This is a genomic window from uncultured Sphingomonas sp. (assembly GCF_913062585.1).
Taxonomy (GTDB): Bacteria; Pseudomonadota; Alphaproteobacteria; order Sphingomonadales; family Sphingomonadaceae; genus Sphingomonas.
Genome location: NZ_CAJXWX010000006.1, coordinates 1 through 57,671, shown reverse-complemented (window position 1 = coordinate 57,671; position 57,671 = coordinate 1). Strand labels below are relative to the sequence as shown.

Annotated in this window: 43 protein-coding genes, 1 tRNA gene and 1 pseudogene (1 of these 45 running past the window's edge); 27 read left to right on the top strand and 18 right to left on the bottom strand. The window is 65.6% G+C overall.

What is annotated here, in order from left to right; genetic code table 11:
* Positions 1 to 223 carry the 3' portion of a DUF488 family protein gene (locus tag QZ546_RS06230; RefSeq protein WP_294235721.1) on the top strand. It extends 212 nt beyond the left edge of the window, so 223 of the gene's 435 nt are visible here — the last part of the coding sequence; its start codon lies off the left edge, out of view; the stop codon is at positions 221 to 223.
* Positions 224 to 227: 4 nt separating this feature from the next.
* Here the strand turns inward: QZ546_RS06230 and QZ546_RS06225 are convergent, their stop codons facing one another.
* The 5 genes from QZ546_RS06225 to QZ546_RS06205 all read right to left on the bottom strand — a co-directional run bounded on the left by QZ546_RS06225 (position 228) and on the right by QZ546_RS06205 (position 6,555).
* Entirely contained in the window at positions 228 to 1,508 is a 1,281-nt protein-coding gene (locus QZ546_RS06225) for a methyl-accepting chemotaxis protein (RefSeq protein WP_294235720.1), read from the bottom strand.
* A 72-nt stretch (positions 1,509 to 1,580) separates the two neighbouring features.
* The gene (locus QZ546_RS06220; RefSeq protein ID WP_367113516.1) at positions 1,581 to 1,931 is read right to left on the bottom strand and encodes a DUF952 domain-containing protein; all 351 of its coding nucleotides are present in this window, start codon (positions 1,929 to 1,931) and stop codon (positions 1,581 to 1,583) included.
* Positions 1,928 to 4,678 (bottom strand): DNA gyrase subunit A, encoded by a 2,751-nt coding sequence (gene gyrA, locus QZ546_RS06215; RefSeq protein WP_294235719.1) that lies wholly within the window; start codon positions 4,676 to 4,678, stop codon positions 1,928 to 1,930. The genes QZ546_RS06220 and gyrA overlap by 4 nt, the downstream gene beginning before the upstream one ends.
* 441 nt (positions 4,679 to 5,119) lie before the next feature.
* The gene (locus QZ546_RS06210; RefSeq protein ID WP_294235718.1) at positions 5,120 to 5,818 is read right to left on the bottom strand and encodes an SDR family NAD(P)-dependent oxidoreductase; all 699 of its coding nucleotides are present in this window, start codon (positions 5,816 to 5,818) and stop codon (positions 5,120 to 5,122) included.
* Positions 5,815 to 6,555, bottom strand: coding sequence for a YaaA family protein (locus QZ546_RS06205; protein ID WP_294235717.1), 741 nt, complete (start codon positions 6,553 to 6,555; stop codon positions 5,815 to 5,817). Before QZ546_RS06205 ends, QZ546_RS06210 begins: the two co-directional genes overlap by 4 nt.
* Before the next feature lie 170 nt (positions 6,556 to 6,725).
* Between QZ546_RS06205 and QZ546_RS06200 the strand changes: the two genes are divergently transcribed.
* A complete protein-coding gene (locus QZ546_RS06200) occupies positions 6,726 to 8,018 on the top strand; it encodes a hypothetical protein (protein WP_294235716.1) in 1,293 nt (430 codons plus the stop codon).
* 127 nt (positions 8,019 to 8,145) lie between these two features.
* On the opposite strand, the gene QZ546_RS06195 is transcribed toward QZ546_RS06200, so the two are convergent.
* Complete coding sequence (locus QZ546_RS06195; protein ID WP_042487895.1) at positions 8,146 to 8,613, bottom strand: Lrp/AsnC family transcriptional regulator; 468 nt, start codon at positions 8,611 to 8,613, stop codon at positions 8,146 to 8,148.
* A 191-nt stretch (positions 8,614 to 8,804) separates the two neighbouring features.
* On the opposite strand from QZ546_RS06195, the gene QZ546_RS06190 reads away from it, so the two are divergent.
* Together QZ546_RS06190 and QZ546_RS06185 are read left to right on the top strand one after the other, a co-directional pair.
* A complete protein-coding gene (locus QZ546_RS06190; protein ID WP_294235715.1) occupies positions 8,805 to 10,646 on the top strand; it encodes a HAMP domain-containing sensor histidine kinase in 1,842 nt (613 codons plus the stop codon).
* A gap of 2 nt (positions 10,647 to 10,648) precedes the next feature.
* A complete protein-coding gene (locus tag QZ546_RS06185; protein ID WP_294235714.1) occupies positions 10,649 to 11,647 on the top strand; it encodes a polysaccharide deacetylase family protein in 999 nt (332 codons plus the stop codon).
* Positions 11,648 to 11,694: 47 nt separating this feature from the next.
* Here the strand turns inward: QZ546_RS06185 and QZ546_RS06180 are convergent, their stop codons facing one another.
* Entirely contained in the window at positions 11,695 to 12,738 is a 1,044-nt protein-coding gene (locus QZ546_RS06180) for a mannose-1-phosphate guanylyltransferase/mannose-6-phosphate isomerase (protein ID WP_294235713.1), read from the bottom strand.
* A 168-nt stretch (positions 12,739 to 12,906) separates the two neighbouring features.
* Here QZ546_RS06180 and QZ546_RS06175 point away from each other — a divergent pair, with 168 nt between their 5' ends.
* The 4 genes from QZ546_RS06175 to QZ546_RS06160 all read left to right on the top strand — a co-directional run bounded on the left by QZ546_RS06175 (position 12,907) and on the right by QZ546_RS06160 (position 17,376).
* Positions 12,907 to 14,295 (top strand): TIGR03013 family XrtA/PEP-CTERM system glycosyltransferase, encoded by a 1,389-nt coding sequence (locus QZ546_RS06175; RefSeq protein ID WP_294235712.1) that lies wholly within the window; start codon positions 12,907 to 12,909, stop codon positions 14,293 to 14,295.
* Positions 14,292 to 16,325, top strand: a complete 2,034-nt coding sequence (locus tag QZ546_RS06170) for a tetratricopeptide repeat protein (RefSeq protein ID WP_294235711.1) — start codon at positions 14,292 to 14,294, stop codon at positions 16,323 to 16,325. Before QZ546_RS06175 ends, QZ546_RS06170 begins: the two co-directional genes overlap by 4 nt.
* A gap of 37 nt (positions 16,326 to 16,362) precedes the next feature.
* A complete protein-coding gene (locus QZ546_RS06165) occupies positions 16,363 to 17,181 on the top strand; it encodes an ATP-binding protein (protein ID WP_294235710.1) in 819 nt (272 codons plus the stop codon).
* 118 nt (positions 17,182 to 17,299) lie between these two features.
* Positions 17,300 to 17,376 (top strand) — tRNA-Pro (locus tag QZ546_RS06160).
* A gap of 169 nt (positions 17,377 to 17,545) precedes the next feature.
* Here QZ546_RS06160 and QZ546_RS06155 read toward each other — a convergent pair.
* On the bottom strand, positions 17,546 to 18,538 hold the full coding sequence (locus QZ546_RS06155) for an SH3 domain-containing protein (protein ID WP_294235709.1): 993 nt from the start codon (positions 18,536 to 18,538) through the stop codon (positions 17,546 to 17,548).
* Between the two features lie 113 nt (positions 18,539 to 18,651).
* Here QZ546_RS06155 and lepA point away from each other — a divergent pair, with 113 nt between their 5' ends.
* From lepA to QZ546_RS06135, 4 genes are all read left to right on the top strand, one after another.
* A complete protein-coding gene (lepA, locus tag QZ546_RS06150; protein ID WP_058716078.1) occupies positions 18,652 to 20,463 on the top strand; it encodes a translation elongation factor 4 in 1,812 nt (603 codons plus the stop codon).
* Between the two features lie 210 nt (positions 20,464 to 20,673).
* Positions 20,674 to 21,423, top strand: a complete 750-nt coding sequence (gene modA, locus QZ546_RS06145; protein WP_294235803.1) for a molybdate ABC transporter substrate-binding protein — start codon at positions 20,674 to 20,676, stop codon at positions 21,421 to 21,423.
* A gap of 4 nt (positions 21,424 to 21,427) precedes the next feature.
* Positions 21,428 to 22,120, top strand: coding sequence for a molybdate ABC transporter permease subunit (gene modB, locus QZ546_RS06140; RefSeq protein WP_294235708.1), 693 nt, complete (start codon positions 21,428 to 21,430; stop codon positions 22,118 to 22,120).
* Entirely contained in the window at positions 22,110 to 22,715 is a 606-nt protein-coding gene (locus QZ546_RS06135) for an ATP-binding cassette domain-containing protein (RefSeq protein WP_294235707.1), read from the top strand. The genes modB and QZ546_RS06135 overlap by 11 nt, the downstream gene beginning before the upstream one ends.
* On the opposite strand, the gene QZ546_RS06130 is transcribed toward QZ546_RS06135, so the two are convergent.
* The 3 genes from QZ546_RS06130 to QZ546_RS06120 all read right to left on the bottom strand — a co-directional run bounded on the left by QZ546_RS06130 (position 22,712) and on the right by QZ546_RS06120 (position 25,016).
* Positions 22,712 to 23,512 (bottom strand): hypothetical protein, encoded by an 801-nt coding sequence (locus QZ546_RS06130; protein WP_294235706.1) that lies wholly within the window; start codon positions 23,510 to 23,512, stop codon positions 22,712 to 22,714. The two genes, QZ546_RS06135 and QZ546_RS06130, sit on opposite strands and share 4 nt — an antisense overlap.
* Positions 23,513 to 23,551: 39 nt before the next feature.
* On the bottom strand, positions 23,552 to 24,016 hold the full coding sequence (locus QZ546_RS06125; RefSeq protein WP_294235705.1) for a hypothetical protein: 465 nt from the start codon (positions 24,014 to 24,016) through the stop codon (positions 23,552 to 23,554).
* A gap of 109 nt (positions 24,017 to 24,125) precedes the next feature.
* A complete protein-coding gene (locus tag QZ546_RS06120; protein WP_294235704.1) occupies positions 24,126 to 25,016 on the bottom strand; it encodes a DMT family transporter in 891 nt (296 codons plus the stop codon).
* A gap of 86 nt (positions 25,017 to 25,102) precedes the next feature.
* On the opposite strand from QZ546_RS06120, the gene QZ546_RS06115 reads away from it, so the two are divergent.
* Entirely contained in the window at positions 25,103 to 25,279 is a 177-nt protein-coding gene (locus QZ546_RS06115) for a hypothetical protein (RefSeq protein ID WP_294235703.1), read from the top strand.
* 149 nt (positions 25,280 to 25,428) lie between these two features.
* On the opposite strand, the gene rpsI is transcribed toward QZ546_RS06115, so the two are convergent.
* The 3 genes from rpsI to QZ546_RS06100 form a co-directional block, all read right to left on the bottom strand.
* Complete coding sequence (gene rpsI / locus QZ546_RS06110) at positions 25,429 to 25,968, bottom strand: 30S ribosomal protein S9 (RefSeq protein ID WP_294235702.1); 540 nt, start codon at positions 25,966 to 25,968, stop codon at positions 25,429 to 25,431.
* Complete coding sequence (gene rplM, locus QZ546_RS06105) at positions 25,968 to 26,447, bottom strand: 50S ribosomal protein L13 (protein WP_037568175.1); 480 nt, start codon at positions 26,445 to 26,447, stop codon at positions 25,968 to 25,970. The genes rpsI and rplM overlap by 1 nt, the downstream gene beginning before the upstream one ends.
* Positions 26,448 to 26,587: 140 nt before the next feature.
* Positions 26,588 to 27,601, bottom strand: a complete 1,014-nt coding sequence (locus QZ546_RS06100) for a COX15/CtaA family protein (RefSeq protein WP_294235701.1) — start codon at positions 27,599 to 27,601, stop codon at positions 26,588 to 26,590.
* 134 nt (positions 27,602 to 27,735) lie between these two features.
* Between QZ546_RS06100 and QZ546_RS06095 the strand changes: the two genes are divergently transcribed.
* The 3 genes from QZ546_RS06095 (at position 27,736) to QZ546_RS06085 (ending at position 32,460) form a co-directional block, all read left to right on the top strand.
* Positions 27,736 to 28,203: a Fur family transcriptional regulator gene (locus tag QZ546_RS06095; protein WP_294235700.1), complete on the top strand. Its 468-nt coding sequence runs from the start codon at positions 27,736 to 27,738 to the stop codon at positions 28,201 to 28,203.
* Positions 28,204 to 28,498: 295 nt separating this feature from the next.
* Positions 28,499 to 31,459, top strand: coding sequence for a TonB-dependent siderophore receptor (locus QZ546_RS06090; RefSeq protein WP_294235699.1), 2,961 nt, complete (start codon positions 28,499 to 28,501; stop codon positions 31,457 to 31,459).
* Positions 31,460 to 31,488: 29 nt separating this feature from the next.
* Positions 31,489 to 32,460 (top strand): glycoside hydrolase family 43 protein, encoded by a 972-nt coding sequence (locus QZ546_RS06085; RefSeq protein WP_294235698.1) that lies wholly within the window; start codon positions 31,489 to 31,491, stop codon positions 32,458 to 32,460.
* A 146-nt stretch (positions 32,461 to 32,606) separates the two neighbouring features.
* Here the strand turns inward: QZ546_RS06085 and QZ546_RS06080 are convergent, their stop codons facing one another.
* The gene (locus tag QZ546_RS06080) at positions 32,607 to 33,611 is read right to left on the bottom strand and encodes a LacI family DNA-binding transcriptional regulator (protein WP_294235697.1); all 1,005 of its coding nucleotides are present in this window, start codon (positions 33,609 to 33,611) and stop codon (positions 32,607 to 32,609) included.
* 143 nt (positions 33,612 to 33,754) lie between these two features.
* Here QZ546_RS06080 and QZ546_RS06075 point away from each other — a divergent pair, with 143 nt between their 5' ends.
* The 8 genes from QZ546_RS06075 (at position 33,755) to QZ546_RS06040 (ending at position 46,632) form a co-directional block, all read left to right on the top strand.
* The gene (locus QZ546_RS06075) at positions 33,755 to 34,996 is read left to right on the top strand and encodes an MFS transporter (RefSeq protein WP_294235696.1); all 1,242 of its coding nucleotides are present in this window, start codon (positions 33,755 to 33,757) and stop codon (positions 34,994 to 34,996) included.
* Positions 34,993 to 36,567, top strand: coding sequence for a glycoside hydrolase family 43 protein (locus QZ546_RS06070; protein ID WP_294235695.1), 1,575 nt, complete (start codon positions 34,993 to 34,995; stop codon positions 36,565 to 36,567). Before QZ546_RS06075 ends, QZ546_RS06070 begins: the two co-directional genes overlap by 4 nt.
* Before the next feature lie 126 nt (positions 36,568 to 36,693).
* Positions 36,694 to 37,965: an MFS transporter gene (locus QZ546_RS06065; protein ID WP_294235694.1), complete on the top strand. Its 1,272-nt coding sequence runs from the start codon at positions 36,694 to 36,696 to the stop codon at positions 37,963 to 37,965.
* A complete protein-coding gene (locus QZ546_RS06060) occupies positions 37,962 to 40,355 on the top strand; it encodes a TIM-barrel domain-containing protein (RefSeq protein WP_294235693.1) in 2,394 nt (797 codons plus the stop codon). Before QZ546_RS06065 ends, QZ546_RS06060 begins: the two co-directional genes overlap by 4 nt.
* 178 nt (positions 40,356 to 40,533) lie before the next feature.
* On the top strand, positions 40,534 to 42,834 hold the full coding sequence (locus tag QZ546_RS06055) for a TonB-dependent receptor (protein WP_294235692.1): 2,301 nt from the start codon (positions 40,534 to 40,536) through the stop codon (positions 42,832 to 42,834).
* A complete protein-coding gene (locus tag QZ546_RS06050; protein WP_294235691.1) occupies positions 42,834 to 44,141 on the top strand; it encodes a dienelactone hydrolase in 1,308 nt (435 codons plus the stop codon). Before QZ546_RS06055 ends, QZ546_RS06050 begins: the two co-directional genes overlap by 1 nt.
* Positions 44,142 to 44,215: 74 nt before the next feature.
* Entirely contained in the window at positions 44,216 to 46,087 is a 1,872-nt protein-coding gene (locus tag QZ546_RS06045; RefSeq protein WP_294235690.1) for a glycoside hydrolase family 2 protein, read from the top strand.
* A gap of 53 nt (positions 46,088 to 46,140) precedes the next feature.
* A complete protein-coding gene (locus QZ546_RS06040; RefSeq protein ID WP_294235689.1) occupies positions 46,141 to 46,632 on the top strand; it encodes a nucleoside deaminase in 492 nt (163 codons plus the stop codon).
* A gap of 61 nt (positions 46,633 to 46,693) precedes the next feature.
* Here QZ546_RS06040 and QZ546_RS06035 read toward each other — a convergent pair whose 3' ends face one another.
* Positions 46,694 to 49,828: a TonB-dependent receptor gene (locus QZ546_RS06035; protein ID WP_294235688.1), complete on the bottom strand. Its 3,135-nt coding sequence runs from the start codon at positions 49,826 to 49,828 to the stop codon at positions 46,694 to 46,696.
* A gap of 673 nt (positions 49,829 to 50,501) precedes the next feature.
* On the opposite strand from QZ546_RS06035, the gene QZ546_RS06030 reads away from it, so the two are divergent.
* A complete protein-coding gene (locus QZ546_RS06030) occupies positions 50,502 to 51,518 on the top strand; it encodes an IS110 family transposase (protein WP_367113515.1) in 1,017 nt (338 codons plus the stop codon).
* A gap of 575 nt (positions 51,519 to 52,093) precedes the next feature.
* On the top strand, positions 52,094 to 52,759 hold the full coding sequence (locus QZ546_RS06025) for a hypothetical protein (protein WP_294235687.1): 666 nt from the start codon (positions 52,094 to 52,096) through the stop codon (positions 52,757 to 52,759).
* Positions 52,760 to 52,857: 98 nt separating this feature from the next.
* Here QZ546_RS06025 and QZ546_RS06020 read toward each other — a convergent pair whose 3' ends face one another.
* The gene (locus QZ546_RS06020; protein WP_294235686.1) at positions 52,858 to 54,621 is read right to left on the bottom strand and encodes an ATP-dependent helicase; all 1,764 of its coding nucleotides are present in this window, start codon (positions 54,619 to 54,621) and stop codon (positions 52,858 to 52,860) included.
* Positions 54,618 to 56,426, bottom strand: coding sequence for an AAA family ATPase (locus QZ546_RS06015; RefSeq protein ID WP_294235685.1), 1,809 nt, complete (start codon positions 56,424 to 56,426; stop codon positions 54,618 to 54,620). The genes QZ546_RS06020 and QZ546_RS06015 overlap by 4 nt, the downstream gene beginning before the upstream one ends.
* A gap of 185 nt (positions 56,427 to 56,611) precedes the next feature.
* On the opposite strand from QZ546_RS06015, the pseudogene QZ546_RS06010 reads away from it, so the two are divergent.
* Positions 56,612 to 57,486: pseudogene (locus QZ546_RS06010) on the top strand (IS3 family transposase); the annotation flags it as partial.
* Between the last annotated feature and the right edge of the window lie 185 nt (positions 57,487 to 57,671).

Here is a 57,671-nt window from a genome sequence, read left to right as displayed (position 1 = left end):
GCGCGATGCCGCCAAAAAGGGCGATGTCGGCACGTTGCGCGAGGTGTACGACCATCAACTCGCGCTGCCCGAGGCGCAGGTGGCGGCTGCCCGGATGCTCGACCTGGCGCGGGACAAGCCCAGTGCGCTGCTCTGTTTCGAGCGCGACCCGTGCCATTGCCACCGCACCCTGCTGCTGGAGGCGGTGGGGCAGGGGATGGCGGTGGTCGACCTCTACACCTGATCGCTCAGGCGACGGCGGCGACGAACGTGGCGGTCCGGTCGCGCAGCGTGCCCACCGTACGTTCCAGCGCTTCGGCCAGCGTCAGCAGCGATCCGGCGTCCTGATCCAGGCGGGAGGCATCGCGCTGGACCTGCCGCACCTGCTGCCCGATCCGGTCGGCGGAGGCGACCGACTGGTCGACATTGGCGGCGATGGCGGTGGTGGCGAAACCCTGGGCCGCGACCGCATCGTCGATGGATTGCGAGATGGCACCGATCGTGTCGACCGCGCGGTTGAGCTGGGTCTGCTCGGCGACCAGCGCGTGGAGATTGGCGTTCACCTCGCCGACGTTGCGCGCGGCGTCACGGGCGGCTTCGCGGGTTTGCCCGGCAAGGGCCTTCACCTCATGCGCGACGACCGCAAAACCGCGTCCGGCATCGCCGGCGCGGGCTGCCTCGATCGCGGCGTTCAGCGCGAGGAGATTGGTGCGCGCGGCGACGCTTTCGATCAGCGACAGCAAGGTGTCGATCGTCGTCGCACCGGCGGCCAGCGCCTCGGCCCGTTGATCGGTCGCGATGATCCTGGTGCGCACCGCCGCGCGAACGGCGCTTGCCTGGTCCATGTCGCTGGTAATGGCGGCGAAGGCGTTGGCCAGACCATGGCCGCGTGCGGCGATGTCGCTCAGGGCGGTGGCGGTATCGGCCATCGCATCGGTCATCTGTTCGGCGCCGAGCAGCGTGTCGCCCGCATAGCGCGCCAGATCGCTCGCCATCTGACCCATATCGCCGGTCGCAGCCAGCAGCGTCTCGGAGAGCGCCGCAATGTCCGTCATGAACAGCCTGGTCGCGTCGTCAATCTCCTGCGCCCGCGCGATGCGTTCGCGTGCCAGAGCCATCTGCGCATCCGACGCCAGCCGCGCGATCTTCGCGGCGTCGAGCAATCCTGCAAAGACCCCCCGGCTGGTCAGGATCAGGGCATCGGGTGCGCCCCAATCGGCATGGAGCGCGAGTTTCTCGGCAAGGGGCGCATCCACCTCGCAACAGGCATGGGGCCGGACATAGGCGGTCAGGCTCGCGCCGAAATCGGGGTTCTGAAGCAGCGCATGGCCGAAGGGGTTATAAAGCAGCCCCTTCACGTCGCGTTCGACGATCGCGCCCACAGGCCGCTGTTCGGCGTCGAGGACGGGGAGCAGCCGCATGTCGGGGTAGCGGCGGAACAGCCCGATCGCATCGACCAGTGAGGCATCGCTCATGATCGTCGGGCTGTCCGCGCTGGCGGGCCAGGAGGAGAAGACGGGCGGCTTCATGCGCAACCGTCTTACCGACAGAGCGTAAACGCGATCTTAGGAATTGATGACGTTTCGATGACGGAAGGGCATTTACCCGGCGATCGGGAGCCTAACGGAGCCGTCGTCTTCGCGCTTCATCGGGCCATAGGCGATGACCGCCGACAGCGGCAGATCGGCGTAGAGATGCGGGAAGAGCTGGCCGCCCCGGCTCTCTTCCCACTTCACCGCCTCGCCCATCGCCTCCAGATCGACCGCCGCAATATGCAGGTCGGTCTGCCCGGCGAAGTGCTTGTCGACCGTCTCTGTCAGCTGGGCGGCGGTGGAGAGGTGGATATAGCCATCGGCCAGATCCACCGGGGCGCCCGCAAAGGCGCCCTCCTGTTCCAGCGCCGCCATCTGATCGGCGGTCAGCACCTTATAGGCAGTCGCCGGATGGCTCACTCGCCATCCTCCGGTCCGGCCGCCAGGTTTTCGCCCACCTCGGCACCCGGCTCGGGGGCGATTTCGGGGGTGCCGTCGGCCAGGTTCATCTCGGCATCCTCCTCGGTCTCCTCAATGCGCGCGGCCGAGACGACATGCTCGCCCGCCGCCACGTTGAAGAGCCGCAGACCCGCCGAGCCGCGCCCGATTACGCGCAAGCTTGCCAGCGACATGCGGATCAGCTTGGCCTGGTCGGTCACGAGCATCAGCTGATGCCCCTTGGCCGCCGGGAAGCTGGCGACGACATCGCCGTTGCGGGCGATATTGTCGATGTTCGTGATGCCCTGACCACCACGACCCGTGCGGCGATATTCATAGGCCGAAGACAGCTTGCCATAGCCATTGGCGCAGACGGTCAGGATGAACTGCTCGCTGTCGCGCAGCTCTTCGTACCGCTCCACCGACAACTCGGGCTCGCCTTCCTTCTCGCCCTTCCAGGGGGCGAAGCGCAGATAGGCCTCGCGCTCCTCCTGGGTGGTGCCGACCCGGTGCAGGACCGACAGCGAGATGACCTCGTCGCCGTCCTTCAGCGTGATGCCGCGCACGCCGGTCGAGGTGCGGCTCTGGAATTCGCGCACATCGTCGGCGGCGAAGCGGATCGCCCGGCCGCAGCGCGTGGCGAGCAGCACATCGTCCTCGGCGCCGAGCAGCGCGACACCGATCAGCCGGTCCTCGCTCTCGTCGTCGAAACGCATCGCGATCTTGCCGTTCGACGGCACGTTGGTGAACGCGTCCATCGAATTGCGGCGCACCGCGCCCTTGGCGGTGGCGAACATCACGTGGAGCTTGCCCCACTCCGCCTCGTCCTCGGGCAGCGGGAGGACGGTCGAGATGACCTCGCCCGGTGCCAGCGGCAACAGGTTGACCATCGGCCGTCCGCGCGTGGCAGGCCCGCCCTCGGGCAGGCGCCACACCTTGTAGCGATAGACCTTGCCGTGGTTCGAGAAGAACAGCACCGGCGTGTGCGTGCTGGTCACGAACAGTTCGGTGACGACGTCTTCGTCCTTGGTCGCCATGCCCGAGCGGCCCTTGCCGCCCCGGTTCTGCGCGCGGAAGGCATCGAGCGGGGTGCGCTTGATATAGCCCTGCATGGTCACGGTGACGACCATGTCCTCGCGCTCGATCAGGTCTTCGTCGTCGATGCCATCGGCGGCGGCGGCGATTTCCGAACGGCGCGGGGTCGCGAACTGGTCGCGGATCGCCACCAGCTCGCCGCGCATCACCTCGTACAGCTTCACGCGGTTGGCGAGGATTTCCAGCAGCTCGGTGATCGAGTCCGCCAGCCCCTTCAGCTCGTCGCCGATCTCGTCGCGGCCGAGCGCGGTCAGGCGGTGCAGACGCAGGTCGAGGATGGCGCGAACCTGAGTCTCCGACAGGCGATAGGTGTCGCCAAATCCCTCGCTCTCGACTGCTTCGACCAAGCGAATGTACGGCGCGATCTCGGCGATCGGCCATTCGCGTGCGAGCAGCGCTTCCCGCGCGGCGACCGGCGAGGCCGAGCCGCGGATGATCCGCACCACCTCGTCCAGGTTCGTCACGGCGATGACGAGGCCCAGCAAGATGTGCGCCCGCTCGCGCGCCTTGGCCAGTTCGAACTTGGAGCGGCGGGTGATGACCTGCTCGCGGAACTGGACGAAGGCCTGGATGATGTCGCGCAGGTTCAGCAGCTCGGGCCGCCCGCCGCGGATGGCGAGCATGTTGGCCGGGAAGCTGGTCTGGGCCGGGGTGTGCCGCCACAGCTGGTTCAGCACGACCTCCGGGGTCGCGTCGCGCTTCAGGTCGATGACGATGCGAACGCCTTCGCGGTTCGATTCGTCGCGAATGTCGCTGATCCCCTCGATCCGCTTTTCCTTGGCGGCCTCGGCGATCTTTTCGACCAGCGCGTTCTTACCCTGCTGATAGGGGATTTCGGTCAAGACGATGGCCCGACGATCGCCGCGGCTTTCCTCGATTTCGTGGCGCGAACGCACGATGATCGAACCGCGTCCGGTCTGGTACGCCGAGCGCGCGCCCGAGCGGCCCAGGATCAGCGCGCCGGTGGGGAAATCGGGGGCGGGGACGATCTCGTTCAGTTCCTCGACCGTGATTGCGCCGTTTTCCATGTACGCGAGGCAAGCGTTGACCACCTCGCCCAGATTGTGCGGCGGGATGTTGGTCGCCATGCCGACCGCGATACCGCCCGCGCCGTTGACCAGCAGGTTCGGATACTGGGCGGGCAGGACCGAGGGTTCGCGCTCCGAGCCGTCGTAATTGGGCTGGAAGTCGACCGTGTCCTTGTCGAGATCGTCGAGCAGCGAATTGGCGACCTTGGCCAGACGCGCTTCGGTGTAACGCATCGCGGCGGGCGGATCGGGGTCCATCGAGCCGAAATTGCCCTGACCGTCGATCAGCGGAACGCGCATCGACCAGTCCTGCGCCATGCGGGCCAGCGCGTCATAGATCGCGCTGTCGCCGTGCGGGTGGTATTTACCCATGACGTCACCGACGATGCGCGCCGACTTGCGGTACGGCTTGCCCGCGACGAAGCCGCTTTCGGCGGCCGAATAGAGGATACGGCGATGGACGGGCTTCAGGCCGTCACGCACGTCGGGCAGCGCACGCGCCACGATCACGCTCATCGCATAGTCGAGATAGCTCGACTTCATCTCGTCGACGATGGAGATCGTCGAAATATCGGAAGGTTCCGCGAGGGTCGTCTCGTCGGCCAAAGTCTGTTGCTTTCCGGGTTGGTGGTCAGATGGGAACCAAGGGTACTAGCCGAGCGTGAGCCGCCTGACCACCCCCGCGCACGGCCATTCGCGAGGGGCCGTTTGAGAGGAACGGCGGACGCAGATGGCGGCGCGGCGGGGATGGGCCCGGCGGACATGCTTCCCCCAGGGTAGCAGATCGCGGGACTTGTCGAGGCGCTGGCCGCCGACGGGAGTGGAACGGCGACCAGCAAGGTTCTTATGCGATTCCAGCCGTTTCGGCGGAATGTCTCAGATGTTACGTTCTTGTAATCTGAATGATAAGGAAGGTGTTGGCCGTTTCCTCCCCTGCAAGGGGAGGTGGCAGTCCGAAGGACTGACGGAGGGGTGATACGGCCAGTTGGGACACCCCTCCACCACTGCTTACGCGGTGGTCCCCCTCCCCTTGCAGGGGAGGAATGGTTATGGCTGAATCTCTTTCCCCTCCCAGTCGAACAGCTTGCCGCTGTCGGGCGCCTTCAGCCCGTCGATCACGTCGAGCAATTGCACCGCCGCCCGGTCGGGGGCGAACAGGCCGCCGGGGCGGACATTGCCCTGGAACGGCTTGGACAGGGCGGTGTCGACCGTGCCTGGGTGGAGCGCGACGATGATCGAGCGGTCGTTGCGGCGCTTATGTTCGACCGACAGCGTCCGGATGAACTGGTTGAGCGCCGCCTTGGACGCGCGATAGCCGTACCAGCCGCCCATGCGATTGTCGGAGATGGAGCCGACGCGGGCCGACAGAGCGGCGAACACGGTCCTGCCGGTGCGCGGCATCAGGGGAAGCAGATGCTTCGCGACCAGCGCCGGGCCGATCGCATTGACGGCGAAATTACGCGCGAGCCAGGCAGGATCGAGCTGCCCCATCGCCTTTTCGGGGCCTTGTTCGCCATCGTGAAGCAGGCCGGTCGCGACGATGACCAGATCGGGGGCGGCGCCCTGTGCGATGCGCGACGCAGCCGCGATAAGGCTGGCCTCGTCCTCCAGGTCGATATGTCCGTCACCCGTCATCGCGCGCGCAAACCGCGTGACGGCCACGCCTTCCTCTTCCAGCGCATCGGCGAGCGCCCCGCCGATGCCGCCCGAGGCCCCGATGACGACCGCCCGTTTCCATTCGCTCATCGCACGAACCTCCAGAGTGTCGGCGTGCTCGCCTCGGCATCGAACGCATAACCGTCGCTATCGAAGCCGCGCATCGCGTCGGTGTCGGTGATGCGATGCTCGACCATCCAGCGGGCCATGGCGCCGCGCGCCTTCTTGGCGTGGAAGCTGACGAAGCGGTCGCCCTCGCGAAAATCGACCGCCACGATCCGGATCGCGGACTGCAGCTTGCCCTCCACCGCATGCCAATATTCCTGGCTGGCGAGGTTCAGGATCGTGCCCGATCCCTCCGCCTCGACCTCATGGGCCAGGCGCTCGGCGATGCGGTCGCCCCACCAGTCGGTCAGCTTGCCGCCGCCCGGCGCCCAGCGCGTGCCCATTTCCAGCCGATAGGGGCGCATCGCATCGAGCGGGCGCAACAGCCCGTACAGGCCGGACAGCATCCGCAGATGATCCTGCGCGAACAGGACCGCATCGTCCTCCAGCGTTTTCGCCTCCAGCCCGGTATAGACGTCGCCGGCAAAGGCGAACAGGGCGGGGCGCTCGGGCGCGTCGGCGAAGTCGCGGAACCGTTCGGCGTTCAGCTTGGCGAGCGCGGGCGAAATGCGCATCAGCGAACCCAGCTTCTCCTCGCCCAGCCCGGACGCGGCCTTGGCGAGTGCGTCCGCCTCGGTGGCGAAATAGGGGGTGGTGGGTGCCAGGTCGGGCAGGGGGCTCTGATAGTCGAGCGTCTTGGCGGGGGAGATGACGGCGATCATGATGCCTGGCCCGCTACCCGCCGGAGCGTTCGCGTTCAATCCGCGTTCAGCGGTTGGTGGATAGGTCGGCACGGATCATCGCTTTGCTTGAACGGGACGGTCGCTGTCCCTACAAGCCCCGCCATCATCGGTCCCCTACCCGACAGACTCTGTTCTTGGAGAAATTTCGCATGAAGATCATTCCGAAGCTCGCACTTGCAGCCGTGCTGGCGACGAGTGTGAGTGGGGTCGTCCTGACCGCTCCGGCCGTGGCGCAGAAGAAGGACAAGGCGCAGGAAAATGGCGGGCTGAAGCTCAGCCCCGAGGCGCTGAAGGCCGCGCAGGCCGCCCAGCCGGTCCTGCAGCAGAAGAATTACGCCGCCGCCGATCCGCTGGTGTCGGCCGTCGAGGCCGCCGCCAAGACCGAGGACGACAAATATATCGCCGCCGCGATGCGCTACGAGCTCGAATCGGGCAAGCTCTACGCCGCGCAGCAGGCCAATCCGAACGCGCCGGTCGATGAGGCCGTGCTGGCCAAGCCGCTCGACGCGCTGATCGCCAGCCCCTCGACCCCGGCGGCGGACAAGCCGCGCTATGTCTACCGTCGTGGCGCCCTGGCCTATAACGGCAAGCAGTATCCGATCGCGCTGCAATATTTCCAGCAGGCCAAGCAGCTGGGTTACAACGATCCCAACCTGCCGATGCTGATCGTGAAGTCGAAGATCGAGACGGGCGACGTCGCGGGCGGCGTCGGCGAGCTGTCGTCGGTCATCGACCAGATGAACGCCTCGGGCCAGAAGGCGCCGGAGGATTATTACAAATACGCCATCGGCCGCGTGAACAAGGCCAAGATGGTGCCCGAGACGCTGACCTGGATGCGTAAGTGGCTGTCCGCCTATCCGACCGCGCAGAACTGGCGCAACGTGCTGGTCATCTATGGCCTGCAGCAGGGCTCGCTGGCGACGCTCGACAAGAACCAGAAGCTCGACCTGTTCCGCCTGATGCGCGCCTCCAAGTCGCTGGCCGACCAGAACGACTATATGGAATATGCGCAATATGCGACCGACAAGGGCCTGCCCGCCGAGGCGGCAACGGTCCTGAAGGAAGGCATGGCGACGGGCAAGATTCCGGCGGGCAACGCGACCGCCAAGGCGATGCTGGCCGCCGCCGAGGCCAAGAGCAAGCAGGAAGGCTCGCTCGCCCCGACCGAGGCGCGCGCCAAGTCGGCCAACGACGGCAAGCTCGCTGCCCTGACCGCCGAGGCTTATTACGGCCAGGGCAACTATGCCAAGGCCGCCGAGCTGTATCGCCTGGCGCTGCAGAAGGGCGGCGTCGACGCCAATGAGGTGAACACCCGCCTGGGCATCGCGCTGGCCGCCAGCGGCGACAAGGCGGGCGCCAAGGCTGCGTTCGACGCCGTCAAGGGCGCCCCGCGCGCCGATCTCGCGAGCTTCTGGAACACCTGGCTCCAGACCCAGGCCTGAGGAAAGAGGGCCCGCACCGGGAATGGCGCGGGCTTTTTCCTTGATTGGCAACGCGAAACCGCCAAACGAAAAGGGCCGGCCCTCCAATACGGAGAACCGGCCCTTTTTTATCGTGTCCGAAACCCGGTCAGTCGGCTTCGATCGGAATCCCCGATACCTGCTTGGCCGTGCGGATGGTCAGCGACGTCTTGACGCTGGCCACATTGGGCGCGGGCGTCAGATGGCCGGTCAGGATTTCCTGGAAGCTCTTCAGGTCCGATGCGACGATCTTCAGGATGAAGTCGATCTCGCCGTTGAGCATATGGCATTCGCGGACTTCCGGAATCCCCGCGACATGCGCCTCGAACGCGGCCAGGTCGTGCTCGGCCTGGCTGCGCAGCGACACCATCGCGAACACCGTGATCGGAAAGCCCAGCCGGGCAGCGTCCAGATCGGCATGATAGCCCCGGATCGCCCCAGCCTCTTCCAGCGCGCGGACGCGGCGCAGGCAGGGCGGGGCGGTCAATCCGACCCGTTCGGCCAGCTCGACATTGGTCATACGGCCGTCGGCCTGCAACAGCGCCAGGATTTGCCGATCAATGCGATCGAGCGCCATTACGCGATACTCCACATAAAAAGCCGAATCCCTATGCTTGGTGACGGCGGACTATAAGAAAATTACGCACTATCGCAATTCTCCCACATTGCAACGGCACCGATCAGGATATTTGCAGGTTACCAGTTGGAAGGATAAGGACGTTAGACGAAGATGATGTAGGCCGACCGGCCAAGCGCGAAGGGAGTTACGTGCGGTTCGACGACAGCCTGACGACGATTTTATCGGCCGACACCGCGACGCCCTTCGGCGCGCAGACTGCCTGGCGGCAGCTTGTCGACCTGATGAGTCGTGGCCGCGTGCTGGCGGACCCGCCGATGATCGCACGACTGACCGCATTGCGTGACAAGGTGCCGCAGGACGTGCGGATCGCCAGTGCGCGGATCCTTGGCGCCTGTCAGCCGCCCGCCGCACTGGTCGCACTCTTCGCGTCGGACGAGCTGTCGGTGGCCGCACCGGTGCTGCGGTCGGTGCGTCTGCGCGATGCGGACTGGCTGGACATGCTGCCGCGCCTGACGCCCCGGACCCGCTCGATCCTGCGGCATCGCCGGGATTTGTCGGATGTCGTCGTTCGTGGCCTGGAAAGCTTCGGGCCGGTCGATTTTGTCCTTCCGCATGTCGCCGATCCCGAAAGGACCGAGGCACCACGCCATCGGCCGGACCCTGACGAACCGGTCTTCGTCAAATCGACGCGGCCGGCCGAGGCGCTAGCGCCGGTCGTCGAAGAGGTCATGGCACTCGAACCCGAACCGGTGATCGAGGTGGAAAAGGCACCGCTGTCGATATTGCTGGACCCGCACCCCATCCAGGCGGCGACACCGTTCGTCGCGCTGGGGCAGGTCGCGCGCGGGCTGCCCTTCATGGCCGAGGCCTTGCGCCACGCCCCGCCGCCCGCTTCGCCGCCGCGCTACGAGATTGCCGATCTGGTCGCGCGGATCGACGCGTTCAACCAGCGTCGCGAGGAAGTGACCGGCGCGACGCAGAGCGATGCCGGACCGGCGCATTTCGATTTCGAAACCGATTTCCACGGCGTGATCCTGGGCGTCGAGGGCGTCGCGCGCGGGCCGCTGGTCGGCGTCAGCATCGCCGATACCGCGATGCAGGGCCTCGCTCAGTTCGACGGCGTGGCCATGGGGGCGTTTCGCCGCCGGTCGCCGTTCCGCGACGCCCGGCTGGAAATCGGCGGCACGTCGGCGGCGGCGGGCTCTTGGCGCGTTTCGGCCGCGCCATGGTTCGATCCCCTGTCCGGCGGTTTCATGGGCTATCGGGGTAGCGGTCGGCGGCCGCGTCGCGACGAGATGGCGCATCCCGCCGCGGCGACCGCCGATCCTGCGACGTCCTCGTCCGATTCGCTGCGCCAGCTGGTCCATGAACTGCGCACGCCCGCCAATGCGGTGGCCGGGTTCGCGGAACTGATCGAGAGCGAATTGCTGGGCCCTGTCGCGCCCGTCTATCGTGACCGGGCCAGCGCGATCCGGACGCTGGCCGCCGACCTGCTTGCCTCGGTCGAGGATTTAGATACGGCGGCACGGATCGAAGGGCATGTGCTGGAACTTCGCCCGACCATCGTGCCGCTCGCCCCGCTCATCGAGCGCGTCCTGGCCGAGTTGCGGCCGCTCGCCGAGCTTCGCCGTGCCGAGATACGCTTCGATCCGCCATCGTCGTCGATCGCCGCACTGGCGGACGACCGGGCGAGCGAAAGGCTGTTGACCCGGCTATTCTCGGTCCTGCTGTCCAACTGCGTGGTGGGCGAGCGCCTGTCGGCCAGTCTGGCGGTGGACCAGGGCATGGCGGCGCTGCGCGTCGACCGCCCGCTCGCCCTGACGGTGGAAACCGACGCCGCGCTGTTGAGCGAAGCGGGTGAGGAGGAGCAGCGCGACGGTGCGCCGTTGCTGGGAACCGGCTTTTCGCTGCGACTGATCGACAAGCTCGGCGCTGAAATGGGCGGCGGGCTGACCATCGGGCTGCACCGTGTCGTGCTGGCGCTGCCGATCGGCGATGATCAGCGCGCAGGGCGGATGTCGAACGGCTGAGCGTGGAGGGGCCCGTTCGTTCCTGGCGTCCCGAGCCCGCGTCCGCCGTGGAGCGGATCGACTGGCCCGCCGCTTTCGGCCAGCGCTTTCTGGTCACGGTCGATGTCGAGGAGGAATTCGACTGGTCGGCCCCGCTCGACCGGCGGCATCGCTCGACAAAGGCGATGCGGGCCTTCGGGGCCGCCCATCGGCGCTTTGCCGACGCCGGGGTCGGGCTGAACTGCATGGTCGACTATCCGGTGGCGGTCGATCCCGCCTCGGTCGACATCCTGTCCGAATGTGTCGAGGACGGGCGGTCCGAGATCGGCGCGCAGCTCCATGCCTGGGTCACGCCGCCGCATCAAGAAGTGGTCGACCCATTCACCAGCCATGCGGGCAATCTGCCACTGGCGCTGGAGACCGCCAAGCTGGATAGCTTGACCCAGGCGATCGCCACCGCCTTTGGCCAAAGCCCCCGCATCTTCCGGTCGGGGCGCTACGGCCTGGGCCCGTTCTCGCTGTCGCTTCTGGCGGAGCGAGGCTATCGGATCGACAGCTCGATGCGTGCCCTCCACGACTATGGCGATGGCGGCGGCATGAATTTCAGCGGCATCGATGCCCACGGCTTTCGCCGAGAGGGCATGGTCGAACTGCCCTTGACGAGCGTCTATACCGGCCTTTGGCGGGCGCGGGGGGCGAGCCTTTACTCTGGCGCCGGGCGCTGGCCGCGCGGACGCGGCGTGATGGCGCGGCTGGGCCTGCTCAACCGGATACCTCTGACGCCGGAGGGGGTCGGGGTCCGCGACGCGCTTGCCGGGATCGACCGGGCGGTGGCCGATGGTGTCCGGCTGCTGACCTTTTCCTTCCATTCCCCGACCCTCGAGCCGGGACATACGCCCTATGTGCGCACCGCGCAGGATCGGGAGGCGTTCGATCGCTGGTGGGACAAGGTGTTCGACCGGCTGGCTTATCACGGCGTCACCGCGACGACGATCGACGAGATTCTGGCCACCGCCGGTTGATTCAGGCGGTGGGCCGGGCCGCGACATGCACGGCCCGGCCTCGACCGTCAGCGCTTCATCGCCTCGATCAGCTTCTTGACGTCTTGGCTGCGGCCGCGCGGCAGGATCAGGATGTCGTCGCCACTCGCCACGACGATCAGGTCCTGGACGTCGACCGCCGCCACCCGCACGCGATCGGTGCGGATCAGGCAGTTCTTGGTGTCGATCGCCAGCACTTCGCCGCGATGCGCATTGCCGAACCCGTCCAGCTCGCTGATCGCGTGAAGCGCGTCCCAGCTGCCGACATCGTTCCAGCCCATGGCGACGGGGACGACCGCGACCCGCTCCGCCCGCTCCATCACCGCATAGTCGATCGAATCGGACGGGCAGGCGGCGAATTCCGTCTCGTCGGGGCTGATGCGCTTGCCGTCACGCTGGGCCGCGCGCACCGCCTTTTCGGCCGCGACCAGCATTTCGGGGGCGTGCTGGCCCAGTTCTTCGAGATAGCGGTCCGCGCGGAACAGGAAGATGCCGCCATTCCAGGCATAGTCGCCGCGGGCGAGCATCTGCTCGGCGCGCTCGAGACGAGGCTTCTCGACGAAGCGCGCCACCTGGTGAACGCCTGGCGCGATCTCACGACCGACCTGGATCCAGCCATAGCCGGTCTCGGGCTTGTCGGGCGCGATGCCGAAGGTCGCGAGCCAGCCCTGCGACACCATCGGCATCGCCGAGCGGATCGCCGCGTGGAAGGCGTCTAGGTCGGCGATGACATGGTCGGACGGCATGACCAGCAACACGTCTTCGGGCTTGGCGACCAGGGCGGCCAGCGCAATCGCGGGCGCGGTATTGCGTGCGACCGGCTCCAGGATCAGCGCCTGGGGCGGCGTGCCCGCTTCGACCAGCTGATTTTCGACGATATCGGCATGACGCTGCCCGGCGACGACGATGGGGGCCGCGAAATCATTGGAATTGGTGCGCTGCGCCGTCAGCTGCAGCATCGTTTCATCCGACGTCAGCGCCAGCAGCTGCTTGGGCATCTCGGGCTTCGACATCGGCCAGAGACGGGTGCCGGAACCGCCAGACAGGATGACCGGCACGATTTGATTATGCATGAACGCCCCTTCGTTAAGCCGCGCCGCCCGATCACTCCATCGGACGGTGGGCCGCCTATAACGCGCGATAACGCATTTCTTCACGGTTCGTTTGTCATTGTCTGCAAAAATTGGGACAAATGGTGTGAAGGGTCACGACCAGAACCTATGGGGATGTTCGTTAGGTAGATGATTCGCCTGTTCAAACATTATGTCCCCCACGCGGCATTGTTGCTCGGGCTGGTCGATTTTTTCCTCCTGATGACGGCTGCGGAGCTGGGCTGGCTGTTGCGGGCCCGGCAGGTCGGTTTTCCGGCGGGGCCCCTGCTCGATCGCCTGCCACAGGTCCTGAGTTTCGCCGTCCCGCTCCAGATCGCGCTCATGGCCGTGGGGGCCTATTCCGCCGCTTCCTTTCTGTCGCTGCGTTTCGCCGCGGCGCGGCTGATGGTCGCGATCTCGCTGGGCGTGATCTTCCTGTCGCTGATCTTCTTCTTCTTTCCCAACCTGTCCTATTGGCGTTCGAGCCTGTTCTTCTCGATGATCATCGCCGTCGTCCTGCTGGTGGTGGTGCGGGGATTGCTGGGGCGGGTGCTGGGCGGCGACCGGTTCAAGCGACGGGTCATCCTGATGGGGGCGGGCGAGCGCGCCGCGCAGATCGTGCAGTTGTCGGGAGTGCCGGGATCGAATTTCGTGGTCGCGGGCGCGATCGCGATGAACCCCGGTGAGACGGCCGTGGCCCATGCCGTTCCGCGCAGCGACATCCCCAGCCTGCGGGCCTTCGTGATTGATCGCGACGCCAGCGAGGTCGTGCTGGCCCTGCAGGAACGCCGCAACGCACTCCCCTATCAGGACCTGTTGCGGGTCCGGACGACCGGGGTCCAGGTGTCGGAACTGTCGAGCTTTCTGGAGCGCCAGACCGGCCGGATCGACCTCGCTTCGGTCAGCCACAGCTGGCTGATCTTTTCCGAGGGTTTTTCGTCCGGACGAATGTGGTCCGCGATGTTCAAGCGGGCGTTCGACATATCGGTCAGCCTGATATTGCTGGTCGTGGCCATCCCGGTCATCACGCTCACCGCAATCGCCATCCGGCTAGAATCCCACGGGCCGGCCTTTTACCGGCAGCGGCGCATCGGCCTGTTCAACGAGCCGTTCGATATCCTGAAGCTGCGTTCGATGCGCCAGGACGCCGAAGTCGCCGGACAGGCGGTCTGGGCCGAAAAGGACGATCCCCGCATCACCCGGATCGGGCGCTTCATCCGCAAGGTCCGGATCGACGAACTCCCGCAAATCTGGTCCGTCCTGATGGGCGAGATGAGCTTTGTCGGCCCGCGTCCCGAGCGGCCGCAGTTCGTCGAGCAGCTGGAACAGCGAATTCCTTTCTACGCCGAACGGCACATGGTAAAACCCGGGATCACCGGCTGGGCGCAGCTGAACTACCCTTATGGCGCTTCGATCGAGGATGCGCGGCACAAGCTGGAATATGACCTTTATTACGCCAAGAATTATTCCCCCTTCCTGGATGCCCTGATCCTGTTGCAGACGCTGCGGGTGATACTCTGGCCGTCGGGCGCACGGTGAACACCATCTCCGGACAGCGGCCGCCACCCTATAAGGGGCGGGATCGCCGTGCGTCCCAGCCCTATCCGATGATGCGACGCAAACGGCGCATCTGGTGGCGCCGTTCGATCCGGCGGCGCGCGCGGGTCGTCGCATTGCTGGCGATCCTGGCACTGGCCGTCGGCGGTCTGCTGGTCCTTGTCCATGGTGGCAAGCCGCCCGTCGACCCGGTGCTGGCGGTGCGCCGGGCGAGCGCCGCGCTGGAGGCCGGAAATTATCACGCGGCGCACGATCAGGCGATGCGGGCGGCCGATGCCGCCCCTCGATCGGCGGCGGCGCAGATGATGCTGGCCCGCACCAGCCTGTTGCTGGGGCAGGGGGTGACGGCCGAGGCGGCCCTCGACCGGGCGCTCGCCGATGGGGTGCCGATGGCGCGGACGCTGGCCGCGCGGGTCGAGGCGCGGTTGCTGCTCGGCAACCTCGCGGGCGCGCAGGATGCGGTCGACCGTATGCCGCTCGACCGCGATCCCGCGATGATGCGCATGGCGGCGTGGCTGGCGGCGGCGCAGGGCGGCGGCGGCGCGGCCCTGCGGCAGAGCCTGGAGGATCTGGTCGAACGTTATCCGAACGATGCGCGGGCCTGGACCGATCTGGGGCGCAGCCGGTTCGGGGCGGGCGATATGGACGGTGCGGCGCGCGCCGCGGCGCGTGCGGCGGCCCTGGCCCCCGCCGATCCCGATGCCCTGACCCTGCAAGGCGAGGTCGTTCGCGCCCGTTACGGCCTGATGGCTGGGCTCCCCTGGTTCCAGGCGGCGCTGAGGCGCGATCCCTATCACCATCCCGCCCTGATCCAATATGCCGCGACGCTCGGCGATCTGGGCCGCGCGACCGAGGCGCTGGCGGCGGCCCGCACGGCGCTGGTGTCGCTGCCCGGCAGTCCGGAGGCCTATTATCTGCAGGCGGTGATCGCGGCGCGGGCCGGGCGCTTTGCCCTGGCCGGGCACGCCATGCAGTTGACGGGGCGTGCCCTCTACGCCCGGCCCTCGGTCGCGCTGCTGGAAGGCGCGATCGCCTATGCCCAGCGGCGACCCCAGCCTGCGGTACGGGCCTGGAGCCGGCTGGTCACGATGCAGCCGATGAACGTGGCGGCGCGTCGTTTGCTGGCTGCGGCCCAGATCGAGGCGGGCGACCGGGCGGCGGCGTTCGCGACGCTGCGTCCGATCCTGTCGCGGGCGGATGCCGATGGCTATGCCCTTCGTCTGGCATCGCGGATACTGTCCGGACAGACGGACGGGGCTTCGCTGATCGACCGCGCGTCGAGCGGCCAGCGCGGGGACGCGGCGATCTTCCTCCCGGACCAGCCGCTGGGTGACATGGTCATCGCGGCGCAGGACGCGCCGACGGACCCCACCTATGCCCTGGGCGTGATCCGGGGACTGGCCAGCCGTGTCGACCGGGCGGCGGCCATCCGGGCGGCATTGGCGCTGGTGCGGGCGAGCCCCGGCGCGCCCGCCGCCCAGATGGCCTATGGCGACACGCTGGCGACGGCGGGCCGCGTTGCCGATGCGATCGCGCCTTATGCGCGCGCCGCCGACCTGACCTTCGACGAACCCACGATGTTGCGCCTGGTCGACAGCTATCAGCGCGCCGGGCGTACTCGGGACGCGGCGATCAGCCTGGGCCTGTACCTTTCCCAGAACCCGCAAAGCATCGTCGGCCGCCGTCTGCTCGCCCAGTGGCAGATGGCCGCCGGGCAATGGGACGATGCGATCGAGACGCTGGAGGGCCTTCGCGAGCAACTGGGGCTGCGCGACGTGGCGCTGCTCCACGACCTGACGATCGCCTATGTCCGCTCCGGTGACGATGTGGTGGCGCGGCGTTACGGCGCCGCGGCCTATGGTCTGGCGCCGATGAATGCGGCGGTGGTCGACGCCTATGGCGCCGCCCTGGCCGCCGCCGGAGAGACGGACGGCGCACGGCAGCTGTTCGACAAGGCGCTGGCGCTGGCGCCCGGCGATCTGACGATCCAGGCACACCGCGCCGCGCTCTAGCTTGGCAGGGGGCGGGGGGTGCCCTACCAGCAGGGCCATGATCGATCCTACCATCCCTGTTCTGGAACGCATCGCCGCCGCGCTCGAACGTCTCGCGCCGCCACCATCGCCATCGGCCGATCCGCTCGCGCATCCGGCCTATCTGTGGCGCGGGGGAGCGCTTCACGCCGCACGCGGGTTCGCGCCGGTGCCGCTGTCCCTGCTGCACGGCCTGGAGCGCCAGCGGGAAGCGCTGCTCGCCAATCTGTATCGGCTGGCCGATGGTCACGCGGCGCAGGACGTGCTGCTATGGGGTGCGCGGGGCACGGGCAAGTCGGCGTTGGTCAAGGCCGGTGTCGCGGCGGTCCAGGCGGATCGGCCCGGGCGGCTGGCGCTGGTGTCGGTCGAAAGCCTCGACAGCCTGCCCGAGCTGTTCGCCGCGCTGGAGGGCGTGGACCGCGCCTTTGCCGTCTTCATCGACGATCTGGGGTTCGACGGGGCGGGCGAGGCGCGCAAGCTGCGCTCGCTGCTCGACGGCGGGGCCGAGGCGCGGCCCGCCCATGTCCGGCTGCTCGTCACCGCCAATCGTCGTCACCTGCTGCCCCGCGACCTGAGCGAGCAGGACAGCGCGATCAATCCGCGCGACGTGGTCGACGATCAGCTGGCGCTGGCCGACCGTTTCGGGCTCAGCCTGGGTTTCCACACGCTCGACCAGGACGGCTATCTGGCGATCGTGCGTGGCTATGCCGAGCGTTACGACCTGCCGTTCGACGGCGACGAGGCGGTCAACTGGGCAACGCGGCGGGGCAGCCGGTCGGGGCGGGTCGCCTGGCAATATGTGGTCGATCTGGCGGGGCGGATGGGGCGTTCGCTGTAAGAATTTCGCTGACGGAATAAAAACCACTTGCGCCCGCCCAAACCGCTGGCTATTGGCGCGCCTCCAGCACGGATCGGCCTTCCCGAAAGGCTCTGAAAACCGATCCGTACTCTCTAGTCGGGGAGTAGCTCAGCCTGGTAGAGCACTGCCTTCGGGAGGCAGGGGCCGGAGGTTCGAATCCTCTCTCCCCGACCATTTTCACCATAGCATCATTCCCTTCGGGGGCACCCCAGCCGCTTCGACGGTCGTGGTCGGATTCCCGTGACATCGCACGCCAAAGAAACCGCCCCGCAAGAAACTTGCGAGGCGGCTGGTGCAAGGGCCGGTGAAGGGGTGGAAAAACCGCCCCGTCACGCCGGGTGGATCAGTGGGTGCTGTGCAGCGAGGGGCGATCCGGCGACAGGCCCGAGGGCGCCAGCTTGGTATTCAGAACCCAGCCGACATTGTCGTTTTCGTCCGCCACTTCCCACCACAGGCCGTTCTTGGTCCCGGTCGGATAGACGGTCGCGCCAGCGGGGATCGTACGGATCACCTTGCCCCCCGCCGAGGCGCTGCTGCGCAGGGCGAGATCGGCCTGCGCGGTGAAGGTCTTGGCAGGAGCCGCCTCCGCCGTTCCCGCCGCGCCGGGCGTCAGCAGGCCCAGGCCGCTGACCAGCTTGGAATAGGCCTGGATGAACGACAGCGTCACGATGCGACCGATATCGGTATTGTCATAGCCGCCGCCGACCGCACCCGCGACCGCGAAGAAGCCGCCGCCGCCCAGCGACAGGTTGTTCTTGGCGGCATAGCCATCCTCGGTCGCGATCGTCTCGGTCGTGCGGACGTTCGTCAGCGACAGGACGGTGTTCGCCTCCATCTTCTTCGACTTGATCCCGCCCAGCAGGCCGCCGACGCGGCCACCCAGCAGGCCACCGATCCCGGCGGCGGCGCCGCTGCCGCTGGCGTCGGAATTGGCGCCCTGGACCTCGGCCACCAGGACATAGTCCGCAGCCTTCACCTGTCCCTGGCCGACATTGGACCCGCGTTGCAGGCCCAGATTGCCGCCCAGCGCCCGCTCACGCTCCGCCGCATTCAGGCCGGCGCCACGGTCCACCAGGTTGAAGCAACCCGAACGCTGCACAAGGACCTTGAGCAGCTTGGACGGCGGCGCAAGGTTCCAGGCGCCCGTCACGCTGGACGTATCGCCATCGACGATCGACAGCGTTCCCAATTTGCGGGCGCAATGCGGCACGTCATTGGCCGTCGCATCTTGAAGACGCTGGCCACTGGTCGGCTTTGCAAGCTTTTGCGCGGCGGCGGGTTGGACGACGATCAGGCTGACACTCGCCATGACGGCGGCGAAGGTGAATTTGGACATTGGTACGCTCCCCAACAGACCGTATGTTCAACGGGATGCGTGCTCCCAACACGATCATCCACGTGGCTGGCGTCTAGCACTCCGGCGCAGGACAGGCTAGGCGCTGCGGAATCATGACCACGCCGCTCGACAAGATTCGCAATTTCTCCATCATCGCGCATATCGACCATGGCAAGTCGACGCTCGCCGATCGCCTGATCCAGTTCACCGGCGGCCTAACCGACCGGGAGATGAGCGAACAGGTTCTCGACAATATGGAGATCGAGAAGGAACGCGGCATCACCATCAAGGCGCAGACCGTGCGCCTGGCCTACAAGGCGCAGGACGGCGAGACCTATACGCTGAACCTGATGGACACGCCGGGCCATGTCGACTTCGCCTATGAGGTCAGCCGGTCGCTGGCGGCGTGCGAAGGTGCGCTGCTGGTCGTCGACGCCGCCCAGGGCGTCGAGGCGCAGACGCTGGCGAACGTCTATCAGTCGATCGAGCATGACCATGAGATCGTGCCCGTCATCAACAAGATCGACCTGCCCGCCGCCGAACCCGAAAAGGTTCGCGCCGAGATCGAGGATGTGATCGGCATTGATGCCTCGGGCGCGGTGCTGGCCAGCGCCAAGTCGGGCATCGGCATCGGCGACATCCTGGAAGCGATCGTCAAGAACATCCCGGCGCCCAAGGGCGATGCGGCCGCGCCGCTGAAGGCGATGCTGGTCGACAGCTGGTACGACCCCTATCTGGGCGTCGTCATCCTGGTCCGCGTGATGGAAGGCACCCTGAAAAAGGGGCAGCAGATCAAGTTCATGCAGGCGGGCACCACCCATCTGATCGACCGCGTCGGCTGTTTCCGCCCCAAGATCGAGCAGCTGACCGAGCTGGGCGTGGGCGAGATCGGCTTCATCACCGCGCAGATCAAGGACGTGGCGCAGGCGCGGGTCGGCGACACGCTGACCGACGCCAAGAAGCCGACCGAACAGGCGCTGCCGGGCTTCAAGGAAGTCCAGCCGGTCGTGTTCTGCGGCCTGTTCCCGGTCGATGCCAACGACTTCGAAAAGCTGCGCGAGTCGATCAGCAAGCTGCGGCTGAACGACGCCTCGTTCAGCTTCGAGATGGAGACGTCGGCCGCGCTCGGCTTCGGCTTCCGCTGCGGCTTCCTGGGGCTGCTCCACCTGGAGATCATCCAGGAGCGTCTGACCCGCGAATATGACCTCGACCTCATCACCACCGCGCCGTCGGTGGTGTACCAGATCGAGCTGACCCATGGTGGCGGGCAGATCGACCTGCACAACCCCGCCGACATGCCCGATCCCAACAAGATCGAGTCGATCAGCGAGCCGTGGATCGAGGCGACCATCTATGTCCCGGACGAATATCTGGGCTCGATCCTGAAGCTGTGCCAGGACCGGCGCGGCATCCAGAAGAACCTCACTTACGTCGGCGGCCGTGCGCAGGCGACCTATGAACTGCCGCTCAACGAAGTCGTGTTCGACTTCTACGATCGGCTGAAGTCGCTGTCCAAGGGCTATGCCAGCTTCGACTATCACCAGATCGGCTATCGTGAGGGCGACCTCGTCAAGATGTCGATCCTGGTCAATGAAGAGCCGGTCGACGCGCTGTCGATGATCGTCCACCGCGGCACCGCCGAAACGCGCGGGCGCGGCATGTGCGAGCGGCTGAAGGAACTGATCCCACGCCACTTGTTCAAGATCCCGATCCAGGCGGCGATCGGCGGCAAGGTGATTGCGCGCGAGACGATCAGCGCGATGCGCAAGGACGTGACCGCCAAATGCTATGGCGGCGACGCAACGCGTAAGCGCAAGCTGCTGGAAAAGCAGAAAAAGGGTAAGGCAAAGATGCGCGAGTACGGCTCGGTCAGCATCCCGCAGGAAGCGTTCATTGCGGCGCTCCGCATGGGCGACGAGGCGTAAACCCTATTCCTCCCCAAGCTCGCTTGGGGAGGGGGACCGCCGCGTAGCGGTGGTGGAGGGGCAAGGCCCACGCCCGCCAAGGCCCCTCCGTCAGGGCTTGCGCCCTGCCACCTCCCCAAGCGCGCTTGGGGAGGAATTCAGGGGAATAAAATCGTTCCTTGCGCGTTACAGCCTATCGACGCCATCAAGGCGAAAAGGGGTGCGCCAATGATGGGATTACGATTTGCCGCGCTGATCGGCGCTTTGTGTGTGGCGGTGCCGGCAATGGGGCAGGACCGCCCCCCGCTGGTCCTCGCCGCCGCCAGCCTTCAGGAATCGATGACCGCCGCCGCCGATGCCTGGGCGAAAAAGGGTCACCCCCGCCCGGTCATTTCCTTCGCGGCCTCTTCGGCCCTCGCGCGCCAGGTGCAGGCGGGCGGCAAGGCGGACCTGTTCGCCTCGGCGGATGAGGAATGGATGGACGTCCTGCAAAAGGACGGGTTGCTCGCCGACAGGACGCGGAGCGCCTTTCTGGGCAACCGGCTGGTCGTGATCGCGCCTTTGGGCAAGGGCGGGCAGGTGACGACGCGGACGCTTGGCCGGACACTGTCCGCAGGGCCGCTCGCCATGGCCGATACCGACAGCGTGCCCGCGGGCAAATATGGCAAGGCGGCGCTCGAAAAGCTGGGGGCATGGGCCATGGTCGCGCCGCATGTCGTGCGTGCCGAGAATGTCCGGGCCGCACTCGCCTTGGTAGAGCGCGGCGCGGCGCCTTACGGCATCGTCTACGCCACGGATGCGAAGGCCTCGCCGCGTGTCCATGTCGTCGGCCTCTTCCCGGCGGCCAGCCATCCCCCCATCACCTATCCGCTCGCCCGCCTGAAGGCCTCGACCAATCCGGAAGGCGAGGGATTCCGCCGGTTCCTGCTGTCGGGTGAGGGCAAGGCGATCTTCCGCCGCTATGGTTTCGCGACGCGATGACGGTATGATCCTGTCGCCGGAGGAATGGGGTGTCGTCCGGCTTTCGCTGCTGGTCGGCGGCACGGCGATGCTCGTCACCTTGCCGCTCGCGTTCGCCCTGGCCTGGGCGCTCGCGCGGGGGCGGTTTCCCGGACGGGTGTTGCTTGACGGCGTGGTTCACCTGCCGCTGGTCGTGCCGCCGGTGGTGACGGGCTGGGTCCTGCTGCTGGCCTTTGGACCGGATGGGCCGATCGGGCATTGGCTGGAGGCTTGGTTCGGGGTGAGCGTCCTCTTCCGCTGGACCGGGGCGGCGATCGCGTCGGCGGTCATGGCCTTGCCCCTTGTCGTGCGGGCGATCCGGCTGTCGATCGAGGCGGTCGATCCGCGTCTGGAGCAGGCGGCGCGCACATTGGGTGCGGGGCGGGGCCGGGTCTTTGCGACCATCACCCTGCCGCTGTGCGCGCCGGGGATCCTCGCCGGATTGGTGCTGGGGTTCGCCCGGTCGATCGGCGAGTTCGGCGCGACGATCACCTTCGTCTCCAATGTGCCCGGTGAGACCGCGACCCTGCCGCTCGCCATCTATTCCGCGCTCCAGCGACCGGGGGGCGAGGACATGGTGTGGCGGCTGGCCGCCGTGTCGGTGGTCTTGTCGCTGATCGCCCTCGTCGCATCCGAATGGCTGGCGCGCCGTATGGGGCGGGGGCTTCATGTCCTTTGACGTCGATCTTGCCGTCCGGCGGGGCGATGTCGCCATTGCTGCGCGCTTTGCCACCGGCCCGGGGGCGACCGTGTTGTTCGGTCCGTCGGGCGTCGGCAAGACCAGCATCCTGCAAATGGTCGCAGGGCTGTTGCGGCCCGATGCCGGGCATGTCCGGGTGGGTGGCGAGATGCTGTTCGATGATCGGGCCGGGATCGACCTGAAGCCCGAAAGCCGCCGCATCGGCTATGTCTTTCAGGAGCCCCGGCTCTTCCCACATATGCGGGTCGCCGCCAATCTCCGTTACGGTCGCCCGCGTGGGGGTGGGGATTGGGACGGTGTGATCGCGATGCTGGGCATCGGCCATCTCCTGGATCGCTGGCCGCGCAGCCTGTCGGGCGGCGAAGCGCGGCGCGTCGCGATCGGACGGGCGCTGCTCAGCAACCCGCGCGTGCTATTGCTTGACGAGCCGCTCTCCTCGCTCGACCGGCCGCGCCGGGGGGAGATCCTCGACGCGCTGGTCGCGGTGCGCGACCGGACCGGGGTGCCGATCCTGATGGTCACGCACGATCCCGACGAAGCCGAGCGTATCGCGACCGATATCGTCCGGCTTTAGCTCGGCGCGCCCGGCGGCGTGCACCAGAGAACGCGCTGGACGAGCCGGGGCTTGGGGCAGGGACCATCCGGCAGCGGTAGCGGCCGACCCGGACGCCACAGCTTCAGGCGGCGCAGCGTCTCCGGCATTTCGGAGTCGATGACGGCCAGGGAATTGCCATCGCCATAATGCGTCCCGCTGCGATAGCGCAGTATGGATGCATAGCGGCCATTGGACCCCATCCGGTTCACGGTGATCCAGAAGCCGAAAGGGGCATCGCTGGTCGGCACGGCGGACAGGATCGCGCCGCGCAACGGCCCCTTGTCGATATAGCGGACCTCCTGATTATTGTTGTGGCCGGTCCGCTGGCGAAAGACCGGAACGAAGCGATCGCCGGCCCGATCATAGGCCAGCGCCATGCGGCCGATGATCTGGTCTCCGTCACCGCTATAGATGCTGCCGGCCTGTACCCAGAGCAGCGGGCGGTCCGGCCTGGGCCGGATGATCCGTGCGTCGATGAGATAATGCGGCGTATCGAAATCGCTCTTCCGCTCGCCCGGTGTCGTCAGAATATCGTCGAGCGCGGGCCGGCAGGTCTTGCCGCCGTCGCGGGTGATGCACAGGTGGAGCGCGCCGGGAGCGGGGTTGCCGCCTGCATCCTCGACACCGGGGCCTTGCGCGCCGACCAGCTGCCAGCCAGCGGGCAGGCCGAAGGGGCCGGAGAGGTCGACCGGCGCCGGAGCGGCGGCGGTGGCGGATGCCGATGCGGCGACCAGCCACGCAGGACCCAGATGGTAGAAGCGACGCATCCTCTTCATTCTCGATTCCCCTCCTGAAGGTCGCGGCGCCGACCGAGGCTATGAATTCGGCGCCTCTTCGGCGATGTCGTGAAAGTCGATGGCCTGTTCCATCATCTTCATCTCGCCCTGCCATATCTCCATCCGTCGGATCATGTGGCGGTCGAAGAAGAGCCGGACCTCATAGCTGGCGGCTGCATCGCCGCCGGTCAGGATCAACGCGAAGCGGTTCGGCGTCAGGCGCGTGAGGCGGGCGCTCGCCACGTCGGACAGCAGGACGACCGCGCGGTCGGGTATCTCGACCGGCTTGCCATCCACGCTGATCGACAGGGAGTCGACCAGCGAACAGGCGGTCCGGCCGCCGCTGCATCGGGTGGCGCGGGAGGGGGCGTTTTCCGCCGCCGTGGCCAGGCGTGTGCGGATGTCCACTTGCACCGGACCTGATACGACACGGGTTTTGCCGGTCGCAACGACATGCTGGGTCGGGCTGGCGAATATAGGCGCACTGGCCAGCAACGCTGTCACGATTACGCCCTGCACTGTCCTGCCCCAAAAGATGATGCCGGATCATGATGCCGGCTATATGGTCGGGCGATGGAGTGATGGTGACATCGGCGTGAGGGAAGGGGCCTCGTCAGAACAGGGTGGTCAGGAGCACGCCCCCCACGATGGCGATGCCGGACAGGATCTGCCGCGCGCCGATCGCCTCGCGGAACAGCCGGTGCCCGGCCAAGGCGGCGATCGGGGCTTCGATGATGCCCAGCGCGCGCACCGGCGCGGCGGGCGACAGGGCGAGCGCGACGAACCATCCCGCCGACGCACAGGCGCCGCACAGTCCCGCCCCCAGCGAGGGCCGCCAGCGGCGCAGGACCTCCGCCAGCGTGGCCGGATCCCGCCAGGCCAGGATGGCCCCCAGCGCCACGGTCTGCATTGCCTGCACCACCGCGACGCAGACGAGCGCCGCGAAGACGGGATGCGCTGGTTCGAGCGCGAGGGCGGCATGGCGGAAGGCATTGAGCGAAAAGCCGAAGAAAAGCCCGGAGGCCAGTCCCATCGCCGCACCGATCAGCGAGGCACGACGCTGCTCGGGCGCGGGCCAGGACAGGGCGACCAGGCCGATCGTGGTGACGACGACACCGATCCAGGCGACCGGGCTGATCCGGTCGTGATAGACGATCAGCCCCAGCAGCGCCGCCAACGGCAGCGAACTTTGCTGAAGCGCGGTGCCGACCGCGAAGCCCGATCGCCGCATGGCGTCCAGCAGGGCGGCGGTCGCCAGCACCTGGGCCGCCGCACCGACCACGGCCGACAGCCAGAAACCACCGCCCCAGTGCAGGTTCGCACTCGGCACGAATTGATGCGCGACGGTCACGAAGACGATCGAGAAGGGCAGGCCGAACAGGAACCGGACCAGCGTGGCACCCCAGGGCCCCGAGGAGGACATGACCCCGCGTTGCAGGGCATTGCGACCGACTTGAAAGGTCGCGGCCGCAACGGTGGCGGGTATCCAGAGCATGTTGGTCATGCCGGGCTCATAGAATGATTTTCGACTGGGTTGAAACGCCCTTGGCCAGGGAGGGAACCGGAACGTCAGGCCGACGTTGCCGCCCCATGGTCATATTGGGATGCCTGGCCCTCATCATTCTGCCGCTGATCGGGTTCGTGATCGGCAGCTATCTGGACGGGGTGCAGGTCGGGATATGGGCCGCGCTTGGCGGTTTCGGGCTGGCGGTGCTCGCCTGTGCGATCTCGGTCACCGCCTTGGTGAAAGCGCGACCGCCGCACTGACCCGGAACGGCAAAAGGGCGACCCGTTGCCGGATCGCCCTTTCGTATAAGGCCAAATGCCATGCCGTCGGACATGAACGGCGTTGCCGTTCCTGCCGCCCGCCGTGGCACGTCCGTGGATTGCGGTTGCAATCCACGGCGGCCCGCATCTTAGCGCTTCGAGAACTGGAAGCTGCGACGCGCCTTGGCGCGGCCATACTTCTTACGCTCGACGGCGCGGCTGTCGCGGGTCAGGAAGCCAGCGGCCTTGACCGGCGCGCGCAGGATCGGCTCGTACTTGGTCAGCGCCTGGCTGATGCCATGCTTGACCGCACCGGCCTGGCCCGACAGACCGCCGCCCTTGACGGTGCAGATCACGTCATACTGACCTTCGCGCTCGGTGATGCCGAACACCTGGTTGATGACGAGACGCAGCGTCGGACGCGCGAAATAGACTTCCTGGTCACGACCGTTGATCGTGATCTTGCCCGAACCCGGCTTCAGCCAGACGCGAGCGACGGCGTCCTTACGACGGCCGGTCGCATAGGCGCGGCCGAACTTGTCCAGTTCCTGCTGGCGCAGCGGGGTGGTGCTGACGCGCTCGACGGGAGCGGCAGGCGCTTCACCGGCGACGGGGGCCTGCGCCGGAGCGGCAGCGGCCTGGTTCAGCGTGGCGCCGAGATCGGCGAGCGACTGGCGGTTATCGGACATTATGCGCCCACCTTGTTCTTGCGGTTCATCGACGCGATGTCGAGGACTTCGGGGTTCTGAGCGGCGTGCGGATGCTCGGTGCCGGCGAAGATGCGCAGGTTGCGCATCTGCTGACGGCCCAGCGGACCGCGCGGGATCATACGCTCGACGGCCTTTTCCAGGACGCGCTCGGGGAAGCGGCCTTCCAGGACCTTGGCGGCGGTGATGCCCTTGATACCACCGGCATAACCGGTGTGCTTGTAATACACCTTCTGGCCCAGCTTGTTGCCGGTGAAGCGCACCTTGTCCGCGTTGATGACGATGACATTGTCACCGCAATCGACGTGCGGGGTGAAGGACGGCTTGTGCTTGCCGCGCAGGATGTTCGCGATGATGGTGGCGGCGCGGCCGACAACCAGGCCGTCGGCGTCGACGATATGCCACTTCTTCTCCACCTCGTGCGGCTTGGCCGCCTTGGTGGTCTTCATGAGCGCCTTCATGGGCGTGAGACCTTTCGGTTTGAAATGCAACACGCCGCCCTTTTGACCGGGCGGCGCGAACGAGGGTCCAATGCTGGAGGCCCCCCGAAATGTCAAGCAAAGTGGGGCTTTGCTGACGGGTATTATAATACCTTATGGTTTTAGGCGGCGCTGCCCAGCCGGTGCGCGACGGCGGTCGCGGCGATCAGCAGGAGCGCGGCATTGGCCTGGTGCGAGACGGCGATGTCGATCTGGACACCCGACAACAGGGTTGCGATGCCCAGGCCGATCTGGACCGCAACCAGCACGATCACCAGCCATCCGGCGCGCAAGGTCCTGCCCTTGATGGCGCGGGCGGCGGCCCAGACCAGCATCCCCGCCGCGGCGAAGGCGAACCAGCGATGGATGAACTGCACCACCACCGGATTGTCGAAGACATTGGCGATGGCGGGCGACATCATCGGCACGCCCGCCGGAAACCAGGCGTCGCCCATCAGCGGCCAGCTGGAAAAGGCATAGCCCGCATCGAGCCCGGCGGTCAGCGCGCCGAACATCAACTGGACGAACAGCGTCAGCACCGCGCCCGCACCCAGCCAGGTCAGCCGGGCAGGGGCGGCCAGGCGGTTGCGATGCAGCGCCATCAGGTCGAGCCCGGTCCACACGATCCCCGCCAGGATGAACAGTGCGGTCAGGAGGTGTACGGTCAGGCGGATATGGCTGACGTCCGTCCGGGCGACCAGGCCGGAGGCGACCATCCACCAGCCGATCGCGCCCTGCATCCCACCCAGCGCCAGCAGCGCGAGCAGGCGGGGCTTGTACCCGACCGGAATCGCCTTGCGCGCCCAGAACCAGATCAGCGGCAGGGCGAAGGCCATGCCGATCACCCGGCCCAGCACCCGGTGGAGATATTCCCAAAAGAAGATCGCCTTGAACCCGGCGAGCGTCATGTCGCGGTTGAAGGTCCAATATTCGGGGATGCGCTTGTAATTGGCGAACTCGGCCTGCCACTGCGCTTCGTTGAGTGGGGGGATGATGCCGGTGATCGGCTTCCACTCGGTGATCGACAGGCCGCTATTGGTCAGGCGCGTGATTCCGCCCACCACGACCATGGCGACGATCAGCCCGGCGACCATGAACAGCCAGCGGGCGACACTGCGGGGGCGGGCGGTAATCATGAAGGCAGGGCTCGGTTGCAGCATGACGGAGACATAGGCCGTCGCACCCGCGCGCGATAGTGGACCGATTGCCCCGCCGACCCGACCTTCGGCCGGACCTTGCCGGGCGGTGCGCCACCGCCTAAATCCAGGTCATGGCGCATGTTCACACCCATCAGGAGCCCCAGGGGCCCGACCTCGCCGACGCGGCCAAGGCGACGCTGGAGCGCGCGGGCGAGCAATGGACCGCGATGCGCGCCAGTGTGTTCGATGCCCTGGCCGGGTTCGACAAGCCCGCCTCCGCCTATGACATCGCCGATGTGATGTCGAAGGCGCAGGGGCGGCGGGTCGCGGCGAACAGCGTCTATCGCATCCTCGACCTGTTCGTCGGCGCCAACCTGGCCCGGCGGGTGGAGAGCGCCAATGCCTATGTCGCCAATGCGCATCCGGATTGCCAGCACGACTGCATCTTCCTGGTCTGCGACCGGTGCGGCCAGACCACGCATATCGACGACGACCGCCTGACCGGCGCGGTCCGGGATGCGGCAAGGGGGGCGGGCTTCAGTCCCGAACGCCCGGTGATCGAGGTTCGCGGCCGTTGCGCGGATTGCGCCAAGAACTGAGCGTTCCTCGGGCCTGATCCTTTGGCTGCCCAGTCTACCGCGCGGCCCGCTACACGTCATAGGTTGCGTTAGGGGATGGCGCCCTACGCGGCCGCCGTCCGGATAGCCGATCCGCAAGCGAAATTCCGACGCCACCGGGGCCGTGCGCCGAGCTGTGGCATTTCGGCGTCAGATCAAGACCGCCGAACATCCATATCATTTTCTGACATTGACAGATGCCAGGAAACAAGAAAGGTATCTGGTAACGTTACCAGATAAAAAACAAAAAGGGATGAGGATCATGGAGAGGACGGGAATGCACGCCCGGCGCGTGCGGGGTCATGTCTTGAACGCGGTCAGCCTAGCCGTTCTGGCGGCGGGTATGATGACGGCACCGGCCTGGGCACAGGCGGTCCCCGGATCGACGCCGCAGTCCGCTCCGGCGCCATCGCCGGGCGCGCCCGCCGAGCAGGTGGACGATCTCAACACGCGCGAGGTCATCGTCACCGGATCGCGCATCACGACCGGCGGCTTTACCGCGCCAACCCCGACCACGGTGATCGGCGAGGAGCAGATCGCCGCCAATGCGCAGCCCAACGTCTTCACCACGATCGCCCAGCTTCCGTCGCTCCAGGGCTCGACCGGCACCGCGACCAATACCTTCAGCACGTCGAGCGGGCAGCAGGGGCTCAGCTCCTTCTCGCTGCGCGGCGTCGGCGCGATCCGCACCCTGACCCTGCTCGACGGGCAGCGCGTCGTCGGCGCGAACGTCACCGGGGTGCCCGACATCAGTCTGTTCCCGCAGCTGCTCATCAAGCGGGTGGATGTGGTGAATGGCGGTGCCTCGGCCTCCTACGGATCGGACGCGGTCGGCGGTGTCGTCAACTTCATCACCGATACCCGGTTCAAGGGGATCAAGGGCAATGTCCAGAGCGGCGTCACCACCTATGGCGACGATCAGCAGGTGCTGGTCCAGCTGGCGGGCGGCACCAGCCTGGTGAACGACACGGTGCATGTCATCGCCAGCACCGAATATGCGCATGAAGACGGCGTCGGCGGCGGTGACTTCGGCATCGGGCTGGCGGGTGGGCGCGACTGGTTCCGCCAGTCGACCCTCATCAACCGCAACGTCCTGAACGACGGGTCGCCGCAATATCTGTTCCGCGACTATGCCCAGTCCTACAACTACACCAAATACGGCCTCATCACCGCCGGGCCGCTTCAGGGGATCGCCTTCGATCAGTCGGGCAATCCATTCCAGTTCCAATATGGCTCGAACGGCGTGCCCGCGCGCGATGCGGCGGGCAATGTCCGCGGCTGTCTGCCCGGCTTCTGCCAGGGCGGCGACCTGTCGGGCAATGTCGATGCGGGCCGGTCGCTGCAATCCAGGATCCAGCGGGTCAACAACTATGGCCGGATCGGCTATGACTTCGCGCCCAATGGCGAAATCTATGGGACGATCAATATCGGCCAGGTGAAGACCAACAACCAGCCGGTCGGCGGGCAGAACCGCCCGAACCTGACCATCCAGTGCGCCAATCCTTACGTTCCCGCGCTGGTCAAGGCGCAGTGCGCGACGGCAGGCATCACCAATTTCCAATATGGCACCAGCAACGCCGCGCTGGGCAACAGCCAAGTCTATACCGATCGCCGCCAGTTCCGCTTCGTCGCGGGCGCCAAGGGGCGTGAAAGCGTCGCAGGGTCGGACTGGTCCTACGACATGTATTACGAACACGGCACCAACTATACGGATGTCGATGTCAGCAACATCATGCTGTCGCGCCGGTTCAACCAGGCGATCAACGCGACCACGCTGAACGGCGCGATCGTGTGCGCCGATGCCACCGCCCGCGCCAATGGATGCCAGCCGCTCAACATCTTCGGCGGCAATCCCTCGGCGGAGGCGCTGCGCTATATCATGCCGCAATATGGGCCGTACCAGCGGACCCGCCAGACGCAGGATGTGATCAGCCTGAACTTCTCGGGCTCGCCCTTCTCGTCCTGGGCCGGGCCGGTGTCGATCGCCTTTGGCGGCGAGTTCCGCCACGAATTCTACCGCGTCCGGGCCGATCCCTATGGCGCGGGCTTCGCCAACAGCCCGGCCAACGCGCAATATCCCGCCGATCCGGCCCTGCTGGCGGATGGCAACAACTGGTATGCCGGCAATTACAAGAACGGCTCGGGCGCCTATAGCGTCAAGGAAGCCTTTATCGAGGCCGACCTGCCCGTCATCAATTCCGATGCCGGTGGCCGCGCGAACATCAACGGCGCGGTGCGCGTGACCGATTACAGCACCTCCGGCACCGTCTGGGCGTGGAAGATCGGTGGCACCTGGGACCTGCCGGTCGACGGCCTGCGCATTCGCGGCGTGACCTCGCGCGATGTTCGTGCGCCGAACCTGTCGGAACTGTTCGCGGCGCCCGTGACCACGACGCTGCCGGGCTTTTTCGATCCGTTCCGCAACGTCACCGTGCTGGCGCTGCAGAACACCATCGGCAACGTCAATCTGACGCCGGAAATCGCGCGCAACACCACGCTGGGCATCGCCTTTTCCAATTCGCAGGCGATCCCGGGCCTGAGCCTGTCGGTCGACTATTACAAGATCAAGATCACCGACGTGATCTCCAGCCTGGGCGCGCAGGACATCGTCAACCTGTGCTATCTCAACATCGCGCCGGAGACGTGCGGGGTGTTCAATCTGAACAACCCGAACGGGCCGAACTACATCAATGTCCAGTCGTTCAACCTCGCCTCGATCCTGACCGACGGTTTCGACATCGAGGCGAGCTATCGCTGGCGCAATCCGCTGGGCCTGCCCGGCAGCCTGACGCTGCGCGCGCTGGCGACCAATATCCGGCGCTTCATCACCGACACCGGCCTGCCGAACACGATCCCGAACGACACGGCGGGCGTGAATATCGGTGCGACGCCCAAGTGGAAGTGGCTGGCGGTGCAGACCTATGCCACCGACGACTGGTCGCTGCTGCTCCAGGAGCGTTGGTTCAGCGACGGCAAGCTGGGCAATCAATATATCCAGTGCACCACGGGCTGCCCTGCCTCGACCGCGAACCGGCCGACGATCGACAATAATTTCATCCCCGGCGCCTTCTATTTGGACATCGGCGGCACCTATAACGTGACCAAGGCGGTCACCGCCTATTTCAAGGTCGACAATGTGTTCAATCGCGACCCGGCGCCGTCGCCCTATTTCGTCAATCCGGCGCTCTACGACGTCCTCGGGCGGGTGTTCCGCGCGGGCGTGCGGTTCAACTTCTGAGAGAGACGAAGACCATGACGATGTCGCGGATGATCGCATCCCTCCTGTTGCTGGCGTCCTCGGGGATGTCGCTCGCGGCCGATCGGCCGGGTTCCAACCCGATCATCCGCGATCGGTTCACCGCCGACCCCGCGCCGCTGGTCGTGGGCGACCGGCTGTACCTCTATGTCGGGCATGACGAGGCGCAGCGGGACGAGATGTTCAACATGAAGGAGTGGCTTGTCTATTCGACCACCGACATGCGCCACTGGACGCCGCATGGGCCGATCATGAACGTGCGCGACTTCAAATGGGCGAAGAAGGACGCCTGGGCCAGCCAGGCGATCTACAAGAACGGTAAATACTGGTTCTATGCCGCGGTCGAGCATGACGACACCCATCCCGGCAAGGCGATCGCGGTCGCCGTCTCGGACAAGCCGACCGGCCCGTTCGTCGATGCCAAGGGCTCCGCGCTCATCACCAACCAGATGACGCCCAAGGGCACGCATAGCTGGGAGGATATCGATCCGACCGTGATGACCGACGATGACGGCACGACCTGGATCGCCTGGGGCAACCGGCAATGCTATATCGCGAAGCTGAAGCCCAACATGATCGAGATCGACGGCCCGATCACCGAGATCACGCCCCCGCATTTCGAGGAGGGGCCTTGGCTGCACAAGCGGGGCAAGCTCTATTACCTGACCTATGCCTCGCTCGACCGCTCGACGCAGCGGGACGAGCATGTCTCCTATGCCACCGCGCCGTCGCCCAAGGGGCCCTGGACCTATCGTGGGTTGCTGACCGGTTCGGGCAAGTACAGCTTCACCATCCATCCGGGCATCGCCGACTTCAAGGGCAAGTCGTATCTGTTCCTGCATAACGCCACGCTGGCGATCGGCGACCAGAGCGGTTCGATCGGACGGCGGGCGGTGACGGTGGAGCGGCTATACTATAATCCCGACGGGACGATGAAGCCGGTCGTGCAGACCAAAGCCGGTGTGACGGCACCGGCGCGGTAGAGGTGGACATCTTACCATCCGTCCACCCCGGCGAAGGCCGGGGCCCAGCTGCTGTGCGTCTGGAAAGGGAGCCTGGACAATTGGTCAGTGCTTCAATTGCCTCGTTGCAACTGGACCCCGGCCTTCGCCGGGGTGGGGAAAGTTACTCAGCGGCGCGGCGGCGCGGTGGAGTCGCGTTCGATCAACCGATGGTCGAGCACGGTGACGCGTGGCTGGCCATCACCCTTTGGCGCACCACCACGGATCTCCTGGATCAGCATCTGAAGCGCGGTCGTCGCCAGTTCGCGGACGGGCTGATGAATGGTGGTCAGCGGCGGCCACAGCGTCGTCGCCGCCGTGCTGTCGTCGAAGCCGACCACGGTCAGGTCGGCCGGTACGTCCAGATGGCGCCGATGCGCGACCGAGACGATCGCGGCGGCCATATCGTCGTTGCTCGCGAAGATCGCGGTCGGTGGGCGCTCGCCGTCCAGCAGCGTCTCGCCCGCCGTCAGGCCCGAGGCATAGCTGAAGTCGCCGGGCACGATCCGGATGTCCAGGCCATCCTCTTCCGCGACCGCCCGGCGAAAGCCCGCCAGGCGCGCGATGCTGGCCGACTGGTCGGGATTGCCATGGACGAAGCCGATGCGTCGATGGCCCAGGCCGATCAGATGACGGGTCATGTCATAGGCCGCGCGATCATTGTCGATCCAGACGCACAGGGCGTCGGGCGCGGTGCCGCCGATCACCGCCATGGGCAGCCCGGCCCCGCGCGCGATCTCGCGGACGAAGGCAGATTCGCCCAGTGGCGGCGCCAGGATCAGGCCGGCGATACGCTGGTCGATCAGACCCTGGATCGCCTCGCGCGTCGGCGGGCGCCCCTGTTCGCCCTTCAGCAGGAAGAGTTGGGCCGCGCGGGTCGAGGCTTCCTCGAACACGCCCACCAGCAACTCGCTCATGAAGGCGGCGCTGGGATTGGAATAGATGACGCCGATGCGGATCTCGCTCGACGTGACCAGGCTGCGGGCCATCAGGTTGGGCGTGTAGTTCAGCCTTTTTATGACCTCGCGGACATGGCCGCGCACCTCGTCGCGCACGCCCGGATCGCCGTTGATCACGCGCGACACGGTCATGGGCGAAACCCCGGCCTCCTTGGCCACGTCGATGATGGTCACGCCGCGTGGGCGCCGTCGAGTGTTTGTCAAGGCTATCCTGTCCCGTCACCGGCGCATCCTCTATGCCGGTGCTCGGGCATCGCCGTGCCCCGTCACGGGGCGAAAGGTCAACGACGAATGCCGACCCCATGGAAGGACCGGGCGTGAAGGGCTTCCCCTATATTCGATGGACGATCATCGCCCTGTTCGTCGTCGCCATGGTCATCAACTATCTGACGCGCAGCATATTGGGCGTCGCCGCGCCCGCGATCATGACCGAACAGCATATCAGTTCGGAACAATATAGTTGGATCACCGGCGCCTTTCAGTTCGGGATCATGTTCCAGCCGGTGGCGGGCTATCTGCTCGACCTGATCGGGTTGAAGATCGGCTTTTCGCTGTTCGTTGCGGTCTGGTCGCTGATCACGCTCGGCCATGGATTCGCGAGCGGCTGGCTGGGCTTTGCAGGCCTGCGCGGTGCGTTGGGGCTGGTCGAGGGATCGGCCCAGCCTGCGGGCATGAAAGTCGTCGCCGAGTGGTTCCCCGCGCGCGAACGCGGCGTGGCGGGCGGTGTGTACCAGATCGGCGCGTCCCTCGGCGCGGTGTTCGCCCCGCCTCTGGTCGCCTGGGCGGTGTTCTACCATAGCTGGCGTGCGGCCTTTTTCGTCGCGGGCGGGCTTGGGCTGCTCTGGGTCCTGGCCTGGCTGTTCTGGTACGCCCCGCCAGCGCGGCACCGGGCGCTGTCGGGTCGCGAGCGCACGCTGATCGTCGAGGGGCAGGAGGCCGCGCTTGCCCGGCATCGCCGCCGCCCGCCGCTCGGTGAGTTGCTGCGGCGGCGCAACCTCTGGGCGATCGCGGCGGCGCGCTTCCTGGCCGATCCGGTATGGGGGATGCTGTCGCTGTGGATGCCGCTCTATCTGGTCAAGGCGCGGCATTTCGACCTGACCCAGATCGCGCTGTTCGCCTGGCTGCCTTTCCTTGCCGCCGACCTGGGCTGCCTGTTCGGGCCAGCCGTCGTCGCCTTTCTGCAGCGGCGCGGGATCAACCTGATCGACGCGCGGCGCGGGGCTTTCACGCTCGGCGCGGTATTGATGACCGGCATGATGTTCGTCGGCAGCGTCGACAGTCCGGTCGCCGCCGTCGCGCTGCTATGCCTGGGCGGGTTCGCGCATCAGACGCTGTCGGTGACGGTCATCACCTTATGCTCCGACCTGTTCCCGCAGGATCAGGTCGCGACCGCGACCGGCGTGTCGGGGACGGCGGCCAATCTGGGCGTATTGCTCTTCACGCTCACCCTTGGTTCGCTCGTCGACCAGGTTGGTTATCAGCCCTTTTTCATCCTGCTCGGCCTGCTCGATCTGGCCGGCGCGGCTCTCCTCTGGACCCTGGTGCGCAAACCCGCATGACCCCGACCAATCCCATATTGCGTGGCTTCAATCCCGACCCGTCGATCGTCCGGGTGGGCGAGGACTATTATATCGCGACCTCGACCTTCGAATGGTATCCGGGCGTCCAGATCCATCATAGCCGCGACTTGGTGAACTGGACGCTGGTCGCCCGGCCGCTGAACCGCGCCAGCCAGCTCGACATGTGCGGTAATCCCGATGGCTGCGGCGTCTGGGCGCCGGACCTGAGCTACAAGAATGGACGCTTCCACCTGATCTTCACCGATGTGAAGCGCTATGGCCGCACCACGGTCGACGGCGCCAAGGGCGCGTCGCTGCGGGACTTCCACAATTACTGGGTCTCGTGCGACCGGATCGACGGCGCGTGGAGCGATGCGGTCCATCTGAACAGCAGCGGCTTCGATCCCGCGCTGTTCCATGACGAGGACGGGCGCAGCTGGCTGCTCAACATGCTGTGGGATCATCGGCCCGACCGCAAGCGCTTTGCCGGGATCGTCATCCAGGAGATCGACCTGACCACTGGCCGCCTGCTGGGCGAGCGCAGGCGGATCTTCGAGGGCACATCGCTGGGCTTTACCGAGGGGCCGCATCTCTACAAGCGGGACGGCTGGTATCACCTGCTGGTCGCGGAGGGGGGGACCGAGCGTGGCCATGCCGTGGTGATGGCGCGCTCGCGCGATGTGTTCGGTCCCTATGAGGTCCATCCCGACGGCCCGGTCCTGACCGCCCGCGACACGCCCGACGCGCCGCTGCAACGGACCGGACATGGCGACCTGGTCGAGACGCCGGAGGGGGAGACCTGGATGGCCTATCTCTGCGGTCGTCCCTTGCCCGGCAGCGACCGCTGCGTGCTGGGCCGCGAGACGGCGATCCAGCGCATGGTGTGGGGCGCGGACGGCTGGCTCCGTCGTGCCGAGCCGACGCCGGTTGGCCCTCCACCCGCGCCCGTCAATGCGCTCGACCGGTTCGACGGGCCGGACCTGCCGCCCGCCTTTCAGTGGCTGCGTACGCCCCGGCCCAAGCGCCTGTTCAGCCTGACCGAGCGGCCGGGCCATCTCCGCCTGTTCGGACGCGAGACGATCGGCAGCCATTTCGAGCAGGCGCTGGTCGCGCGTCGTCAGACGGGCTTTGCCTATGACGCCCGCACGCAGGTCGATTTCGAGCCCGCCCATTTCCAGCAGGCGGCAGGGCTCGTCTGTTATTATAACAGCACCAAATATCATTTCCTGCACATCACCGCCGGGGATGCGGGCGAGCGCCTGATCCAGGTCCTCTCCGTCCTGCCGATCGGCGAGGGGCAGAGCCTGATCGCCGCGACGATGGCGCTGCCCGCCGGGCCGGTCGAACTGCGCGCCTCGGTCGATCACGCGGCGTTGCGTTTCGCCTGGCGCGCGGAGGGGGACGCTGATTGGACATGGCTGCCCGAGCGCTTCGATGCAAGTATCCTCTCGGACGAGGCGACGCTGGCCGGATTGCCCAATTTCACCGGGACTTTTGTTGGTATGGCGTGTCAGGATATGAGCGGCACCGGCCACCCGGCCGACTTCCGCTTCTTCCATTACTCCGAATAGCGCGCCTCACACAGGTCTGGTCACGATGATTGGCCAGACCAATATGGACAGCCCGTTTTAACCGCGTTAAGCTCCCACCGATACCGGCGACGATGATCGCCTGACGGGTGAGGGGAGTGACGGGCTTTGCGGATACGCAATCTGCGTTGGTGGATCGTGGCACTGATCTGTGCGGGGACGATCGCCAATTATCTGGCGCGCAACTCGTTGGGCGTGCTGGCGCCGGAACTGAAGACCGCGCTTCACATGTCGACGCAGCAATACAGCTATGTCGTCGGCGCCTTCCAGCTCGCCTATACCATCATGCAGCCGGTGGCGGGCGCGTTCATCGACCGGTTCGGCCTGCGCGCGGGGTTCGCGCTGTTCGGTCTGGCCTGGTCGGCGGCGAACATGCTCCATGCGCTGGCCATCGGCTGGCTGAGCCTGGCCTTTTTCCGCGGCGTGCTGGGCCTGTTCGAGTCGGCGGCGATCCCGTCGGGCATCAAGGCGGTGGCGGAGTGGTTCCCGGCGCGTGAGCGTTCGGTCGCGGTCGGCTGGTTCAACGCGGGGACCTCGCTGGGCGCCTTGATCGCGCCGCCGGTGGTGGTGGCGGTCGCGCTCTGGGCCGATTGGCGCACCGCCTTCCTCGTGACAGGCGGCGTCGGCATCTTCTGGGCCGCCGCCTGGTACATCTTCTATCGCTCGCCCGACGATCACCCCGCGATCACGCCCGAGGAAAAGGCGATGATCGCGGTCGAAAAGCCGAAAGGCCCGGTCAAGCGCGCCAAGGCCAAGGACATCCTGCGCACGTCCCGCTTCTGGGTCATCGCGGTGCCGCGTTTCCTGGCCGAGCCCGCCTGGCAGACCTTCAGCTTCTGGATCCCCCTCTACCTCGCCAGCGAGCGCGGCATGGACCTGAAGCAGATCGCGCTCTTCGCCTGGCTGCCCTTCCTGGCGGCCGATGTCGGCGGCATCCTGGGCGGCTATCTGTCGCCCTGGCTGATGAAGCGGGGCGTGTCGCTCATCCCCTCGCGCGTGGCTGGCGTGGCGCTGGGCGCGGTGCTGATGATCGCGCCGGGGTGCATCGGGCTGGCAGCCAGTCCGTACGTGGGGATCGCGCTGTTCTGCATTGGCGGCTTCGCGCACCAGATGATCTCGGGACTGATCAACACCCTGTCGTCGGACGTGTTCGCGCCGGCCGAGGTCGGCACCGCCAACGGCTTTATCGGCCAGGCGGGATGGATCGGCGGCCTGCTCTTTTCGCTGCTGATCGGCCAGCTGGCCGACACGGTCGGTTACGCGCCGCTGTTCGCCGTCCTGGCGGTGTTCGACCTGGTCGGTGCGGCGGTGCTGGTCCTGTTCATCCGCAAGCTGACCCCCTTCACCATAACCCCCCATTCCGAGGAGCCCGGCCGATGAGGCGCGCCACCCTGTCCCAGCCGCCGCGTTTCAGCCTGACCGAGCGTGTGCGCGGGCGCGTCACCCTGACCGCCGATACCGGCGCGGTCGCGCATCTGTTCGTGCCGGAGGAAGACGTCATGCGCCTGCTGCTGTTGGCCGAGGGGCGCGTGACCAGCCCGCCCAGCTGGGCCATCGCACCGGGTGCGGAGGACATTGCCGAGCCCGGTCGCGACCGGATGGACGTGGCGGGTTTCGCCTGCCCGGACTTCGCCTGCGAGGAGACCGACGGTGTCCTGACCGTCGCCACCGATCGGCTGCGCGTGAGCGTCACGCTCGAAGGCCTGCATTGTCGCTGGGAGCAGCACGGGGAGCAGGGCTGGCACGTCATCACCCAGGATCGCCCGACCCAGGCCTATGATTTCGGCTGGTGGGACGGGCGTGCGCATCATTATGCCGCGCGGGTGTCCGGCGAGCGCTTCTATGGCCTGGGCGACCGGACCGGCGACACGAACCGGGCAGGACGGCGTTTCCGGCTGACCAATGTCGATCCGATGGGCTTCGATGCGGAAACGAGTGACCCGCTCTACAAGTCGATCCCCTATCTGCTGGTCGCGGATGCACAAGGCCGCTGCCACGGCGAATTTTACGACACGGTCGCCGATGTCACCTTCGACCTGGGGCAGGAGCTGGACAATTATCACGGCCTCTACCGCCATGTCGTGGCCGAGGCCGGAGACGTCGATCGCTGGATCATCGCAGGCCCCGATCCGCGGGCGGTGACGCGGCGCTTCACCTGGCTGACCGGGCGCCCCGCGCTGATGCCGCGCTGGACGCTGGGCTATTCGGGCTCGACCATGACCTATACCGATGCGCCCGATGCGGCGGCGCAGATGGCGGGGTTCCTGGCGCTGTGCGAGCGGCACGATCTGGGCTGCACGTCCTTCCACCTGTCGTCGGGCTATACCTCGATCGGGGACAAGCGGTACGTCTTCCACTGGAACCGCGACAAGTTTCCCGATCCCGCCGCCTTCGTGGCATCCTATGCCGAGGCGGGCGTGCGGCTGGTGCCCAATATCAAGCCCGCGCTGCTGCGCAGCCATCCGCGCTATGACGAGGTGGCGGAGGCCGGACTGTTCGTAGCGGATGAGGACGGCCAGCCGGTCGAGGCGCAGTTCTGGGACGAGGTCGGCAGCTATATCGACATGACCCGGCCCGAAGCGGCGGCCTGGTGGCGCGATCAGGTGACGTCGGCGCTGCTCGACCACGGCATCGAGGCGACGTGGAACGACAATAACGAATATGAGCTGTGGGACCGTCGCGCGATGGTCGATGGCTTTGGTCAGGCCCGCCCCGCCGCCGAGATGCGTCCGGTCCAGCCGATCCTGATGACCCGCGCGTCCCGCCAGGCCCAGATCGCCAAGCGGCCCGAAACGCGGCCCTATGTCGTCACCCGCGCGGGCATGGCGGGGCTGCACCGCTATGCCCAGACCTGGTCGGGCGACAATCGGACCGAGTGGAAGACGATCCGCTACAATGCGCGCCAGTCGATCGGGCTGGCGCTGTCGGGCGTATCGAACAGCGGGCATGACGTGGGCGGCTTCTCCGGCCCGGCGCCGTCGCCCGAATTGCTGGTCCGCTGGGTGCAGGCGGGCGTGCTGATGCCGCGCTTCAGCATCCACAGCTGGAACGACGACCGCACGGTCAACGAGCCCTGGATGTATCCGGAGGTGCTGCCCGCCATCCATCGGCTGATGGCGCTGCGCCAGACGTTGATCCCCTTCTTCTACGACCTGCTGCATTGCTATCATGGCGATTATGAGCCGATGGTGCGGCCCCTCTGGCTCGACTTCCCGCACGATCCCCAAGCCTGGGTCGAAGGCGACGAGCATATGCTGGGGCCCGACATGTTAGCGGCGCCGGTGATGGAGGAAGGCGCGCGGCACCGCATGGTCCGGTTGCCGGTCGGTTGCGACTGGGTCGATGTGTGGACCGGCGCGCGCTGGGCGGGTGGGGCGACCGTGCGGCTGGACGTGCCGCTGGACGCGCCGCCGCCGCTGATCGCACGGGCCGGCTCCGCAATGCTGGTCGATCTGGCCAAGGGCGGCTGGCGTCCCGAGCCCCTGAAGCGCGGCCTCTGGGTGTTCCCGCCCGCGATCGGCCTGGTCGCCTGGAGTGGGATGGACGATCAGGGCGATGGAGCGGGCCCCGCCGATCGGTGGCGTATCGCTGGTGAGGCCGATGCGGAACGGGTCGTACTGACTGTCGCTCGCGAGTCGGCAAGCGGATCGAACACCCTGTCTATCACCCTGCTCCTGCCGCCGGGCGATGAACGCACGCTCATCGTGAATGACGGCTCCGGCGAGGCGGTGATGCATGAGGGGAGGCGGGGCGTCACCCTGACTTTATAAGGCTTTTCGCCTGCACGGGGCGGGGCTGCTGATGCCGGAATGTCGCAGTCCCGCCCGTTTCACGCTTCCCATCATTACGGTCAAACAACCCCATTGCATTGGTAAGACCATTTGGTATGCTGAATTCCTGACGAAGCAAGACCGGCCAAGACCGGCTGCAAAGGAGGGGATTATGAAGATGCTGCGTTCCACCGTGGCTGCGACCGCGCTGATCGTGTCGCTGGCTGCCGCAGGCCAGGCTTCGGCGCAGGAGGTTGCTCCGGCACCCGCCGATCAGGCCAAGCTGACCCAGGATAGCCAGGGCGCCCCCGGTGGCCCGACCTCGGCCATCGCGCCCGAGCCCGTGAGCGCAGGCGAGATCATCGTAACCGCCAACAAGCGGGCCGAGAATGTGCAGCGCGTGCCGCTCGCCGTGTCGGTCGTAGCCCCCGCGCAGCTGGCCGCCGCCGGTGTCCGCAACTTCACCGATATCGGCAAGGTCTCGTCATCGCTGGTCGTCCGCCCGGCCGAGCAGCCGCAGAACTCCAACATTTCGCTGCGCGGCGTCGGCACCTTCGCCTTCGGCATCGGCGTGGAATCGAGCGTCGCGGTGCTGGTCGACGAAGTGCCGCTGGCGTTCCAGGCGCGCGCCTTCACCGACCTGCCCGATGTCGAGCGGATCGAGGTGCTGCGCGGGCCGCAGAGCACGCTTTACGGCAAGTCGGCCTCGGCCGGTCTGGTCAACCTCATCACCCGCAACCCGACCTCGGAGCTTCGCGTCCGTGCGAATGCGGTGGCGACGACCGATCGCGAAGGCGGCGTCAACTTCAGCGTTTCCGGCCCTATCAACGATCAGCTCGGCTATGTCGTCTCGGCTGCCTATAACAAGTGGGATGGCAACATCCGCAACCTGTTCAACAACAAGCGGGTCAATGGTCGCGAGACGCTGAACCTGCGCGGCAAGCTGCGCTGGGAGCCGACCGACACGGCCTCGCTGACCATCGCGGGCAATTATGTCAACGGCAACACGACCGTGGGGCGCCCCTTTCTGGCCTTCGGAGCCAATGCCCGTCTGCGCGGGACCGCCGGGCTGACCCCCTCGGTCGTGCTGCCGGGCGTGGTCGTCGGCCCCGACAATCAGGACATCAGCAACAATTACGACTCACGCACCAAATATGAGGGCGGCGGCGGCTATATCCGCGGCGAGTTCGGCCTCGGCAAGCTGAACCTGGTCACGATCAGTTCCTATGACCGGTTCCACCTGAACGACTATCTCGACCATGACGATACGTCGGCGCCGGGCAATCTGGGCAACAACACCCAGATCGGCGTGTTCAACTCCGAGCAGGTGACCGAGGAGGTCCGGCTGCAGTCCGATGCCGACCAGCCGTTCCGCTATACGGTCGGCCTCTACGGTGCGAATGTGAAGTTCAACCGTCCGTTCCAGCGCGGGCCCTATTTCTCGCTCGCCAACTGGTATGCGACCTCGCAGTCGCGACAGGTCGCGGCCTTCGCGCAAGTCGACTGGACGATCGTGCCCGACCTGACCTTCACCGGCGGCGGGCGCGTGCAGAATGAGCGGGTCGCCTATACCTTCCGCGACAATCTGGCGGGCACGTCCTTTGCGGGCCATGCCAGCGACACGGCGGGCACCTATCGCGGCACGCTGCGCTATGATTTCAGCCCGACGGTCAACGCCTTCATCACCTATGCGACGGGGTATAAGGGCCAGACCTATGACCTGACCACCGGGTTCAACCGCAACCGTGCGCTGGCCGGGCCGATCAAGCCCGAGCGGTCGCGCGACAAGGAACTGGGCATTCGCAGCCAGTTCCTCGACCGCCGCCTGACCGCGAACGTCACCTTCTTCGACACCAGCTACCGCGACCTTCAGGCCCAGACCATCGAGACGCTGGCGGACGGCACATCCAACTATCGCCTGACCAATGTCGGCCGCCTGACCACCAAGGGCATCGAGTTCGAAGGGTCGATGCGGTTCAGCGACAGCTTCAACCTGGGCGGGGCGGCGACCTATCTGGACGCCAAATATGCCCAGTTCGACGTCGCGCAATGCTATCCGTTGCAGACTGCGGCGCAAGGCTGCACCGGCTCGCCCGCCAGCCAGAACCTGACCGGTACGACCGCGATTCAGGCGCCCAAGTGGAAGTTCAACGCCAATCTCGACTATTCGCCGCGCCTGACCCAGGATCTGCGCGGTGTGGCGCAGGTGAACTGGCAATATCAGAGCAGCCTGTATTTTCAGGCGCGCGATCCCCAGACCTTCCAGCCCGCCTTTAGCATCGTGAATGTCGGTCTGGGCGTCCGGCAGGAGGATCGCCGTTGGGAATTGGTCGCCTTCGTCAACAACCTGTTCGACAAGCAATATTATGGGTCGTTGGTGAATACGGCGGGCAATTTCGGCGGCAATATCGCGACGCAGGCGGTGCTGCCGCGTGATTTCCGCCGCTATGGCGGGCTCCGGCTGGGCTTCAACTTCTGATGCGGCGCGCGGTGCTGGGGGCGGTCGCGGTCCTGGCCGCTGTCGCCGCCGCGCAGGGACAGGGCGTGGGGGAGGGGGCACCCGCCCGTCCGCCCGTCGACGCGCCCGAGCTGGCGCAGCTGGGCCGCTATCCCGTCGGCGTGATGCGGACCGAGTTCGTCCAGCCGGGGCAGGCCGATCCGTTGCAGGGCCGCGATCGGCCCGCCATCGTCGACCGGCATTTGCCGCTGGTCATCTGGTATCCGGCGGCGTCTGCCGGGCCCGGCATCACCTATCACACCGCCCTGTCCGGCGAAGACGGGCGGGACGTGCCCTTCGACCTGCCGGGGCTGGCTTCGGCTGACCGGCCCGTGGCGACGGGGCGGTTTCCGCTCGTCATCCTCGCCCATGGTTACGGCAACACGCCGGAGGTCCTGTCCTGGCTGGGCGAGAACCTGGCGAGCAAGGGCTATGTGGTCGTCGCCCCGGCCTTTCGCGATCCGCCGATCAGCATCCGTACCGACGCCGCCAGGGCAGGGCCGATCGCCCGGCGGCCGCTCGACATCGCCTTTGTCGCACGGGAAGCGCAGAAGCGGGCGACCGCGCAGGACGGCATCCTCGCTGCCGCCGATCCGGCCCGAACGGCACTGATCGGCTATTCGATGGGCGGCTACGGCGTGTTGACCGTCGGGGGCGCGCCGCTCAACCCTGCCATAGCCGGATTGAGCCGTGGCATCCTTGGCGCCTATGCGGCCGGGGCTGCGCGGAGTGGGGACCTGTCGGTGCCGGGCGTGAAGGCGATCGTCGCGCTCGCCCCCGCCGCGCGGTTCGGCGAGGTCCCGATCTGGACCGGGCAGGGTGTGGGCGCGGTGAACGCGCCGACCCTGATCGTGGTCGGCGACCATGACCGGGTGGTCGGCCATGACGCGGTGCGTGCGCTGTTCACCGCACCTGCTTCCGCGCCGCGCTATCTGCTGACCTTCGCCCAGGCCGGGCACAGCATCGCGCTGGTTGGTGCGCCGCCCGCCATGCGTCAGCGTTTCTGGGACATGGACTGGTTCGAGGACGCCGTCTGGCGCAAGGATCGCTTGCTGCCCATCCAGACGCATTTCATCACGGCCTTTCTCGACCGCTATGTGAAGGGCGAGACCGCGAAGGACGCCTATCTGAACGGCCTGGAGGTGCAGTCCGATGCGGGCCGTTGGCCGAACGTGCCGGTCGGCCGGGTGGCGCAATACAGCCCGGGCCCGCCCGCCTCGACCGTTTGGAAGGGCTTTCAGCCCGGCCGCGCGGTCGGCATGACGTTCGAATATAGACCGGCGCCCTGAGGCGGGACGCGGCCCGATCGACTGGCCGCTGCGCAGGAATGGGTTAGAACCGGCTAAACAGGGAGAGCGAAGCGATGATCGGAAAAGGCTGGACCGGCGCCATGGCCGGAATGCTGGCGATACTGGGATCGCCGCTTGCGGCGCAGGAGGCGCCGCCGTCTCCGGGGCCGGTCCTGGCCGCTGCCGATCTGCGCGACGGCACCGACCTGTCGGGGCCGTGGCATTATTCGATCGACCCGTTCCGATCCGGCATTGCGGGCTTCCATGGCGGGATGCCCGATGCGGGGCAGCAGCGCTGGCGCGATGTCGATGTCCGCGCCGCGATGGCGAAGGACAGCCGGGTCCTCTATGAGTTCGATCTCGCCCATTCGCCGCTGACCTCGCTCCCCTCGTCCTGGCTGACCCAGGCGCCGGAGCTTCGCCATTATGACGGGCTGATGTGGTATCAGCGGACGTTCGCCGCGCCGCCCGTGCGCAAAGGGCGCTATTTCCTGCGCTTCGGCGCGGCCAATTATGCGACTATCGTCTATCTGAACGGCAAGCAGGTGGGGCGGCATGAGGGCGGCTTCACGCCCTTCGCCTTCGACGTCACCGGCCTGCTGCGCGACGGGCAGAACCAGATCACGGTCGGGGTCGACAGCCAGGCGACCGAGGCCACCGTGCCGCCGCCCGTCACCGACTGGGAGAATTATGGCGGCATCACGCGGCCGGTACGGCTGATCCAGACGCCCGATACTTATGTCGACGATGCGTGGGTCCGCCTGACCCGTGACGGCAAGATGGCGGTCGACGTCCATCTCGACGGACCGCAGGCCGCCAACCGGCCCGTTCGCCTGCGCATCGCCGAGCTGGGGCTCGACCGGGCGGGCGTGACCGATGCGGGTGGCAATTGGCGCGCGACCATGGCGGCGCCGCGCGCGCTGATCCGCTGGTCGCCCGACCGGCCCAAGCTCTATGACGTTGCCATCGCGTCCGGCGAGGATCAGTGGCGCGACCGCATCGGCTTCCGCACCATCGAGCGGCGCGGGGCCGACATTCTGCTCAACGGCAAGCCGATCTTCCTGCGCGGCATCTCGATGCATGAGGAGGAATTGGGCGTCGATCCGACCCGCGCCATGACCCCGGCGGCGTCGCGGGCGCTGCTCAGCGAGATCAAGGACGGGTTGCACGGCAATTTCGTCCGGCTGGCCCATTATCCGCATTCCGACGTCACCGTCCGCCTGGCCGACGAGCTGGGCCTGATCGTGTGGAGCGAAGTGCCCGTCTATTGGCGGGTGGCCTGGTCCAATCCGGATACGCTGAACCGTGCGCGCACCATGCTGGCGGAGAATATCCTGCGCGACCGCAACCGCGCCGCGATCGCCATCTGGAGCGTCGCCAACGAAACCCCGGTGACCGACGCGCGCAACAGTTTCCTGCGCACGCTGGTCGGCGATGTCCGGCGCCTGGACGATACGCGGCTGGTCAGCGCGGCGCTGCTCGTGGAGCGGGACGAGAGTGCCGACCATCCCGTCATGACGCTCGCCGATCCGCTGGCCGAGGCGCTTGATGTCATGGCGATCAACACCTATAATGGCTGGTATACGCAGGACCGCCTGGCCGATCTCGGCCGTAGCGAGTGGCGGGTGCCCGCCGACAAGCCGCTGATCTTCTCGGAGTTCGGCGCCGATGCGCGGGCGGGCTTCCACGATCCCGCCAACAAGCAGAAATTCTCAGAGGAGTATCAGGCCGATTATTACCGCGCGACGCTGGGCATGGCGGATCATATCCCGACCTTGCGCGGCATGTCGCCCTGGATCCTGAAGGACTTCCGCTCGCCGCGCCGCCAGAACCCGGACTTCCAGCAGGGGTGGAACCGCAAGGGGCTGATCTCCGAAACCGGGCAGCGTAAGGAGGCTTTCGCGGTGTTGAGCGACTATTACGGCGCAAAGTCGACCGCCCGATAGGCGGTATTTCAACGGCTTGGGCCCGGAACTGGGCGTGCCGCGTTGGCCGCGGCATGACCCAGGACGACGAAAAATGGATGCGCATGGCGATCGCGGTTGCGACGTCGAAAGGCTCCGACCCCTCGACCTCGCCTTTGGGCTCGGTGATCGTGCTCGACGGGCAGGTGATCGCCGCCGAGCGTAACCAGACCGAGGAACTGCCCGACGCCACCGCCCATGCGGAGATGATGGCGATCCGTCGCGGTTGCGAAGGGCAGGGGGCGTTGGAGCTGCGCGGGGCGACCCTCTACTCCACGCTGCAACCCTGCGGCATGTGCACCATGGCCTCGATCTGGTCGAAGGTCGGGCGGGTCGTTTACGGCGCGGGGCGCGATGACGTGCACCCGATGTATTTCGAGGCGCGGCATGTCGATACATTGGGCTTCATAGCCGACGCGTATCGCGACGATATCGTGACCGAGGGTGGGTGCCTGCGCGCGGAATGCGCCGCGCTCTATTATCCGCCCGATGCCGACCTGCCGAAAGAGGAACAGGCGAACCTCTGACGCTGAAAAAAAAGGGCCGCCCGTCCATATTAGACGGGCAGCCCCTATTTCAGGTCGGGCCTTAGAACTTGGCCTGGACGCCCGCATAGACGAAGCGGCCGAGCGTATCATATTGCCCGCTGCCCGCGCCCAGACCGGTCAGGTCGAGCGGCGGATGCTTGTCGCCCAGATTGGTGACGCCCAGATAGAAGTTGAAGTTCTTGGTGGCGTCCACACCCAGCCGGATGTCGTGATAGGCGACGACCGGATAATATTTGTGATCGGCATAATAGGGATCGGTCGGCGCGATCCCGTTGAGCGTGTTGTAATAGGCGTAATCGCCGACATATTGGCGACCATACCAGCGCAGACGATAGCCGAAGGTGAACGGCCCCGTCATGAAGTTGGCGTTGATCGTGAAGCGGTCCTGCGGCGTCCCCAGATTGTTCAGATCGCGCGTCACATAGTCGGGACGGGTCGGATCGGTATAGTCGTTGCGCTCCAGGACATGGGTGTAATTGCCGCGCAGCGACAGGCGGCCGAGCGTGCCGATGTCGTGATTATAGGCAAGCTCGGCATCAATGCCGCGCGCCCGCAGCGAGGCGAAGTTGACGCCGGCCGACAGGAGCGAGCCCTCCAGGATCTGGAAGGGGATTTCGCCGCTGGGTCCGCCGCTGGCCCCGGCACGCTTGAACAGCGCGCAGAACTGGTTGCTGAGCGTCGGCAGATCATAGCATTGGTTGATGATCGTCTGTGCATCGACCGAGGCGATCGCCTGCTGGACGCGGATATTATAATAGTCGACCGTCAGCGACAGGCCGGGGACCCAGTGCGGCTGGAACACGCCGCCATAGGTGTAGGAGTCCGACCGCTCCGCCCGCAGGCTGGGATTGCCGCCGCTCTGGTAGAGCAGCGAGTTGGAATATTGGAAATTATAGCCCGACGGGCGTCCCGCCGCCGCGCAATTCGCCTGGCGATTGGCGGGGTTCGTCCCCTTGGTGATGTTGTCGGCCGAGCAGGGGTCCGAGACCAACTGATAATTGGCGCCGGGCGGGGTGTAGAGTTCGCCCAGGTTCGGCGCGCGCACCGCGCGGGCATAGCTGGCGCGGAAGGTCAGGTCGCTGACCGGCTTCCAGATCGCCGACGCGTTATACGACCAGACCGTACCCGCCGTCGTGTTATAGTCCGAAACACGCGCCGCACCCGAAAGCGTCAGCTCCTTGATGAGCGGAAGGTCCTTGAGCAGCGGCACCCGGACTTCGCCGAACGCCTCCTTCACGATCATCGCCGGCGCATTGAAGGTCGGGATGGCGTTATAGAAGGTATAGCCCTCCGAGACGAGCGGGTCCTGCGAGTAATAGTTGGTCTCGCGCCGATACTCGCCACCGATCGAGAAGCCGATCGGGCCGCCGGGCAGCGAGAACAGCTGTTCCAGATCGCCCGACAGATAGCCGCTGATGTCCAGCTGCGTGATCTTGCCGACCGAGGTCGTGTTCTGGAGCAGATAGTTGCGCTGGGCCTGGGTGAACTGGCCACCCATCACGTTGATCGGCACGCAGGCCGCGACGTCATTGGCCAGGACCGAGGCCTGGTTCGGATCGTTCACGCCGGCATAGCCGACCGCCGCGGTCGGATCGACCTGCGAGCGGCAGACGATCTGCCCGGCGCTGTTGCGGACCGCGTCATTGGCCAGCAGGAAGCGCTGGACGTTTAGATTGCCCAGGATTTCGGTCTTCTCACGGAACGATCCGTAATTGGCCGACACCTCGTAATGCCAGTTGTTGTTGAAGTCGCCGCGCACGCCGCCGACGATGCGGAACGTGTCGCGATCCGACTGTTCCGACCGGTTGCCCAGCCCGAACATGATTTCGCGCACGTTGAACGTTCCCGACGGACCGACATTGGCATTGGGATTGGCGAGCAGCTTGTTGGCGACGATCGTCGCGCGCGCCTGATCGGTCAGATAGGGATTGTCGAGCCGGATGGCTTCACGGCTGTCGGAGAACACGCCGCCATTGATGAAGGCTGGGCCGCTCGAGCCCGATCCGAAGACCGAAGTATGCGAATAGGTCGCCTCGACGAACGGCACGAACGCGTCCGAGACGGTATAATGGCCGATCAGGCTGACATTGACGCGGTTCAGCTGGGGCTGGATCTGGAACTGGTTGCCCTCTCGTCCGGTGCTGCCATTGCCGCCGATGAACGAACCGTTCGGACCATAGCCGACACGCTGGCCGGTGAGCGGGACCAGATTGCCGTCTGGCGTGAACTGATAGGGGACATAATAGGCGACACCGTTCGGCGCGGTGCCCGCATTCAGCAGCGAGTTGCCGCCGAAGCGCACCACGCCGGTATCGCTGTACGAGGCGCTGCGCACGTCATTGTATAGCAGATATTCGGGATTGCCCGGCGCGCCGTTCGGATTGACCTCTACGAAAGAGCGCTGCTGCGACAGATACGGGCGGCTGGATGCGAAAAACTGGTCCTGATGGGCATATTCGACATTGACCGCGACATTGCCGCGACCTTCGTTGAAATTCTTGCCCGCCAGGATGCTGGCAAAGCTGGCCTGGCCGTCACCATAGGTGCTGACGCCGTTCTGGGCGCGGGCCTGGATGCCCTCATAATGGTCCTTAAGGACGAAGTTGACCACGCCTGCGACCGCGTCCGAGCCATAGACGGCGGACTCGCCGCCGGTCACGATGTCGACGCTCTGGATCAGGTCGGTCGGGATCGTGTTGGTATCGACCGAGGTGCCGGAGCTGAGGATGTCGCCCGCGACGTGGCGGCGACCGTTGACCAGCACCAGCGTGCGCTGCGTACCCAGGTTGCGCAGGTCGAGCAGGTTGAGGCCCGACGTGCCAAGGAAGCGGGTCGAGTTGGACTGGCTGAAGGTCGAGGCCAGCTGGGGTAGCTGGTTCAGCTGGTCGCCGATCGAGACCTGACCGGTCTGGAAGAACTCCGAGCCCTGGACGCTCGTCACCGGGTTGGGCGAGGTCAGGTTGGGGCTGGCGATGCGCGAGCCGGTGACGATGACGTCGTTGGAGCCGGTCGTGGCGGTGCTGGCGGTGGTGTTGCCCGCAGGCGTCACATCCTGTTGCGGCGTCGTCGCCGTCGCAGGATCGGCATTCCCCGCGGCCTGAGCCTGGGCCATCGATGGCAGCAGAGCCAAGGTGCCGATCAAGGCGGTCGCACCGAAAAGGTGGCGGATATTCATGGTTTCCCCCATTTTTATGGATGGACAGACCATCTGACCTATATGTTAGCGTTGCCGTGACAAGATCATGAAAACAACGACATTTTTGTCCGGTCGTTGGAGCGTGTGGCAGATATGTGACATAAGGGCGGGCGTCACGGGCCGCGCTCCATCCATTTTTTGCGATATTCGCGATGGCCTGGTCGCCGATCAATCCGATCGCCCCCGCGCCTGGTCGATGACCAAGCCGAGGGTCGTTTTCTCTTTGTCTTATTTGAGAGGGAACGGGCCAAGCGCCATCGTCCGTGGTCAGGGAGACAGGATTCCTGACCTATTTTTTCCGCGCACTAAGCTATTGATTTTGCGTCGACGCTCAACCCGTCTGTCGGCGGGTTGCACATTGATGGGTACAAGAAGGGGTACAGCGTGGCAAGGCCATCAAACGGGCTTGTCGACTTGGCGATACCTCAAGCCATAGTCGTGCTTGACGATCTTCGCAGATCGTGGGTCCGCCATAGCTGTGCGACATGCCCCGACGCGTTGTTCGAGGCGTGATGCCCGAGCAGGCGAGCGGTAGATCTAGATCATCGTATTCCCCTGGACGTGGCCGATGTTGGGACACCGCGTAATTGATGTAGCCACCCTCGTGCATGGTACGAAGTCGCCTTGGCGCTTCAATGCAGGAGGGTGACCGATGTCGATGTACGCAGGATTAGATGTGAGCGACAAGACGACGCATATCTGCGTAGTCGATGCCGACGGTAAGGTTTTACGTCGCGATGTTGTTGCGAGCGATCCCGACGTTTTAGCCAAATGGCTCAACAGGCATTGTGCCGAGCTGAGCCGCGTGGTGCTGGAGACAGGAACGCTATCGACTTTCCTGTATCACGGACTGGTTGAGCGTGGCGTCGCGATAGAATGTATCTGCGCGCGGCACGCAAAGGGTGTCCTTTCGGCGCGCGTGAACAAGAGCGACGTGCACGATGCGGAAGGGCTTGCCCAACTGGCGCGTACAGGCTGGTACAAGCGGGTTCACATGAAAGCGTCAGCCACGCATATCGACAGGGCAGCCCTGCGTATTCGCGCGCAGCTCATCACCGCGCGTACGTCCATGGCCAATCAGTTGCGTGGGCTCCTGAAGCTGTTCGGCCTGCGCATGGGTACCGCCAGAACACCGGGCCGGCGTGCCGAACGCCTGGCCGCCTTCTACGCCCAGCGCCCGGATCTGAAGGCTCTGTTCGCCCCGCTTATTGCCGCCATGGAAGCCATCGAGGAGCAACTGCGCGCCTCCAATCGCCTGCTCAACGATCGGGCAAAGGCGGACGAGGTCTGCGCCAGGCTGATGAGCGTTCCTGGTGTCGGCCCGATCACGGCTCTCACCTTCACTGCTACCATCGAAGACCCCCACCGCTTCGCAAGGAGCGAGGATGTCGGCGCCTATGCGGGGCTTGTCCCCCGACGCAGTCAATCGGGAGAACGCGATGTAAGCGGACATATCTCCAAGGCGGGAGATCCGATGTTGCGCAAGGCGCTTTACGAAGCGGCCAACGTCGCACTGTCGCAGGTGAAGCGGCCATTTGCCCTTCAGGCATGGGGCAGGAAAATCGCCAAAGGCAAAGGGCCAAGGCGTGCCAGAACGGCCGTCGCACGGAAGCTCGCCGCATTACTCCATTCACTTTGGCTGAACGAGACCGAGTTTCGCTGGGCCTGATCCCCGGCGTTCCTCATCCCGCTCAGCCATGCCCCGGACGATCTCGTCAGCTTTGTAGAGGGTCAAACCTCGTTTGGGACTCAGAGACGTCCACCTATTCCGCTCGGCCGCGATCATGAAGGCTCGGACGTGAAGCTGCCACAGCTGTCCGATGACCTCGAAGACAACCATTGGCGAACGGGAAAAAAGGAAGGGCAACGCAGAAATCAATTAGACAACAAAGCCGTCGTTCCCGAGTTCAGGCCCGAATGTCAGGTCTTGGCGTGAACCGACATTCAGCATTTACTGCATCACCCCCATGCAGCGGCCGCAAATGGGCCGATAACGGACCGTCGGTTTGCGGCACTACCAGCCAGGGCAGCGGACGTTCATGGTTGTCGTGGTCCAGGGTCCGAAAGTGAGCCGTTTGTCGACCGACCGGTTTCAATGACAAACCCAAGGAAGCGGAGGTCACTCCGGGCTCGCTCGGCGAAATAGTGTAGAACAAAAGCTCCGCCATAAGGAGACAAATTTCACTTGCCCTACCAGAGGAATTGCTGCGATTATCATGCGATATTATTAGGCGAGTGAATCCCTTGTCCGTTCTGGATATTCCTCTTCGAAAGGCTTTGCAGCTGTTCTATGCACGCAGAGCGTTGCGACGATCCATATTGAAGGATGATATCCGACTTGATCGCAAGAAAGAAGCGGGCGGCACAAGAAGCCGGGGTGGTGATTTCTATCTGCCGTTCTGGTCAGATGTTAAAAAGCATATATCGGGTGATGGGGAATTAGCAGATCTGACCACAGATCGCATTGCCTCAAACGAAAATTATAAACGCCTATATCCCCTATTGAAGGAAGGCGTTCTTGAATTGCTTAGTGCAAAGTTACGTTGGTCAAATGAACCAGTCGAGATCATTCCTCAGAGCGTTCATGGGATTCTACGAATTGAGAATCTAGGCGGAACAGTTCGCATCCGCGACGCTCTCCACGCGCGTGTAAGAGAGAAGTATACACGCGTTGTATATCCCTACTTCAGCGAAGAGCCTGCGCTACCTGAGGAAGGGGGAAGGTTGGGCCTATGGGCGATGCAACAAGCACTGGAAGGCTTAGATCCAAATGACATGCGTATCATAGATCCTCTTCGCAGGACGTTTTTCTCGCCAGAGACAACGTCCTTACAAGGCACCGAGGAGGCTATTTTCAACGACAAATACAGGTCTTTGATCGATGAATGGGAGCGTCTCAGGCTTGAGTGACCCGGCCTTACAACTGCAAATGCAAGATCGGTATTCTGCCGGATTTATCAGAAATAAAAGAAAGTTCAGCGCAAAACCGCTTCAAACAGGGCAGGTGCTTATCCAAGGCCGGCCTCCACGATAAACGGGGTCGGCGTGTTCTTCCAGTGAGACTGATCGGACGCGACGACGAGGATGCGCTTGGCGCGAGTCAGGCCTACGTAGAATAGCCGCCGAGACTCGTCATACGCCTCCTGCGTCGATGTCGAGAAATGCGGGATACTGCCATTGTTCATGCAGATCAGGGCGACGCCATCGAATTCGCGGCCTTTTGAATTGTGCAGCGTGATCAGCTTAAGCGCATGCTCGGGATTGGCGAACAGGCCCATATCGGAGATCAGCAGATTTGCGAGATCGACCTTGCTGGCCTGCATATCGGACAGCATTTCCTCGGCGGAATCGACCAGCGGCTGTTTGGCGCTGCCCGGCAACCATTCCTCGCGTTCGAGATAGTCACCAGCCTCGCGGGCGATGGCGCGCAGCCAAGCGACGCCGCCGGGATGCTGGTTGGCAAGTTCGCGAGCGAGATAGATCAGGCCGAGCGCCGCACGACGCCCCTGATAGCTGAACATGTCGTAGCGCGAGTTCCCGGTGAGATCACCGATGAGCCGAAACAATGCTCGCTCGACACCCGGGAGGCCGAGGTAATTGCCGGCTCCGGCGCAGGCTCCAAGTTGCTCGGCAAGTCCGGCAAGCAGACGCCGACGCTTATAGGGGCGCGCGCCCGGACCGAAGACCGGGACGTCGAATTCACGGAGGGCGCGGGCGACGGGGATGAGGTGCGTCCACCATGGCGCAAGGATCGCGGCTTTGCCGAGCGGGATGCCGGCATCCTGCAGGGCGGGCAGGAAATGCTCGGTGATGGCGTCGATTGGCCAGCCGACATGGACGTAGTTCACTTGCGCCGCGAGCTGGGCTGCATCGCCCGCCGACTGCATCCCCGGCACGGTCGGGATGAGTGTTGATGCTGTGCTGACTATCGCCGGCCCGCATCGAAAGTTGCCGGTCAGGACCGTGTCGCGGTGCGCGTCGATCTTATCGCCGAACTGCTCGGCGAGTTCCGGGCGAGCGCCGGCGAAGCGCATAATCGATTGGTTCTGATCACCGACGAGAAAGAAGCGGGTGTGGAGGAAATGCTGGAGCGCGCCGAAGATGGCGATCTGGATGTCTGTGGTGTCCTGGAATTCGTCGATCAGCAGCCAGACAAAGCGGCTCGCGATGCCGCGTCCGACGAACGGGTGCTGTTCGAGAATCTTCCATGAATAAAAGAGGATCATCGCGAAATCGAGGTATCCGTGGGCGCGGACCCGCTCCCAATAGAGCGCGGCGGATTCGTCGGTGACGATGCCGGTCTCAATACCTTGGCCGCAGGGTTCACCGTTCACGTCGATGCGCAGGGATTCGTAGTCCTCGAACACCTGCCCGGAGGGCACGCGACCGAAGGCGTCCTCGACCGCCGTCACGATCTGCTCGAACAGGCTGTTCTCGCGGGAGAGCACCTGAAACGTCGCCGGCACCTCGGGAACCAGCCAGCTATAGGGACGCAGGATGAATTGCAGGCAAAAAGCGTGGATCGTGGAGATTTCACAGCGTTCCGCGATCGCGTTGTTGCCGTAGGTGCGCAACCGGGCTTCGATCTCGTCGACCGCGGCATTGGTATAGGTGATGCAGCCGATGAATTGGGGCGTGCCGACGACCTGATCGGCCAGCGTCAGCAGCTTGGCGAGAATGACCCGCGTCTTGCCGCTGCCTGGGCAAGCCGTCAGCAGTAGATTGCCGTCATGTTCGACCGCCTCGCGCTGTTCGGGTGTCAGCCGGATCATTCGGTGAGCCACTCAAAGGCCTGCTCGATATAGGGCGGCAGATCGGTCGCGAGATTAGCGTAGCGTGCTGCTATCTGCGCGAAACGCGCTTTGCCAAAGCGCTTGGCGGTATTGAGCGTCATAGAGCCAAGCTCGACGCGCAGCGCCGTCTCTTCGGCTAGGCCCAATCCCCCGAGCGCGAGCGTTGCGAGCCCATCCTCCATCTGCGCAAGGATCTGCGGCGCGCCGAGAGCACGAATGGTCTCGATCAGCATCGGTAGGCGCCCGACCGATACCAATTCGCGTTCGAAAGTAGTGGCGCCCGCGAATATGGACACAAAGTCGCTTTCCAGCGCCACCAAATCGGGGGCGTCGGTTTCCGGATGGAAGTCCTCGGCGTCGGACGGCTTCATGTCAGCATCGGCAACGATCGCGCATTTTTTCTCGAGCGAGCCGGCGCGGAACAGCTTGGCATAGACGTCGAAATGAACGCCATGAATCGCGATAACCGAGATGCCGAGCCGCTCGAGCTTCACGCCGTACACCTGCTCGATCAACGCCGGGATCAGGAACATCTCGGCTGGCCCTTCGACCAGCATGACCTTGCGGGCGTAGAGCAATGCGCTCTTGGTTGCGTCGAGGTAGCGTTCGAGATCGGCAATCTCTGGCGCGGTCAGCGCCGCATTGAGCGCGAGATTGCCCGCAGCAATGGTCGCGTCCTCGCGCTTGGTGAGCGATACAATGCTGCTCAGCGGAACCTGCGAGGTCACCTGGGTGCTGTGACTGGTCAAAATGGTCTGCACGCCGATCGCGCGCAGTGCCGCGATTAGCGAGAATTGCAGCTGGGGATGGAGATGCGCTTCGGGCTCCTCTATGAGGATCAACTGGCCGGCCGAGCGGTTGAGTGCGATCCGCCGCTGAAGATACTCCATCAAGATCGCGATGTAGAGGATGTTGTTCATGCCAAGACCGTTGCGGCCGGGTTCGAACGAGGTGAGCGACAGGTCCGACAGAATGATTTTCAGGTTGCGGATGATGGCGCGGAAGGTCGCGGCGGACAGGCCGAGCGTGGCGTCCATCTCGAACGCGGGGCCGGAGACATCCTTGAATCGCGCGTCGATTGCCCCTGCAATCTCGGAGATCGTCGCCGAGTTCGCAATTGCCTGATTGGCTTGGTCGAGGATGGCAATCAGGGCATCCTGCTCGGCCGCGTCGATCTCGAAGGCCTCGGTCAGGCGGACAAGCGGCGATTGGCGGGGATTGCGCAGGTCATTCTCGACATCGCGGAGCGCGGGCAGATGAACGAGAAGGTAAGATTGCAGGTCGGCGAAGCGCACGGATTCGCCTATCCCCTCATCATCCCAGGTGATGTCGGCAAGGTCGACCGCAGGATCACCGCCACCGCGGATTTCCCACTGATAGTCCTCAAGGGTCAGCGTCCCGGGTGCGATGTCGCCACTCGCAAGCTGCTCCCGGACAGCCGGGCGCGGGCGGAAGCGGTAGAATATGCGCGCACGATCCGCGGCGGTCTTCCAAGTGCTGACCAGAGCCTCTTCATTCACTCTGCCCTCGAACCCGGTCAACTCAATGCCGATCAGAACTTGGCTAGGCTCGGCAATATCGATCGCGGAGTGAATGTCCTCGCGCAGCAGTGAGCGAAAACTCGACGGCAACATATTGTCGAGGCAGATCTGGATTGCGCGCAGGATCGCGGTCTTGCCGGTGTTGTTCTCGCCGATGATGCAGCACAGATCATCAGCCACATTAACGTCAAGCGACGCGAAGGTGCGAAAGTTCTGAATTACGATCCGCGCTACCCGCATCATCCCCACCCGACTGTTCGGCGGCGAAATGACGCCTCGATGCTATGTGATTAAATTAGGAGTAACACCGCGACAAGCACGTTCGCCGATGTCGCACTGACTTTGATTATTTCTTGGGAGCCTTGAGCTGAGCTGCTGCCGGTTCCGCGGACACCGAGATAAGGTGTTTTTGGGACCGGAGGGTGTGAATGCAACGACGGAAGTTCAGCCGGGAGTTTAAGCTTGAGGCGGTGAAGCTGGTCAGGGAGCGCGAGGTATCGGTGTCGCAGGCCGCCCGCGATCTGGACCTGCATGAGGACGTGCTGCGCAAATGGGTTCGTGAGCATGTGTCGGATCCTGGCTCGGCCTTTCCCGGTCATGGACTAATGAAGCCCGAGCAGCAGGAGATTGAGCGGCTACGCCGCGAGTTGGCCCGGATGAAGGCCGAGCGCGACATTCTAAAAAAAGCGGCGGCCTACTTCGCCAGGGACTCGGTATGAGGTTCGAGTTCATCGCGAAGCACCGGGGGATCTGGCCCGTATCGTGGATCTGCGAAGCGCTCGGTGTTTCGCGCAGCGGCTTTCATGCCTGGCTGGTTCGGGCGCCAAGTGCTCGTGCCCGGAGCGACGAGGAGTTCGGCGCCAGGGTTCGTGCCAGCTTCATTTCCAGCTATCGGACGTACGGCGCACGCCGCGTCTGGCACGACCTTCTGGCCGAAGGCCTCTCATGTGGTTTGCTTCGCGTCGAACGGCTGATGCGTGTTCACGGTCTGAAGGCTAGACCCCGGCGTCGCGGCTTACCCAAGGACGACGGCCTGCGGTCGGCCATTGCCGACAACCTCCTCGATCGCCAGTTCACCGCCGAGGCGCCCAACCAAAGGTGGATCGCGGACTTTACCTCCATCTGGACCGCCGAGGGTTGGCTGTACGTCGCCGTCGTCATCGACCTGTTCTCCAGGCGCGTGATAGGTTGGTCGATGAGCAACACCATGACCGCCCAGATCGTCACCGATGCCCTGATCATGGCGATCTGGCGGCGCGGGAAGCCCGACGCCCTACTGCACCACTCGGACCAGGGCAGCCAATGTAAGCGTGTTCGGCAGGCCGCCTTGCGGTGGCGCCGGTAGCGGGGATGCTTGTCGCCTTTGACGAGGGCGCGGGCGGTGCGGGAAGCTATCGGTTCTACGACCAGCCATACGAGCACTCGTATGACTGGTCGGATGGAGGTGGTCGGCCGGGTGTCAGGCCGGCGCCGATGGTCGGATGCGGA

Excerpts from the sequence above, each read along its gene's own strand:
- QZ546_RS06115 (WP_294235703.1), top strand. The coding sequence starts at position 25,103 with ATGGTCATATTGGGATGCCTGGCCCTCATCATTCTGCCGCTGATCGGG.
- QZ546_RS06130 (WP_294235706.1), bottom strand. The coding sequence starts at position 23,512 with ATGAAGAGGATGCGTCGCTTCTACCATCTGGGTCCTGCGTGGCTGGTC.
- QZ546_RS06060 (WP_294235693.1), top strand. The coding sequence starts at position 37,962 with ATGAGGCGCGCCACCCTGTCCCAGCCGCCGCGTTTCAGCCTGACCGAG.
- QZ546_RS06040 (WP_294235689.1), top strand. The coding sequence starts at position 46,141 with ATGACCCAGGACGACGAAAAATGGATGCGCATGGCGATCGCGGTTGCG.
- QZ546_RS06165 (WP_294235710.1), top strand. The coding sequence starts at position 16,363 with ATGATCGATCCTACCATCCCTGTTCTGGAACGCATCGCCGCCGCGCTC.
- QZ546_RS06155 (WP_294235709.1), bottom strand. The coding sequence starts at position 18,538 with ATGTCCAAATTCACCTTCGCCGCCGTCATGGCGAGTGTCAGCCTGATC.
- QZ546_RS06200 (WP_294235716.1), top strand. The coding sequence starts at position 6,726 with ATGAAGATCATTCCGAAGCTCGCACTTGCAGCCGTGCTGGCGACGAGT.
- rpsI (WP_294235702.1), bottom strand. The coding sequence starts at position 25,968 with ATGTCCGATAACCGCCAGTCGCTCGCCGATCTCGGCGCCACGCTGAAC.
- QZ546_RS06055 (WP_294235692.1), top strand. The coding sequence starts at position 40,534 with ATGCTGCGTTCCACCGTGGCTGCGACCGCGCTGATCGTGTCGCTGGCT.
- modB (WP_294235708.1), top strand. The coding sequence starts at position 21,428 with ATGATCCTGTCGCCGGAGGAATGGGGTGTCGTCCGGCTTTCGCTGCTG.
- rplM (WP_037568175.1), bottom strand. The coding sequence starts at position 26,447 with ATGAAGGCGCTCATGAAGACCACCAAGGCGGCCAAGCCGCACGAGGTG.
- lepA (WP_058716078.1), top strand. The coding sequence starts at position 18,652 with ATGACCACGCCGCTCGACAAGATTCGCAATTTCTCCATCATCGCGCAT.
- QZ546_RS06210 (WP_294235718.1), bottom strand. The coding sequence starts at position 5,818 with ATGAGCGAATGGAAACGGGCGGTCGTCATCGGGGCCTCGGGCGGCATC.
- QZ546_RS06030 (WP_367113515.1), top strand. The coding sequence starts at position 50,502 with ATGTCGATGTACGCAGGATTAGATGTGAGCGACAAGACGACGCATATC.
- QZ546_RS06225 (WP_294235720.1), bottom strand. The coding sequence starts at position 1,508 with ATGAAGCCGCCCGTCTTCTCCTCCTGGCCCGCCAGCGCGGACAGCCCG.
- QZ546_RS06180 (WP_294235713.1), bottom strand. The coding sequence starts at position 12,738 with ATGCATAATCAAATCGTGCCGGTCATCCTGTCTGGCGGTTCCGGCACC.
- QZ546_RS06085 (WP_294235698.1), top strand. The coding sequence starts at position 31,489 with ATGATCGCATCCCTCCTGTTGCTGGCGTCCTCGGGGATGTCGCTCGCG.
- QZ546_RS06135 (WP_294235707.1), top strand. The coding sequence starts at position 22,110 with ATGTCCTTTGACGTCGATCTTGCCGTCCGGCGGGGCGATGTCGCCATT.
- QZ546_RS06090 (WP_294235699.1), top strand. The coding sequence starts at position 28,499 with ATGCACGCCCGGCGCGTGCGGGGTCATGTCTTGAACGCGGTCAGCCTA.
- QZ546_RS06045 (WP_294235690.1), top strand. The coding sequence starts at position 44,216 with ATGATCGGAAAAGGCTGGACCGGCGCCATGGCCGGAATGCTGGCGATA.
- QZ546_RS06100 (WP_294235701.1), bottom strand. The coding sequence starts at position 27,601 with ATGATTACCGCCCGCCCCCGCAGTGTCGCCCGCTGGCTGTTCATGGTC.
- QZ546_RS06195 (WP_042487895.1), bottom strand. The coding sequence starts at position 8,613 with ATGGCGCTCGATCGCATTGATCGGCAAATCCTGGCGCTGTTGCAGGCC.
- QZ546_RS06070 (WP_294235695.1), top strand. The coding sequence starts at position 34,993 with ATGACCCCGACCAATCCCATATTGCGTGGCTTCAATCCCGACCCGTCG.
- QZ546_RS06095 (WP_294235700.1), top strand. The coding sequence starts at position 27,736 with ATGGCGCATGTTCACACCCATCAGGAGCCCCAGGGGCCCGACCTCGCC.
- modA (WP_294235803.1), top strand. The coding sequence starts at position 20,674 with ATGGGATTACGATTTGCCGCGCTGATCGGCGCTTTGTGTGTGGCGGTG.
- QZ546_RS06050 (WP_294235691.1), top strand. The coding sequence starts at position 42,834 with ATGCGGCGCGCGGTGCTGGGGGCGGTCGCGGTCCTGGCCGCTGTCGCC.
- QZ546_RS06175 (WP_294235712.1), top strand. The coding sequence starts at position 12,907 with ATGATTCGCCTGTTCAAACATTATGTCCCCCACGCGGCATTGTTGCTC.
- QZ546_RS06035 (WP_294235688.1), bottom strand. The coding sequence starts at position 49,828 with ATGAATATCCGCCACCTTTTCGGTGCGACCGCCTTGATCGGCACCTTG.
- QZ546_RS06015 (WP_294235685.1), bottom strand. The coding sequence starts at position 56,426 with ATGATGCGGGTAGCGCGGATCGTAATTCAGAACTTTCGCACCTTCGCG.
- QZ546_RS06205 (WP_294235717.1), bottom strand. The coding sequence starts at position 6,555 with ATGATCGCCGTCATCTCCCCCGCCAAGACGCTCGACTATCAGAGCCCC.
- QZ546_RS06020 (WP_294235686.1), bottom strand. The coding sequence starts at position 54,621 with ATGATCCGGCTGACACCCGAACAGCGCGAGGCGGTCGAACATGACGGC.
- QZ546_RS06120 (WP_294235704.1), bottom strand. The coding sequence starts at position 25,016 with ATGACCAACATGCTCTGGATACCCGCCACCGTTGCGGCCGCGACCTTT.